Raw genomic sequence first — 43,691 nt, 5'->3', positions numbered from 1 at the left:
GCCGGGGAGAGCACGACATAAGCCGTTAACACCATCGCGTGCGGAACGCCGGACGATGTTCGGCGTGACCGTGGTGACTAACTCGTGTGCTTTTTACTTATGCACACGAGGCCGCGGACGCGTCGTGCGTCCGGCGTTCCGCACGCCCTCTTGTTCGAGAGGGCGGAACGGACCTCGCAAAGCCCGGGCGCAGATGCGTCGCGGAAACGCGAAGGCATGTCTGCAATCATCTGGCTGTTTGAAATTTGAAGATCGTTTGCGCGCAACGGCGCGGACCTCCTGACGCTGCGCCACATTGCGCCGTCCGTTGTTCCCCGGAACGATCGCGCGCGCTGTCGATTAGCGAGGCAGGCGGGGCGCGACAGATAACAGATACGGAGATCATTCATGGCAGGCCAAATCGAGGGCAAGCGCGTTCTCATTCTCGCCACCCACGGCTTCGAACAGTCGGAACTCGAAGTGCCGCGCGATCGGCTGAAAGCGGCCGGCGCGCAGGTCGATATCGTGTCGCCGGAACAGGGCGAGATCAAAGGCTGGGAAGGCAAGGATTGGGGCCGCCCGGTCAAGGTCGACAAGGCGCTCAGCGCGGTGAAGGCCGACGATTACGATGCGATCGTGCTACCGGGCGGGCAGATCAATCCGGATCTGCTGCGCGTCAATGCCGACGCGCTGAAGCTGATCAAGTCGTTCTTCGACGCAGGCAAGACGGTCGCGGCGGTGTGTCATGCGCCGTGGTTGCTGATCGAGGCCGGCATCGCCAAGGGTCGCAAGATGACGTCCTACAATTCGATCAAGCAGGACGTGATCAATGCCGGCGCGAAGTGGGAGGATTCCGCGGTGGTCACCGATAACGGGGTGATTACTTCGCGCAATCCGGGCGACCTCGAGGCGTTTTCGGACAAGATCATCGAGGAAATCCGCGAAGGCCGGCATCAGCGCCGCGCGGCGTAACGCCGGCCCGGTGTCGCCATTCTGATCGGCGGACATATCCGTCCCCGAAACGACCAACCGCCAAACGACAAACCGCGCCGATCCGATCGGCGCGGTTCTGATGTGAGAGGGGTCCGCGCTTGCTTAGGAGCCGGGTTCGCTTCGCCGGCGCGTCTGCATCGATCGCTCGGCGCGCACCGGGATCGGCTCCGCCCCGGGGAACAGTTCGATCATGCGCTTGCCGCCGCGGCTGCCGCCGCGCCGATCGTTGCCCATCGCCATCACCGCCGAGCCCATCGCCGCGCTTCCGAAAGTGATGACGAAGCCGAACAGCAGCAGGCCGAGCGCGGTGCCCGGCGAATTGTCAGCGAAGATCAGCTCGCGCAGATGTCCCGGATTGACCAGCAGCAATCCGCCGAGCAGCAGCGTCGCAAGGCAGACGCCCGCCGCGAGATTGATCGCCAGCAGCCTGAATAGCGGTTGTCGCAGAAGGGGTCGGGACATGGAGCGGGCCTCTTCCTGAACGGGCTGGGAGTCGATCGTCATCGGCGGGCCCGTCATTCATCCGCCGATCATCGACATGCGATCAAGATACTGCCGTCAATATGGCGTGCCTGAGCCCGCCTCGCAACTGCAGGTCAGAAATGCTAGAGTCGCCGCATTGTGCTCGCAATACGCATCAATACGAATCGTGGCTCCGCAGCTCGCTTCAGCCTCTGCCGATTTGGAGAATGGTTTAAAATGCCCAACCTGCGCCTTGCCCTCAAGATCTGCGCCGTCGGCGGCGCGCTGCTCGCTGCCGCGCCTGCGCAGGCTGCGCGTTGCGGCGGTGATTTCAACACCTTCATGTCCGCCTTCTCGGCCGAAGCCGCGCAAGCGGGGGTTTCGCAGGGCGTGATCTCGCAGGCGCTCGGCGGCGTCACGCCCGATCCGGCGGTGCTGGCGTTCGATCGCCGGCAGCGCGGCACCTTCAACAAGACCTTCGAGCAATATGTCGCGACCCGGGTCGGGCCGGGCCGGATCAAGACCGGGCGCGCGATGCTGCAGCGGCACGCGTCGCTGCTGTCCCGGATCGAGCGGCAGTTCGGCGTGCCGCCGCAGATCGTGGTGGCGATCTGGGGCCTCGAATCCGATTTCGGCAAGGGCGACATCGGCAAGCTGCCGGTGTTCCGCGTGCTCGCGACGATGGCGCATGATTGCCGCCGCACCGAGCTGTTTCAGGGTGAATTGCTGGCGGCGCTGAAGATCGTGCAGCGCGGCGACCTCGAGCTGCGCGACATGGTCGGCGCCTATGCGGGCGAGCTCGGCCAGACCCAGTTCCTGCCGTCGTCCTACATCAAATACGGCGTCGACTTCGACGGCAACGGCCATGTCGACCTGCGCCACAGCGTGCCGGACGTGCTGGCCTCGACCGCCAATCTGCTGAAGACCGCGGGCTGGCGCGCCGGCGGCTCCTATGAAGAAGGCACGCCGAATTTCGAGGCGATGCGCGAATGGAATCGCGCGCTGGTCTATCGCAAGACCATCGGATATTTCGCCGATCAGCTCGTCGGGCAGTGACCGGCGACCGGATTACAGGGCGGTCGGCTTGGTGGGATTAGTGGGCGTGGCGTCGGGCCGCACCACTTTCTTGATCTGATCGAGTGTGAAGGTCTGGCCGCCGATCGACAGCATCGGCGGCGTCTGGGTGAGATCGACAGAGTCGATCACGCCCTGGACCTGAGTGGAGACGCCGGCGGTCTGACCGGCGGCGTCGGTCGCGACCACCGACAGCGTGTAGTCGCCCTCCGGCCATTTGGAGCCGTCATTGCCGCGGCCGTCCCAGGTGAATCCCTGGTTCTGGCCGGCATTGAGGGTGAACTTGCCGGAATACACGGTCTGCCCCGTGGCGTTCTGGATCGAGACCTGCGCGCTCACCGGCTTGTCGGTGGACAGCGACCAGCCCGCGGTCTTGCCGTCGAAATGCGATTTGCTGCCGTCGACCACCGCATTGGCGCCGATGAAGTTCATCGCCTGCGTGGTCTGCGCGGTGGTCTGCAGCTTCAGGAGCGACGACAGCGAATCATTGGTCTTGAGCTGCTGCTCGACGCCCGCGAACTGCACGAGTTGCTGGGTGAACTGGTTGGTGTCGAGCGGATCGAGCGGGTTCTGGTTCTGCAACTGCGTGGTCAGCAGCGTCAGGAAGGTCTGAAAATTATCCGCGACGCCGGTGGTCTTGCCGGACGATGTCGAGCTGCTCGCGGAGTAGTTGGCGTTCGGGGCGGAAACGGGCGGCGCAGCGGTGGTTGCATCGACGGCCATGGTGACGACTCCTCAGATCCTGATATCGACGCCGCTGCTGGCGCCCAGCATACGGCCATAGCTACGTCCGGCGGTCACGGCGGGCGGCAGTTCTTCTTCGCTGATCACCAGCCGGCGCGCATGACGGCCGCTGTCCTGCTGGTTGCCTTGCTGCTGATCGGACGACGACTGATCCCGCAGGCTGAATTGCAGGCCGCTGTCGCCGGTCTTCAGCCCGGCATTGTCGAGGGCGCGCTGCAGCTGGGTCTGGTCCTGCCGCAGCATTGCCAGCGTCTCGGGCTTCTCCACGGTGAGATGCGAGGTCACCTGGCCATGGCGGTCGACGTCGATGCGGACATCGATGCGGCCGAGCTCGGCGGGATCGAGCCTGATCTCGAACCGGCTGGCGCCGCCATTGGCGCGTGCCGCGATGGTGACAGCGAGGTCCTGCATCGCGACCGGCGCATTGGTCGCAAGCGCAGCGGTGAGCTGCGGCGCAGCGGCGGTCTGCTGCGTCGTGGTCGAGGCTTGCAGCGGCTGCGTGGTCGGGACCGGCTGCAGCGTATTGGCGTCCGGCAAGGGCTGCGTCTGAACCTCGGTCGGGTGTTTCTGATGGGTGGCCGTGGCGGATGCCGGCTGCGCGTTGGCCTGATCGACGCTGGCGGCCGCCGCCTCGTTGGTCTTGGTCTGGTCGCTCTGGGCAGCCTGGGCGTGCGTCGCGCCGGCCTGCGGCAGGGTCGGCGTCGCCGGGGCGTCGGTCGCAGAGGCGGTCGGTTGGGTTTCGCCGTTGATCGTAGCGGCAGGATCGGACTGCGTCGCGGCCTTGTTGGCGACCTTGCCTGTATTGGGCTGTGCCGCCAGCGCGGCGAGTTTCGGGTCGATCGCAATGATGCCGGTCGCGGTCGCCGTCTCGGCGGCGTCGGTGGCGGCGGCTCCGGCCGGCTGCGCGGTCGCCGCGAGGTCGGCGACGGCGGCCTGTGCCTTCAGGGCCGCAGCCGTGGCGATCGCCAGCGGTCCGTCGGCGGCGGTTGTCGCAGCATCCGCAACCGTCCCGGCGGAACCGGCCGACGCATCCGTCGCCGTGGTGTCGACCGTGACGGTCGCGACAGTGACCGGCGCGACCACAGGCGTCGTTGTCGCCGTGGTGGCGGCAGCGGTCTGGCTCTGGTCGGTGGCGGCGGCGGTGTCGCTGCTGTCCTTGCTATCGGTCGATTTGCTATCGGCCGATTTGGCGTCCTTTGTCTTGCCGTCGCTGTCGGGTTTCGGCGCTGCATTGGCCTTCGCCGCATCATTGCGCGCCGGCGGATCATTGCTGGTATCGGCATTCGACGGGCGCGGGTGGTCGCTACGGTCGCCGGCCCGGCTCTGATCGGCTGCATCGCGGCGACGTGCGCTGGCGGCACGGTCGTCGGCTGCGCTGTTGCTGGAAGGGCGCGGGTCTGGCGTCGGCTTCGGCGCCGGCTGGCTTGCGGCGGGGTCAGGCGCAGTGTTGCTGTCGACCAGCGACGCAAAGCTGTCGGTCGATGACGACCGGTCCTGGCGTCCCGTCGATCGCGACGGGGCAGGAGCCGGCGCGGTCGAGACGATATCCGAAGTGGAATTCAACACGGGCATGATCTCACTCTGTTCCATGATCCCTTCAGCAAGGAGCGGGCCACCGTGAGGAAAACGGAAAAAGTGTGCGATTTCAGTATATTGTTCCGAAGTCTGCGGCCCGGCATGGGAGTCTCGCCGCGCCGTTTCTGCCCGCCTCGGCAAGAATTGCCTCGTTGGCCTCCCGCAAAAGCCGGGGCGGGCTCATTGCGCCCCTGAAACTCGGCCTATATTAAGGTCTGGCATCACGACGTTTGCGGAATTTGGCTTCGCCGCTTCCGGAACAAGCGGAAGGAATGGTCGCGACGGCTCGAACCGCGATCGTATCGTATGACTGAAAGCATGCTCAACAGCCTGGATCTTGAAGGTCGCCCGCAGGACACCCGCGTCGTGGTCGCGATGTCGGGCGGGGTCGATTCCTCGGCCACGGCCGCGCTGCTGAAGTCGCAGGGCTACGATGTCGTCGGCATCACGCTGCAGCTCTACGACCACGGTGCCGCCACCCATCGCAAGGGCGCCTGCTGCGCCGGCCAGGACATCCACGACGCCCGGGCTGTCGCCGAGCGCATCGGCATTCCGCATTACGTGCTCGACTATGAAAGCCGCTTTCGCGAGTCGGTCATCGACAGCTTTGCGGACAGCTACGCGCTGGGCGAAACGCCGGTGCCCTGCATCGAATGCAATCGCTCGGTGAAGTTTCGCGACTTGCTGGCGACCGCGCGGGAACTCGGCGCCTCGGCGCTCGCCACCGGACACTATGTCTCGTCCCGGCGCCTCGACGACGGATCGCGCGCCTTGATCTGCGCCGCCGATCGCGATCGCGACCAGAGCTACTTCCTGTTCGCGACCACCCGCGATCAACTCGATTTTCTGCGCTTTCCGCTCGGCGACATGACCAAGCCGCAGACCCGCGAACTGGCGCGGCAGTTCGGCCTGTCGGTCGCCGACAAGCACGACAGCCAGGACATCTGTTTCGTGCCGACCGGCCGCTACACCGATGTGGTCGAGCGACTGAAGCCGAACGCGATGGAGCCCGGCGAGATCGTCGATCTCAACGGCCACGTGCTCGGCAGCCATCCCGGCATCGTGCATTTCACCGTCGGCCAGCGCCGCGGTCTCGGCATCGCCTCGCGGGCGCCGCTTTATGTGCTGCGGCTCGATGCGGCGCAGCGGCGCGTGGTGGTTGGCCCGCGCGAGGCGCTGCGGATGGAGCGGATCGTACTGCGCGACGTCAACTGGATCGGCGACGGCGCGATCGATCAGGCGGTCGGCGACGGGCTGGAATTGTTCGTGCGGGTGCGCTCGACGCGTGCGCCGCAGCCGGCCTGGCTGCGCGCCGTCGGTGGCGGCTACGAGGTCGAGCTGGTCGCGGGCGAGGAGGGCGTTTCGCCCGGCCAGGCCTGTGTTTTCTACGACGCGGCAGACGGGCAGGCGCGCGTGCTGGGTGGCGGCTTCATCAAGAGCGCTGCGCCGCGGTGGAGCGCCGATGGAGTACGCGACGACGCGGCTTCGCCTGCGCTGGCGGCGATGCGCGGATAAGGAATCTCGGGGCGAGACATGGGGAACGATATCGATCGCGCAGGCGTCGCGAAGGCCTACGCACGCTGGGCGCCGATCTACGACATGGTGTTCGGCAAAGTGTTCGACAGCGGCCGGCAATCGACCATCGCCATGGCGGATGCGATCGGCGGGCGCGTGCTGGATGTCGGCGTCGGCACCGGCCTGTCGCTGTCGGACTACTCGCCGACGACGCGGCTGTGCGGTGTCGATATCTCCGAGCCGATGCTGCGCCGGGCGCATGAGCGCGTCCGCACGCTGAACCTGACCAATGTCGAGACGCTGGCGGTGATGGATGCCAAGAATCTGGCGTTTCCGAACGGCTTCTTCGACGCGGTCGTGGCGCAATACGTCATCACGGCGGTGCCGGACCCGGAAGCCACGCTGGACGATTTCATCCGCGTGTTGAGGCCGGGCGGCGAACTGATCCTGGTCAACCACATCGGCGCCGAGAGCGGGCCGCGCAAGCTGTTCGAACTAGCGTTCTCGCCGCTCGCGCGGCGGCTCGGCTGGCGTCCGGAGTTTCCATGGGCGCGGCTGGTGAACTGGGCTGCGCGGCATGGCGGCGTGGAACTCGCCGAGCGACGGCCGATGCCGCCGATGGGGCATTTTTCGCTGATCCGCTACCGCAAGCTCTGAGCCGAACCCGGAACCGCGCGACGGCCGGCACGTTGTCCCGCATGACAAGGACAATTGCGCTCGCATTCGGTTGCATCTTAATGGCCGCGGCTCCTGCGCTGGCGCAGGCGCCGCCAGACGCGCCGTCGACCAAGGCCACTCCTGCGCCTGCCGGTTGCACGCCATCCTCGCCCACGGCCAACCCGCCCGGCGTTCCCGGCAGCACCACCGGCGCGGCCCAGGAACCGCTCACCGACAAGCTCGCCCGCTCGGACGGTGTGCTGTGTCCGCCCGCAGGGGTTGATCCCGCGATTCGCGCACCGACTCCTGACGCCGGCGCCACCACCCCGGTCATTCCGCCTCCGGGTTCGCCCGGCGGCGATCAAAGCGTGCGTCCAAAATAGCCGATTTCAGTTGAGTTTCGTTTCAATTCCGCGATTGCTTGACAGGGCGGCGCACGACTTCTTATATGCCGCGCGTTCGCACGACAGCCTTCCCAAAGGCTGATCCATGAACGTTGTGGCGGGGTAGCTCAGCTGGTTAGAGCACGGGAATCATAATCCTGGGGTCGGGGGTTCGAGTCCCTCTCCCGCTACCAAGAACTATACTGACCGTTTGATTTTCCAGGATCAAAACTGATTTGACGCGGCGGTCCGTTGCGTTCGGATTGCGCGTCAGGACAGCGACTGCGACGGCACGAACTGCCCGCGCTGTCGCATCGTCGCCAGCACCGCGTGAAGATCGGGCAGCACCGCGGCGCATTTCTCCCGCGTGTCATCGTCCGGCTGCAGCAGGTCGGGCACCATCAGCGTGATTGCGCCGGCAGTAAATGCAGCGGCGACGCCGACACTGGAATCCTCGACCGCCACGCAGTTCTGCGGCGCGCTGCCGATCCGCTGCGCGGCCAGCAGATAGAGATCCGGCGCAGGTTTGCCGAGGACGACGTCGTCGTGGGTGAGAATGATCTCGAATCGATCGCGGATTCCGGCGAGTGTCAGATGCTGGTCGGCGGTCTTGCGTGACGACGATGTCACCACCGCGACCGGACAACGCGCCTCGCGCAAACCGTCGAGCAACTCCCGCGTGCCGGCCTTCAGCGGCAGACCGCTCGCGAAGCGCGCGTCGCGCCGCTGCGCGAAGGCGCGGTTGATCTCGGCGAGCGGCAACGCATCGCCGTAGCGCTCGACCAGCAGCGCCTGACATTCGGGGCCGGGCAGGCCGATCATGGTGTGGCAGGTGGCGCGTGCGTCGGGCAGGCCGAAGATCGTCAGCGCCTCGGTCAGGCTGTCGATATAGACCCGCTCGGTGTCGACCAGCGTGCCGTCCATGTCGAGCAGCACCGCTTCGATCTGCCAGGCACTCACGATGTGACGCTCACGATCCGCCGCCCGCCTTCGCCGCCTCGTCCAGGCATTCGGGGCACAGACAATCCACCGCATCCGACGGCATCGGCATCCGCACCGGCTCGGCTGCGCACCAGCACCCCGCATCCATCGTGCAGGCGAACTCCGTTCCGCAGCCAGCGCAGGCCAGCCGGCGGGCTTGGGGAGGGAAGTTGGTCGGCAGTGGCTTCATCGTATCAATCTAACCCGGAGCCGGCGCGACCGTAAGCCCCTTCCGCGCGTGCACACCCAGCGCCTCGCCACGACTTCGTCGCGTGGCAAAAGTGCGCAGCGCTGTGATCGAGGGCAAGCCGTGCGGCGCGGCTATGGCTTGGCGGCGCGGAGTCGGCGATCACGCCAGCGGACGAACACCGGCAGGACGACGAACACCAGCGCCGCCGCTGCCGACCAGAACGCGATCACCGTCGCCATCTCGATCGCCAGTCCGGCGCTGTGCGCGCGCAGCGCGAGCATCGCGTGGGCCAGGAAGTAATTGAACGGAATGACCAGCAGCGGGCCGAGCAGAACGGTGTCGCCGAGCGACAGCAGCACCTCCTTCTTCTGCTGCGTCACCGACAGCAGCGCCAAAGCGAACATCCCGGGAAGCGGCATGGTGCTGGCCAGGCCGAGCCAATCGGGATTGTCGGTCAAGCGCGGAATCGCCAGCAGACTGCACAGCACCAGAACAAACAGAATGACGCGGATCAGGCCGGTCCCGTGCAGCCACATGTCGCTGAATGTCGGCGACGCGGCCGGCTCGGGCTTTCGCCAGAACTGCCAGATATAGGCTGCCGCTAGGACAAGCTGCACGCCGAACAAAAGCGGCGCCGACGACGACTTGCCGTGATATTTCATCAGCAAATACGCGCCGGTCACCCAGATCGCCGTCCAGACCGCCACCCGCGCGATGATCACGGCATTGCTGCTGGATCCGTTGCAGATCGGCGCCAGATAGCGAAGGGGAGGCAACACCTCGTATCGATACATCGTCAGCAGGAACACTCCACTGTTCCAGACGACGATCGGAAACACGATGTGGGCGATCGCCAGCGGATCGACGCCGGTCAGCATCGCGATTCCATTGAGCAGCGGAAAGGTCAGCAGCACGCCGCCGATGCGCCGGTCGCGCGCGCCGAACCATCCGATCAGCACGAAGGCGGCGGTGCCGAGCAGCAGCTTGACGACATCCATAAACAGATCGTGGGGAAGCGCGCCCATCGGGTCCTTGTTCCCGACTTGAAAGCGAGGCCGGCGACATTGCCGGCCCGGGATCAAATCGCTGCCGAAACGGTCGGTTCGCGCTTTCCCGGTCTGATGGAATCAGAACCGGAGGCCGCGCGACCTGCATGAAAATCGGCTCAGTTGCGGGAGACAGTCTTGGGGAGATCGTGCCGGCGCGGTTACCCCAGCGTGATGGTGTCGATGTCCGCCATCTCGTCGGTGGTGAGCTGCCAGCCGACCGCGTCGACGTTCTGCGCGATCTGCTCCGGCGTGGTGGCGCCGGCGATGACGCTGGACACCTGCGGCCGCGCGGCGAGCCAGGAGAACGCCAGTTCGAGCAGCGAATGGCCGCGCGTGTCCGCGAAGGCTTTCAGTTGGTCGACGATCTCGATGTTGCGGTCGGTGAAATAGCGGTCGCGGATCGCCGGCATCTTGGCGAAGCGGGTGTTGGACGCGATCTCGGCGCCGCGCTGATACTTGCCGGTGAGCAAGCCGCTCGCCAGCGGGAAGAACGGCAGCAGGCCGAGCTTGTATTCCTGCGCCGCCGGCAGCAGGTCCTTCTCGATGTCGCGCACCACCAGACTGTATTCGTCCTGGCACGACACGAATCGGTGTGCGCCGAGCGCGCGCGCGACATATTCGGCCTCGGCGATCCGCCATGCCGGGAAGTTGGAATTGCCGATGTAGCGCACCTTGCCGGCGCGGATCAGGTCGTCGAGCGCGCGCAGCGTCTCGTCGATCGGCGTCAGCGGATCGTAGTCGTGCTGCTGATACAGATCGATCCAGTCGGTCCGCAGTCGCTTCAGGCTGGCCTCGACCGCGTCGATGATGTAACGCCGCGAGGCGCCGCGCTTGCTGCCATCGGCATTCATCGGCTTGGCGAATTTGGTCGCCAGCACGATGTCCTTGCGGCGGTCGCCGAGTACGTTGCCGAGCACGGTCTCGGAGCCGCCCTGGCCGGCATAGATGTCTGCGGTGTCGAACAGCGTGACGCCGAGATCGAGCGCCTTGTGGATCACCTGACGCGAAGTGTCGGGATCGGTGCGCTGGCCGAAATTGTTGCAGCCGAGGCCGACGACGGACACGCGCAGGCCGCTGCCGCCGAGATTACGAAATTGCATGATGGGTCCTGTACGAAACGCGGGAGCGCGCATTCTGGCGCGCGCACCGCGCGGCGGCAAGGCGGTCGCATCGACAACCGTGATGCGGCGTCAGGCCGGCTTGAACTGCGCCTCGGTCTGAGCGACAGGCGCAGCGTCGGGGCGCGGCGCGATCGCGCCACGCAGTCCGGCGCGGCGCGCGGCGGCGCACATCCGCCGCACCGATTGCTCGGCGTCGCGCGCGATCGCCTTGCGGTCGGTCGCAGCCGAGGCCGCAATCGGCTCGCCCCAGCTCACGGTCACGTCGATTGCGCCGGCCGACAGCACGCCGATGAAATGCGGGATCAGGTCGGCGTCGCCGTACCACGCCACGCGCTCGCGCAATTCGCGGCCGATCGGCAGGCCGCCGAAGCCGATGTAAGTCACCGCCATCGGCTGCACGCCGATCGCGGCCTGGGCCTCTTCGCCGAGCGCGTGATGCACCGCGCCGACCAGCGCCGAGCGGAACGGCAGCACGCGGCTACCATCGCTTGATGTGCCTTCGGCGAACAGCACCACGGCGTCGCCGTCGCGCAGCCGCGCGCCGATCTCGGCCGTCGCCGCGCCGGTGCGATGCCGGGCCTGACGGTCGATGAAGATGGTGCGCTGAAGCTTCGCGAGCCAGCCGAACAGCGGCCAGGCTGCGACCTCGCTCTTGGCGACGAACGCTACCGGCGTCAGCGCCGAGATCACGCAGATATCGAGCCAGGAGACGTGATTGGCGAGGATCAGCACCGGGCCGTGGCCGTCGCGGCGGCCGACCTCGCGGATGCGAACCCCGATCAGCCGGCACAGGATGCGGTGATACAATTGCGGGAGGCTGCGCTGGATGGGCCAGCCGAAGCGCCGCGCGAGCAGATGTAACGGAACCAGCGCCAGCGTCAGCGGCGCCACGCAAGTCATCACCAGAGCAAATCGAATCATCACAATATCGTCCGCTCAAAACGGTGCGGCCCCTGTCAGACGCGGCGACTGACGGGGACCGCGGGGGACGCTGATCGGCGACGGGGGGCCTCGATCAAACGCAAGCATAACTTATCGGTACATTGTTACATCGAAGTGACGTATCAGGTCCTTGCAAGCCGCTGAACTGCCGTTTCCGCTGGCTTGGGTGGTGCATCGCAAAAGTCCAGCGTCTCAGCGCTGGGCGTCAGCATCGCCGCCTGCGCGGGAACTGCGCTGCCCGCTCGTTGTTACCGCTCGGATTTCGAAAGGCCCTCCATGCCCACCGGTTTCATCTCGCCCTATCTGCTGCCGATTCTGTTGCTGCTCGGCTCCAACATCTTCATGACCTTCGCCTGGTACGGGCATCTGAAGTACAAAGAAGTCGCATTGCCGCTGGTGGTCATGGTGAGCTGGGGCATCGCGCTGTTCGAGTACTGGCTCGCGGTGCCGGCCAATCGTTGGGGCAGCGCGGTGTATTCTGCGGCCGAGCTCAAGACCATGCAGGAGGTGATCACGCTGATCGTGTTCGCCGGTTTTTCTGTGCTGTATCTGAAGCAGCCGTTGGGCTGGAATCACGCGCTCGGCTTCGGCTTCATCGCGCTCGGGGCATTCTTTATTTTTCACAAATGGGGGTAGCGCGTCATCCTGAGGCGCGCGCTGTTGCGCGCCTCGAAGGATGGCGACGCTCGCCGCCTCTTGAGGCTACTACGCTCGCACCTTCAGATGACATTGACGACCGCGGTGACCTTCACTCGCCCGCCGGCGTCACGCGCAGGATGCGGCCCGCGGCGTTGTCGGTGAGCAGCCATAGCGCGCCGTCAGGGCCCTGGCGGACGTCGCGGATGCGTTCGTTCAGCGCCAGCAGCAGACGTTCCTCGCCGGTCACCTTGTCGCCAGAGAGCGACAGCCGCACCAGCATCTTGCCGGCGAGGGCGCCGGTGAACAGGCTGCCGTCCCACTTCGGAAACAGCTTGGCTGTGTAGAACGCCATGCCGGACGGCGCGATCGACGGAACCCAATATTTGATCGGCTGCTCCATGCCGGGCTTCGACGTGCTGTCGTGGATCTTGGCGCCGCTGTAATCGATGCCGTAGCCGATCACCGGCCAGCCGTAGTTCTTGCCAGGGCCAATCATGTTGACTTCGTCGCCGCCGCGCGGGCCGTGCTCGATCTCCCACAATTGGTCGTTGGCGGGATTGATGGCGAGCGCCTGCGCGTTGCGGTGGCCGTAGCTCCAGATCTCCGGCTTGGCGTCGGCGCGGCCAACGAACGGATTATCCTTGGGCACGCTGCCGTCCGGCGCGATGCGAATGATCTTGCCGAGATGATTGCCGAGGTTCTGCGCCTCGTCGCGATGGGCGAAGTGATCGCCGAGGGAGACGAATAGATTGCCGTCGGCGCCCTGTGCGATCCGGCAGCCATAGTGATTGCCCGACGACAGCGGGCCGTCCTGGCGAAAGATCACCTGGACATCGTCGAGACGGGGCGCGTCGCCGTCGACCAGGGCAGCGCGCGCAACCGCCGTGCGGCCGCCATTGCCGGTGCGCTCGGCGTAACAGAGATAGATCGTCTTGTTGCCGGCGAAGTCCTTGTCGGTGGCAACGTCGAGCAGGCCGCCCTGGCCTGCGGGCCAGACCTCGGGAACGCCTTTCAACGGCGTTGACAGCGCTCCCTGCGCCGACACCACGCGCATTCGTCCCGGCTTCTCGGTGACCAGCACGCGCCCCTCGGGCAGAAAGGCCAAAGCCCAAGGATTGACGAGATTCTGCGCGAACGTCTTCACATCGAGCGCGCCAGCGGACGAGCCGAACGAGGTCGGTTGGCCGCTGCTTTTCGTCGCGATCAGGGACGATGCAATGATCACCGTCGCGGCGGTCAGCGTGCCGGAGACCCAGACCAGAAGTGTCTTCATCGCACTGTGTCCTCGCGGTCGCCGGGGCGGATAGCGGTCATCGCTGCCGCGGCTGCGCCGGATATGCCCGCGATCGGAGAGGGAGGTCAGTGCGCAAACGGCATCGCGATGCTGGACTGGGTCGAAGCGACCGCCAGCGTCAGGATGACGCTGAGAACCAAAACGGCAATGACGAGTGACGCCGCAACGGCACGGATCAACCGGAGCGAGCCGTAAGGCGTCGAACGCTTGACGAATCCGGCCTCTGGGCCGGGCGACCGAATCATGACCAAATCCTCGTTGGCGCTGACGAATCATCGCGCAAACGAAATCTCATTGCCATCTCAGGCATTTATTAGGCGCGCTAGACTCGATCTTGTCGAAAAAACGGCGAAATCCGTCCGAAACGGCGCGTCATGCCTCGGCGGCGAAATCCACATGGTCGTGCGGCGCCGAATCCGAACTCCAGTCCATGGTGATGAAACCAGGGGTCTGTTCGACACGCCGCAGCCAGGCATTGATCGAGGGAAAGGTCGAGAGATCGAAGTCGCACTGATCGGCGACGTGCGTGTAGCCGTACAGCGCGATGTCGGCGATCGTGAGCTGGCCCGCCGCGAAGTAATCGTGGGTCTTGAGGTGATTCTCCATCACCTGCAGCGCCGCGTAGCCGCGCTCCAGCCAATCCTCGAGCGCGTGGGTCTGAAGGTCGCGGCCGCCTTTGACCAGACACAGCCAGAAGTACGCCGAGCCGATATTCGGCTCGAGCGCGTGTTGTTCGAAGAACATCCACTGCAGTGCCTCGGCGCGATCCATGCGCGTATCCGGCGCAAGCGAGGTGCCGACGGCGAGATACCAGAGAATGGCGTTGGACTCGGCGAGATAGCGGCCTTGCGCGACTTCGAGCAGCGGAACCTGACCGCTCGGATTCTTCGCGAGGAATTCAGGCGTGCGGCTCTCGCCGCGCAGGATATCGACCTCGATGGCGCGATACGGCGCGTCGAGAAACGCCAGCGCAAGGCGGATCTTGTAGCTGTTGCCGGATCTCTGCATCGAATAAAGTTTGTACATCTCGGTCGTTTCGCTCGCCTGTGGTCCGGGCATCTGCTGACCCGAACGCGGCTAAACAATGATGCCGACCGGCGGGCGTCGCAAGCCCCAAGCACTGGAAAGGGTCGAAATCATTTGCCGCAATGCAACCGTGCGGAACAATTGATGCGCCTTTGCTGTGGAATCGCCGGCGCATGAATCTGAAGAGGGCAGCTCCGAGCCATGCGAAATCAAGCGGCGACGGGGGCTCGCGCGCATGACTTGCAACAGGGGCATGCGCTTGGCGAAGACCGAAGCATCGCCTGCAAGGGAAGCTCGTCGGCATTCTGTCGCAGCGTTGCCGGGAATCCCCTGTTTGGGCGGCTTTCATGCCAAAACCCGGGCTGGTTTCAGCATTGTTCTTGCGATGCAGCGTGCCCGCGCTTAGTGTAGGGCATCCCCGTCAGAAATCGAAGAGTCGCGCCCTTCGCCGGCTCATGACGGCTGCAAGGAGAAGACGATGTCGTTCCTGTCCGCCTCGCTCGATCGTGTGAAGCCGTCCGCGACGATCGCGGTCACGGATAAGGCACGTGAGCTGAAAGCAGCGGGCCGCAACGTCATCGGGCTCGGCTCCGGCGAGCCGGATTTCGACACCCCGGCCAACATCAAGCTGGCGGCGATTCATGCCATCGAGGCCGGCAAGACCAAGTACACCGCGGTCGACGGCATTCCGGAGCTGAAGCAGGCGATCATCGACAAGTTTCAGCGCGAGAATGGCCTGACCTACAAGCCGAACCAGATCATCGTCGGCACCGGCGGCAAGCAGGTGCTGTACAACGCGCTGATGGCGACCATCAATCCGGGCGACGAGGTGATCATCCCGGCGCCCTATTGGGTCAGCTATCCCGAGATGGTCGCGCTTGCCGGCGGCGAGTCGGTGCCGGTGGTGTGTCCGGCGGAGTCCGGCTTCAAGCTGCAGCCGGCGGCGCTGGAAGCGGCGATTACGCCGAAGACCAAGTGGATCATCCTGAATTCGCCGTCGAATCCGACCGGCGCCGCCTACACGCGCGACGAGTTGAAGGCGCTGACCGACGTGCTGGTCAAGCATCCTCATGTCTGGGTGATGACCGACGACATGTACGAGCATCTCGTCTACGACGATTTCACCTTCACCACGCCGGCGCAGATCGAGCCGAAGCTGTTCGATCGCACGCTGACGGTGAACGGCGTCTCCAAATCCTATTGCATGACCGGATGGCGGATCGGCTATGCCGGCGGCCCGGCGCAGTTGATCAAGGCGATGTCGACGATCCAGTCGCAATCGACCTCGAACCCGTCGTCGATCGCGCAATGGGCCGCGGTCGAAGCCTTGAACGGTCCGCAGGAATTCATCGCGGCACACAACACCGTGTTCAAGGAGCGTCGCGATCTCGTTGTGTCGATGCTGAACCAGGCCCAGGGCATCGACTGCCCGCGGCCGGAAGGCGCGTTCTATGTCTATCCGTCCTGCGCCGGCACGATCGGCAAGACCGCGCCGTCGGGCAAAAAGATCGAGAACGACCAGGATTTCGTCACCGAGTTGCTCGAAGCCGAAGGCGTTGCGGTGGTGCAGGGCTCGGCGTTCGGTCTCGGCCCGGCGTTCCGAATCTCCTACGCGACCAAAACCTCGGACCTCGAAGACGCCTGCAAGCGGATCCAGCGCTTCTGCGGCAATCTGCGCTGAGGCTGCAACACGCCGTTCATTAAAAATCGGCAAGGTTCGCTAGATTTATTCCCCTGTCGTGGAAGCGCCTTTTTTTGGACAAGACGCTTCCTTCTTGTCGCCGTCGATCTAAATCCTGAAATGCGGAGTACTTCTCAATGTCCATCTCTAGACTGTTCGGTGTCACTGCGGTTGCGCTGGTTGCGTCATTCGCGAATGCGAGCGCGCAAGAGCGGCTGCAGGTCGGTGTGCTCGAATGCGCCGGCGGCCCGAACGTCGGCTACGTCATCGGTTCGACGACGGAGCTGGAGTGCGTGTTCAAGACCGGCGGTCGCCGGGCTGATCCTTATGTCGCGCGCGTCCAGCGCATCGGCCTCGACCTCGGCTTCACCCAGAACACCGGCGTTGCCTGGGCGGTCTATGCGCCGACCCGCCGCATTGGCCCCGGCGATCTGTCCGGCTCCTACGGCGGCGTCGGCGCCAACGCCTCGTTCGGCGTCGGCGTCGGTGGCAACCTGCTGGTCGGCGGCTCGGCGAATTCGTTCGCGCTGCAGCCCCTCAGCCTGCAGGGCCAGACCGGCCTGAACGCAACGGCCGGCATCGTCGACGTGCAGCTTCGCCCGGCTGATTTTGGTCCGCAGCGGAAGTACCGCAAGCACAAGCGCAACCATCGCCAGCACCGCTGATAGCGACGGCGCACTCTCGTGACGGAAGGGCTCGCGCATCGCGGGCCCTTTTGTTTTGGGGCAGGCTTTCGCAACGATGCCGCCGGCCCGTCATTGAAGATTTGCTAATGCTGTGACTAGATTGACCGTCGGGCTGCGTCTTGCGCGTGGCAGGGCCGCGCTGACCGCATTACAACCAATCTGCCTGCATCCTCCTGTCTGCCTCCATCTGTCTGCATCACATCGTTGAACCGGAGAAATTCCCATGCGCCGCTTTTCGCTTCTGCTCGGTGTCGCCGCTTCGCTGCTCGTCAGCGCTGCCCATGCGCAGCAGTCGCGCGTGCGCGTCGGCGTGCTGGAATGTCGCGGCGGCGCCAGCACGGGCTTCATCGTCGGCTCGGTGACCAATCTCGGCTGCGTGCTGCGCTCCGAAGGCCGTCCCGACACGCCCTATGTCGCCACCATCCGCAAGATCGGCCTCGACATTGGTATTACCCAGGAGACGGCGCTGGCCTGGGGCGTGTTCGCACCGGTCGATCGCTTCGGCCCCGGCGATCTCGCCGGCGACTACGCCGGCGCGCAGGGCTCGGCGTCGATCGGCGTCGGCCTCGGCGCCAACGTCCTGGTCGGCGGTTCGGCCAATTCGATCGCGCTGCAGCCGCTCAGCCTGCAGGGGCAAACCGGCGTCAATATCGCGGTCGGCCTGCAGGAACTGGAGCTGCGCCCCGGCCGCTAGCGCCGGCAACTGCGGGCTAGGCGGCGACCGATCGCTCGGTCGCCGCGCCATCGCGGTCGACGGCTTGCGCGCGCCAGCGGACGGCGGACGTGCACGTTCAGCGGCATTCGTAGGAGCCGCCGATCTGGTCACGTTTTACCGTGCAGCGCTCACAATTCAGGGCGAGGGCGTTCGCCCACGATTTAATCTGCCCGTCTGAGACGTACCGGGAGAATGTCCGCATTTCATAAGGCTGCGCTGCCGCGTGTTGGATGAAATCGGATTTGCCGGTCGATTGATCGACCAGGCGGATCAGTCCCTGGTTGGAGATGTAAGGCAGCAGCGGCTTGCCGGTCTTGACGACCTCTCGGTCGTTGACGGCGAACGTCACCTCGGCACCGGAAAACCGCCCTTGGTAGCACCACCGGCCGCGCAGCCAGTGCAGCTCCGACGCACGCATCCTGGTCCAAGTTTCGTTCGGGTAGCTCATCGGCAGCTCGACCCGGGTCATCGCGTCGATCAGCGCCGGAGGCTTTTCGGTCAACCAGGTGACGATCGCGATCAGCAGTCCGGCGAACGAGGTCGCCGCCGCTGCGGCCACGACCCATCGGCGGTCTTTGAAGGCCAGGATCCAATCAATCAGCTTGTTCCACATCGGGCGTCTCTGACCACGGCGGTCTCGCAGCTCCGAGCATCGCCGCCACCCGATCAGATGTCGCTGATGCTGGTTGCGCGTGCGTTGCAGTGATGATTTGCATCTGTCCTTGATCCTGCTCAACGGTGATGGATCGGCTTCGCAATTTTTCGCGCTTGCCAAGCGGCGAGGCTGCTGAAAGCATTGCCTCGCCGACCCAATCACGGGCCGAGCTCCAACTCAAAGGAGGCGGCGATGGGACAAGACCTTAGAAGTCCCCGCGGTCCCCGGTGCATCGCACTGGTGGGCCCATTCCAAAGCGGAAAAACCACACTACTCGAAGCGATCCTCGCGCGCACCGGCGCCGTGCCGCGTGCCGGAACGGTCGACGCAGGCACCTCGCACGGCGACTCCAGCCCCGAGGCGCGGCAACACAAGATGGGGCTCAGCCTCACTGCGGCGACTACTCAGTTCATGGGGGAGACCTACACCTTTCTCGATTGTCCCGGCTCCGTCGAATTCGCGCATGATATGCGCGCGGCGCTGCCCGCCGTCGACGCCGCCGTCGTGGTGTGCGAAGCCGACGAGCGCAAGCTGCCGCAGTTGCAACTGATCCTGCGCGAGCTCGAAGACCTCGGCATTCCCCGCTTCCTGTTCCTGAACAAGATCGATCGCGCCAGCAAGCGGATTGGCGAAGTGCTCGAAAGCCTGCAGCCGGCCTCGCGCATTCCGCTGGTGCTGCGCCAGATTCCGATCTGGAACGGCGAACTGATCGCCGGCTATGTCGACCTCGCGCTGGAGCGCGCCTTCGTCTATCGGGAGCACAAGCCCTCGGAAGTGATCACGCTCGAAGGTGGCGACCTCGATCGCGAAAAGGAAGCCCGCTTCTCGATGCTCGAGAAGCTCGCTGATCACGACGACGGCTTGATGGAGCAATTGCTCGAAGACATCCCGCCGCCGCGCGATGCGGTGTTCGACGATCTCGCCCGCGAATTGCGCGAAGGCCTGATCTGTCCGGTGCTGCTCGGCTCGGCGTTGCGTGAGAATGGCGTGATGCGGTTGCTGAAAGCGCTGCGCCACGAGGCTCCCGACATCTCCGAGACCGCGTCGCGGCTCGGCGTGGCGTCGGCCAAGGAGGCGGTCGGCTACGTCCTGAAGACCACGCATCTGCAGCACGGCGGCAAGCTGTCGCTGGCGCGCGTTTTCGCCGGCACGCTGGCCGACGGGGACACCGTGCACGCCTCGTCAGGCGAGGCTGGGCGGGTGTCGGGCATCCACACGGCGAGCGGCGGTCCCGACAGCAAGCGATCGTCGGCCGTGGCCGGCGACGTCGTCGCGCTCGGCAAGCTCGACGCCGTCAAGACTGGCGACACCTTCGGCAACGGCAAGGCCGCGCCCCCGGCGCTGGTCGAGATCGTCGCGACGCCGCCGGTGCTGGCGATGGCGCTCGCCGCCGCCGACCGCAAGGACGACGTCAAGCTCGGCCAGTCGTTGCAACGGCTGAAGGAGGAGGATCCGTCGCTCACCGTCATCCACGACACGCAGTCCCACGACATCGTTCTGTGGGGTCAGGGCGAGATGCATCTGCGCGTCGCGCTCGAGCGGCTGCACGACCGCTACGGCGTGACGGTGAAGTCGCATCCGCCGGCGATCGGCTATCGCGAGACCATCCGTAAGGCGGTCACCCAGCGCGGCCGGCACAAGAAGCAGTCCGGTGGCCACGGCCAGTTCGGAGACGTGGTGCTGGACGTGAAGCCGCTGCCGCGCGGCGAAGGCTTTGTCTTCGCCGAGACGGTGGTCGGCGGTGCGGTGCCGCGCAACTATATCGGCGCGGTGGAGGAGGGCGCGGCCGACGGCCTGCGCGCAGGGCCGCTCGGCTTCCCGGTGGTCGACGTCCACGTGACTTTGACGGATGGTTCGTATCACAGCGTCGACTCCTCGGATCAGGCGTTCCGCACCGCGGCGCGGATCGGCATCACCGAGGCGTTGCCGCAGTGCCAGCCGGTGCTGCTGGAGCCGATCCACACCGTCGAGATCGTCTGCCCGACCGACGCCACTGCCAAGGTCAACGCCATCCTGTCCGGACGGCGCGGCCAGATCCTCGGCTTCGACACGCGCGAGGGCTGGACGGGCTGGGATGTGGTGCGCGCCACCATGCCGGAGGCGGAGATCGGCGATCTGATCGTCGAACTGCGCTCGGCCACCGCCGGCTCCGGTAGCTTCACCCGCAGCTTCGACCATATGGCCGAAGTCACCGGTCGCACCGCCGACCAGATCATCGCCGCGCACCGGCAAGTCGCGGCCTGATCTGACTTCAAGTCGAGACGAAACGGCTTCAATGATGTTTCAACCATCGTTGAAGCCGTTTCATATTTGCGATAGCCGATAGGGCGAACCTCGGATCGGGATGCTCGCTTGATCACCTCGTCTCAAATGCGTGCGGCGCGGGCGCTGCTCGGGATCGACCAACGGACGTTGGCGAAGCTCGCCGGCGTTTCGGTGCCCACCATTCAGCGGATGGAAGCCAGCGGCGGCAACGTCCGCGGCATCGTCGAGTCGCTGACGCGGGTTGTCGATGCGCTCAACCGCGCCGGCGTCGAGCTGATCGGCGAGCATACCCGCAGCGAGAGTGGCGGCCGCGGCGTACGGCTGAAGCAGGCAACGCCGCCGAACAGTGTGAGAGACGAGCCGTGACTCAGCCGACAAGCCAAGCCCATATTGCCGCCTGCCTGATCGGCTGGCCGGCGGCGCATTCGCGCTCGCCCCTGATCCATCATTACTGGCTGCGCAAGCTCGGGATCGAAGGCGGCTATTCGATCGAGTCGGTGCCGCCCGAAGGTTTTGCCGAATTCGTGCTGCATCTGAAGACGCACGGCTACAGCGGCGCCAACGTCACCATCCCGCACAAGGAACGCGCGCTGCAGCTCACTGTGCCGGACCAGCGCGCCTGCGCGGTCGGCGCCGCCAACACGCTGTACTATGACGGCTCTGTGCTGCGCTCGACCAACACCGACGTCGAAGGCTTCATCAGTAATCTCGACGCCAGCGCGCCGGGCTGGGATCGCACGCCACATGCCGTCGTGCTCGGCGCCGGCGGTTCGTCGCGCGCGGTGGTGTTCGGCCTGCTGGAGCGCGGCATCCAGCGCATCGCGCTGGCAAACCGCTCGATCGAACGCGCGCGGGCGCTGGCCGACCTGTTCGGCGAGCGCGTCGTGCCGATCGCCTGGACCGATGCGCCCGCGGCGCTGCCGGGCGCGGGGCTTCTGGTCAACACCACCTCGCTCGGCATGAAGGGGCAGCCGTCACTCGACCTCGATCTCGAGCCGCTGCCGGCCGACGCCACCGTCGCCGATCTGGTCTATGTGCCGCTCGAGACCGAGCTGTTGTCAGAGGCGCGCGCCCGCGGTCTGCGCACCGCTGACGGCCTCGGCATGTTGCTGCATCAGGCGGTGCGCGGGTTCGAACTGTGGTTCGGCGCGCGGCCCGAAGTCACGTCCGAACTGCGCGCGCTGGTCGAGGCCGATCTCGTCGCCCATGCGTGACGGGAATCATCGCGGCCCGCTGTCGTCAGAACAGGATGACTTATCTTCGAATCGTCACCCTGTTCTCGATTCTTGTGTGAGCATGATCATTTCCGAAAACCGGGGTCCACTTTTCGGGATCATGCTTTAGTTATCCCGTCGGCCAGGGCGCGGTCGATAGCGTGGTAACGACCAGCCGCGCTGCAGTGCTGCGGCCCGCACGAGCAATCCGATCGCAAAGCCGACGCCGGTGCTGAGTTCGCGCGGCGTTCCGACCATCATCAGAACAACGAACGCCGCCGCGCCGGCCAAAGCCGCCGAGACGTAGATTTCCCGACTGAGAATCACCGGGATTTCGCCGCCGAGCAGATCGCGGATGATCCCGCCGAAGGTCGCGGTGACGACACCCATCGCGACAGCCACGCCGCCGCTCGCGCCCGCGAGCGCCGCTTTCTCGGCGCCGGTCACAGCGAACAATGCCAAACCGACCGCGTCCAGCCAGAGCAGCGCCTTGTATCTGGAATGGGGGATGTGGGCGGTGAAGAAGGCGAGGCCGGAGACCAGGATGCACGTCAGCAGATAGGCCGGCTCGTGAACCCAGAACACCGGCAGGCCGAGCAGCACGTCCCGAAGCGTGCCGCCGCCGATGCCGGTCGCCGTTCCCAGAAGGACGAAGCCGACAATATCCATCTCCTTCCGCGACGCCACCAGCGCGCCCGACACAGTGAAGGCGACAACGCCGAGCCAGTCGAGCAGCGTCGCGATTGTCTCGAACATCGGCTGATCTCCGTCGCGTGATCCTGTTCGGCGGCCCTGTCGTGCTCACAAGAACCTAAACCGGGATGACGATTCGAAGACTAAGTCATCCCGTGCTCTAGCGCCCTTCGAATTTCGGTTCGCGCTTTTCCATGAAGGCCTTGATGCCTTCGGCCATGTCCTGTGTCTTGAACAGCGGCAGCAGCTGCAGATAGACGTGGTGGACGTGGTCGGGGAAGGTCTCGTTGAGGCCCATCCGCATCATCCGTTTGGCGGCCTGCACCGCGAGCGGCGCGTTGCCGGCGATCTCCTTCGCGACTGCGCGGGCGCGGCCCATCAGCTCGGCGTCGGGCACCACCTCGTTGGCGAGCCCCCAATCGAGGCATTCGCGCGCCGACAGCGTCCGCCCGGTGAAGATCAGTTCGGCGGCTTTCGACCAGCCGATCATCCGCGGCAGAAACCAGGTGCCGCCGGATTCCGGCACCACGCCGCGCTTGACGAAAGCTGCGGCGAGCTTGGCCGATTCCGCCATGATCCGGATGTCGCAGCCGAGCGCGGTGTCCATGCCGTAGCCGGCCGCGCCGCCGTTGACCGCGCAGATCGTCGGCTTGTCCATCGCCTGCATCACGGTCGGCGGGGTGTTGCGCAGATCGAGCGAGGTCGGCGACGACGCTTCGCTGAGGCCGTCCTCGCTCCGCGTCTTGCGCAGATCGAGGCCGGCGCAGAACGCGCGGCCATTGCCGGTCAGGATCACGCAGCGCACCTGCGGATCCTGATTGGCCTCGACCAAAAGCCGCGCCAGATCGTTCAGCATCGGACCGGAGATGGTGTTCATCCGCTCCGGCGCATTCAGCGTGATGGTCGCGATGTGATCCTCGACGGCGTAGAGCACTTCGCTCGCCGCGGCTTCCGTCGCGCGTTTGGTCTCGGTCATGATTTCCTCCTGAATGTTGTTTTTGCTTTCCTCGTCATTGCGAGGAGCAACGCGACGAAGCAATCCACGCGGCGTTCTGGATTGCTCCGCATCGCTCGCGATGACGGGTATCGTTGATCGCGCCGGGCTCGAAGACCTGACCCGTTACTCCGCCAAAACCTTCTCGTCGATCTGGTTGATTGCATTGACGCCGCACAGGCCCATCGTGGTCGACAGTTCGGCCCTGATGATATCGATCGCCTTGGCGACGCCGGGGCCGCCGAAGGCGCCGAGGCCGTAGATATAGGCGCGGCCGATCATGCAGCTGCGCGCGCCGAGCGCGAGCGAGCGCATCACGTCCTGTCCGGAGCGGATGCCGCCGTCGAACATCACCTCGATATGCGAGCCGACGGTGTGGACGATCTCCGGCAGCACCTCGATCGACGACGGCGCGCCGTCGAGCTGGCGCCCGCCATGGTTCGACACCACCAGCGCTTCGGCGCCGACCTTCACCGCCTCGCGGGCGTCCTCGACGTCGAGGATGCCCTTGATGATCAGCTTGCCCGGCCAGATCGAGCGGATCCAGTCGATGTCGCGCCAGTTCAGCGCCGGGTCGAACTGCGACGCCACCCAGGACGACACCGATCCGAGATCCTTGGAGCCCGGCAAATGGCCGGCGATGTTGCCGAAGTTGCGGCTCTTGGCGCCCAGAATGCCCTTCACCCAGCCGGGTTTTGTGGCGATGTCCAGGATGTTGCGGAGCTTGAACAGTTCCGGCGGCACCGACATCCCGTTCTTGATGTCCTGATGGCGCTGGCCGATCACCTGCAGGTCGACGGTGAGCACCAGCGCGCTGCATTTCGCTGCGATCGCGCGTTCGATCAACGCTTTCACGAAGCCGCGGTCGCGCATCACGTAGAGCTGAAACCAGAACGGCTTCTCGACATTGGCGGCGACGTCTTCGATCGAGCAGATCGACATCGTCGACAGCGTGTAGGGGATGCCTGCAGCCTGCGCGGCGCGGCAGGCGTGGATCTCGCCATCGCCATGCTGCATGCCGGTCGAGCCGACCGGGGCGAGGATCAGCGGCATCGCCGCCTTCTCGCCGATAATGTTCGTGGACAGGTCTCGCTTGGAGATGTCGACCAGGATGCGCTGGCGGAATTTGATCCGCTTGAGGTCGTCGACATTGGCGCGGAGCGTCTCCTCCGCATAGGAGCCGTGGTCGACGTAGTCGAAGAACATCTTCGGCACACGCCGCTTGTGAATCTGGCGGAGGTCCTCGATGCAGGTGATGTATTTCATGAACGTTGCCGCCCCTGGTACGTTTTTTTCGTGTGGCGTCCTCTAGCACGCCGGCGCGCCGCGCAACATGGTCCGGCCGCGTGGTGCCGCCCCGTCGCTGGAACAGCGCCGGTTCCGGCGCGTTGCTTCTGCAAGACCCCACCACGAAGATGGAGCAGGAGCAAACCATGGCCGACACCAAAACCGTCGACACCCCCGTCAAGCACACCAAGGACGAGAAGAAGAAGCTCGACCAGCAGCTCGAGGAGGGTCTTGAGGATTCGTTTCCGGGCTCCGATCCGCTCAGCGTGACCCAGCCGGCGCCGTCCAAGCCGGATGGCGACAGCCAGCGCAAAAGCTGACGGGGCGCTCCCGGTTCCGACCACTTTTGTACATTATTCCGAGTTTTCAACAACTTGCGTCGTCTGCTCCGGCAGGCGACGCGTAATCTTTCTTTATATTTTTTGAAGAGCCTCGCATTAAAATGGCCGTATAAGCGGTCTCTCTACGGCGGCGCGAGACTGGAATTCCGGTCGGCAGGACGTCAGACCGTGGCTTGGGCGGGGGATATTGATGAGCCGCAGATATTTCGGGACCGACGGGATTCGTGGCCGCGCCAACGGCCTGATCACGCCTGAGCTGGCGTTGAAGGTTGGGCAGGCGGCAGGTTTGGTGTTTCAGCGCGGCGACCACCGGCACCGTGTGGTGATCGGCAAGGACACCCGGCTGTCCGGCTATATGATTGAAAACGCGATGGTCGCCGGCTTCACCTCGGTCGGCATGGACGTGCTGCTGGTCGGCCCGATGCCGACCCCGGCGGTTGCGATGCTGACCAAGTCGATGCGCGCCGATCTCGGCGTGATGATTTCCGCGTCGCACAATATGTTCGAGGACAACGGCATCAAGCTGTTCGGTCCGCTCGGCTTCAAGCTTTCCGACGACGTCGAGAAGCAGATCGAGCTGCTGCTCGACGAGTCGCTCGACAAGAAACTGGCTGCGAGCGCCAGCCTTGGCCGGGCTCGCCGTATCGACGGCGTCCACGATCGCTACATCGAATTCGCCAAGCGGACGCTGCCGCGCGACCTCAGTCTCGACGGCCTGCGCGTCGTGGTCGATTGCGCCAATGGCGCGGCCTACAAGGTCGTGCCCGAGGCGCTGTGGGAACTCGGCGCCGACGTGATTTCGATCGGCGTCGAACCCGACGGCTTCAACATCAACAAGGAATGCGGTTCGACCGCGCCGGAAGCGCTGTGCCGCAAGGTCCGCGAGATGCGCGCCGACATCGGCATCGCACTCGACGGCGACGCCGACCGTGTCATCATGGTCGACGAGCGCGGCCATGTCGTCGACGGCGACCAGTTGCTGGCGGTGATCGCGCAGAGCTGGAAGGAAGACGGCCGGCTCGCCAAGCCCGGCGTCGTCGCCACCGTGATGTCCAATCTCGGCCTCGAGCGCTTTCTCGCCGCCGAAGGCATCGATCTGGTGCGCACGTCGGTCGGCGACCGCTACGTGCTCGAGCAGATGATGAAGGGGGGCTACAATGTCGGCGGCGAGGCGTCGGGCCACATCATCCTGTCCGATTACAACACGACCGGCGACGGCTTCGTCGCGGCGCTGCAGGTACTCGCGGTGGTGCAGAAGCTGCGCCGCCCGGTGTCCGAGGTTTGCCACCGGTTCGACCCGCTGCCGCAGATCCTCAAGAACGTCCGCTATCGCAATGGCCGTCCGCTCGACGACGCCGGGGTGCAATCGGCGATTCACGCCGGCGAGACAAGGCTCAACGGCCACGGCCGCCTGCTGATCCGGGCGTCCGGCACCGAGCCGGTGATCCGGGTGATGGGCGAGGGCGAAGATCGCATCATGGTCGAGGAAGTGGTCGACGTCATCGTCGACGCGCTCGGCAGCGCCTCCGCCGCCGCCGCGTAGTTGTCGGCGTCGCCGGACGCATAGTCCGGCGCGGCCTGCTGCATCGCTGCTATCGCGAAACGCAACTTCCATCGACGTCAGCGACGTCCTATTTTGACCGCGGTCGGCCTCGTGCCGGCCGTGTTTCGTTGTCGGCGACCGGGGATCGAACCTCGCGCCGCACAGATCTCCAGGAAACGCCGTGAACAAGCCTGTCGCCGTCGACGTTGATATCGCCGCCCCGGTTACGTCGCCCGAGCTGGCCCTTCCGGAAACCACCGCGCCCGCGCCGCCCCCGGCTGCAGGGCCGGCCTATGTGGTGCTCGGCGGCATCAGCTTCTCGCATTTCCTCAACGACACCATGCAGTCGCTGATTCCGTCGGTGTATCCGATCCTGAAGGCGAACTACGCGCTCGATTTCGCCCAGATCGGCATGATCACGCTGGCGTTCCAGTTCACCGCCTCGCTGCTTCAGCCGGTGGTCGGCCATCTCACCGACAAGAAGGCGCAGCCGTTCTCGCTGGCGATCGGCATGGGCTCGACCTTCGTCGGCCTGCTGCTGCTCAGCGTTGCGCATGCCTACAGCGTGATCCTGATCGCGGCGGCGTTGATCGGACTGGGCTCAGCGGTGTTTCATCCGGAATCGGCGCGGATCGCGCGGCTCGCCTCCGGTGGCCGGCACGGCATGGCGCAGTCGGTGTTTCAGGTCGGCGGCAACGCCGGCACCGCACTCGGGCCGGTGCTGGCGGCGCTGATCGTGGTGCCGTTCGGCCAGCCGTCGATCGCCTGGTTCTCCTCGATCGCCTTCGTCGCCATCATCGTGCTGTGGCGGATCGGCCTGTGGTACAAGCCGCAGGTCGCGGCCCGGAAAAAGATGGCGGTCAAGGCGCATTCCGACGCGCCGGGCAAGCGGCGGGTGATGGTCGCGCTGGTGGTGCTGGTGGCGCTGCTGTTCTCGAAGCAGCTCTATCTGTCGAGCCTGTCGAGCTACTACACCTTCTATCTGATCGAGAAATTCCACGTCTCGACCCAGACCGCGCAGATGTTCCTGTTCATCTTCCTCGCCGCCACCGCGGCCGGGGTGTTCTTCGGCGGCCCGCTCGGCGACCGCTTCGGCCGTCGCTATGTGATCTGGTTCTCGATCCTCGGAACCCTGCCGTTCACGCTGGCGCTGCCCTATGTGGGGCTCACCGGCAGCGCGGTGCTGACCGTGTTCATCGGCTTCATCCTGGCGTCGGCGACGCCGGCGATCATCGTGTTCGCGCAAGAACTGATGCCGCATCGTTTCGGTATGATTTCGGGCGTGTTCTTCGGCTTCGCCTTCGGCATCGGCGGCCTCGGCGCCGCTGCGCTGGGTGAGGTCGCCGATCGATACGGCATCGATTTCGTCTATCAGATCTGCTCGGTCCTGCCGGCGCTCGGCCTGCTCGCGGTGCTGTTGCCGAAGATGCCGCGCCACGCCCATTGAGGCCCGGCACGCGGTGTCGTGCGACACCCGCGCCTGATCGTCGTCAACGTTTTGATATCGCGTTTTCGAGCGAAGTGGGTGCCGGTTCGCGTGAAGAAAACGCGTCAGAACAAAAAGTTAGAGCTCCGGTTCTGATTCTATCAGAACCGGAAAAGCTCTACTGATCATCGCCGCGCGAGCACTTCGCGCGGCTGCGGTGCGTAGTTCCAGAATTCACCGCAGTCATTGAATATCAACCTTAAGAATTAGGGTTAAGTCAGGCTTAAGGAATTGCTGGCATCGTCGGTCCATAGGTTTCCGAGTGTGGGGCCTCCGTAACTCATCATTGGACCAGAGGACGAAGCCAATGCGTAGCGTGAAAATGATTCTGGCCGCCGGAGCGGCTTCGCTGATTTGCTCGGCGGCGGTGGCCGCGGACATGCCGATCGCCCCGCCGCCCGCCTATGCGCCGCCGCCGGTCGAGGATTTCGGCGGCTGGTACCTGCGCGGCGACATCGGCTTCAGCAATCAGCAGGTCAAGGATCTGCGCTACGGGCGCGAGTCGGCCTATTCGCAGCTCACTTCGCTCAATCAGCAGACGTCGTTCGACGCGGCCGGCATCTACGGCGTCGGCGTCGGCTATCAGTTCAACAGCTGGTTCCGCGCCGATTTGGTCGGCCAATATCGCGGCAATTCCAACTTCAAGGGCACCGATCGGTTCACCGGAACCGCCAACGGCTTCCCGTATAGCGGCATCGACAATTACGGCGCCAGCAAATCCGAATGGCTCGTGATGGCCAATGGTTACGTCGATCTCGGCACCTGGTGGTGCGTCACGCCCTTCGTCGGCGCCGGCGTCGGCGCCGCGCGGGTGACGATGTCGAACTTCACCGACACCGGCGTCAACAATATCCCGTTCTCGACGGTGAGCTACGCCAGCGCGCCGACGGCGTCGAAGTGGAATCTGGCCTGGGCCCTCCACACCGGTCTCGCCTACAAGGTCAATCCGAACCTGACCCTCGAACTCGCCTACAGCTACCTCAACCTCGGCGACGGCTACACCGGGTCGCTCGCGACCTACGACGGTCTGACCTCGAACAACAGCTTCAAGTTCAAGGACATCACCTCGCACGACGTGAAGCTCGGCGTGCGCTGGAACCTCGACTCCGCGCCGATCTACGCGCCGCCGCCGCTGATGCGCAAGGGCTGAAACCAGGGCCGAACGTCGTTCGCTCGTTAACGATTACTAACGGCGCGGGAGCTTCCCGCGCCGTTTTTGTTTGCGCGCACCGGCCGCGACAACGATTGATTAAGGTTAACCAGCGATGATCGCCCGGTGATCAGTAGGGTCGAGGAGCGTTGCAATGCGTCGAGTTGTGGTGGCAGCGGCAGTGATGGCGGCGGTGCAGGGCGCGCAGGCGGCCGACATGCCGGAGTACGGCGCGCTCCGCGGAGCGCTGGTCGACACGCCGCGCGGCGTGGTGAATTGGCAGGGCTTCTACGTCGGCGGCCAGGCCGGCACCGGCGCCTCCGACATGGATTTCACCGATTCGACCCGGGGCGTTGCTTCCAGTCTGCTTGTGAACACCGCAGTCGAGAGTGTTCTTGGGGTGTCGTCGTGGCCGGTGCTCGGCAAGTCTTCGTCGCATGGCCAGGGTTGGGGCGGCTTCGCGGGCTATAACGCGCAATGGGACGATGTCGTGCTCGGCATTGAAGCCAACTACATGCACGGCAGCTTCGGCGGCTCGATGTCCGGATCGATGCGCCGGCAGATCGTCTCCAACGGCGTGAACTACGGCGCGATCTACGGCGCCAACGCTAGCATCAACGTCCACGATGTCGGGTCGGCGCGGCTCCGCGCCGGCTGGGCGGTAGGCAATTTTCTGCCCTACGCGTTCGGCGGCGTGGCGCTCGGGCAGGCGGATATCGTCCAATCGGCGACAATCATCGGTACGGATGCCGGTGGCACGTGGCGACTCAGCGGAAGCCAGATCCAGAACGGCCACTTCATCTACGGCTATTCCGGCGGCCTCGGCATCGACATGATGGTGTATCGCGGCCTGTTCGTGCGCGCGGAGTGGGAGTATCAGAAGTTCGCAGCGCCGATCAACACGTCGGTGTCCACCGTGCGCGCCGGTGTCGGCTATAAATTCTGATCGCCCTGCGGATTGACGAAGCCGCCCGTGGCTGATCGAGTGCGCCCGCAACAACAGGGCGCAGCGGGCAATGCGAATTTACGGCGATCTCAATTCGGGCAATTGCCTGAAGGTGAAGTGGGTGTGCGACGCGCTGTCGCGGCCTTACCAATGGGTCGCCGTCGATACGCTGAAAGGCGACACCCGGGCGCCGGAGTTTCTCGCGCTCAATCCAGCCGGTCAGGTGCCTGTCGTGGTGTTCGACGACGGCCGCGCGCTGGCGCAGTCCAACGCCATCATCCGCTATCTCGCGCGTGGCAGCGACCTCGTTCCGAATGATCCGTATCTCGCCGCCAAGATGGACGAGTGGCTGTTCTGGGAGCAGTACAGCCACGAGCCGTACATCGCGGTGTGCCGCTATCAGATGCTGTATCTCGGCAAGCCGGCCTCGGCGCGCGATCCTGACCGGGTCAAGCGCGGCGTGGCGGCTTTGCAGCTGATGGAGCGCCATCTCGCCGGCTCGGCTTTCCTGGCGGGAGACCAGCCTTCGCTGGCCGATGTCGCGCTGCTGGCCTATACGCGGGTCGCGCCCGAGGGTGGATTCGCGCTCGACGCCTACCCGGCCTTGCGGCGGTGGATCGACGCAAGCGAACGCGCGCTCGGCCTGGCTTCGAGCGCCGGAGGGCATGAGTGATGAGTCGCGACGCTGAAATCATCATTCGTCCTGCGCGCCGCGACGACGTCCCGGTGATCGTCGCGATGCTCGCGGACGATCACCTCGGCAGCGGCCGCGAGCGTGTCACGGACCCGTTGCCCGAGAGCTACTACGCGGCGTTCGAAGCGATGCAGCGCGCGCCGAACATCAAGATGGTGGTCGCGCAGGATGGCGATGGCCGCGTCGTCGGCTGCCTGCAGCTCGCCGTCCTGCCGGGCCTGAGCTCGCAGGGCGCCTCGCGCGGCATCATCGAGGATGTCCGCGTCGCCAGCGATTGCCGCGGCGGCGGCATCGGCGAACGCCTGGTGCGTTGGGCGATCGCGGAGGCGCGAGAGCAGGGCTGCCGGCTGATCGAGCTGTTCACCCACAAAAGCCGCGTCGACGCGCAGCGGTTCTACGGCCGGCTCGGCTTTGATCCCAGCCACATCGGCATGACCCTGCGGTTCTGACGCGGTTGCGTTCAGTGGCTGATATGCCCGGTATCCTCGTACTTTAACGTAGGTACAACTTAAGCGATGGGTAACGGGTTGCTCGCATTCTCACGATCATAGCAACCCGGAATTGAGCATATCAGCGCGCGGGATCGCGCCCTGACCGAAGGAAATTGCCCGATGGCTCGACCAATCATCAAGCCCACCGGCGTGGAATGCCCGTTCGACCAGGAAGAACTGATCGTCTCCAAGACCGATCTCAAGGGCAATATCACCTACGCCAACGACGTTTTCGTCCGCCTCTCGAAGTATCCGCGCGACGAGGTGATCGGCGCGCCGCACAGCCTGATCCGGCATCCCGCCATGCCGCGCTGCATGTTCAAGATGTTGTGGGACGCCATTCAGTCGAAGAAGGAGATGTTCGCCTATGTGGTGAACATGGCGCGCGACGGCGACCATTATTGGGTGTTCGCGCACGTCACCCCGACGCTCGATCCGCAGCGCAATGTGATCGGTTTTCACTCCAACCGCCGCAAGCCGGATCGTGCCCAGGTCGGCAAGATCGAGACGCTGTACGCCAAACTACGCGACGAGGAAAACCGCCACCGCAATGCCAAGGACGGCATGAACGCCGGCCACGCGATGCTGATCAACCTGCTCAAGGACCAAGGTGTCGAGTATGATGAATTCGTCTTCGCTGTCTAAGGCGATGGCCGCGCTCGGCGCGGTGGCCATCGTGGTTGTGGGGCTGGGGCTGCTGCGGCTCGGCGTCGGCCCGTTGGGCGGCCTGTGGGATGCGGCGGGCCTGGCGCTCAGTGCTGCTCTGCTCGGGCTCGCCGGCTGGTGGCTGCGCAGCACGGCGGTCGCGGCGCAGGAGATCGCTTCGGTCTGCGACAGCGCCCGGCGCGGCGACCTCGAGGCGCGGGTGCAGGGCCGCCGCGACGGCGGCGACATCGGCAAGGCGCAGGCCGAGGTCAACAACATGCTCGACATTGTCGACGCCTTCGTCCGCGAAGCGTCAGCGTCGATGGACTATGTCAGTCAAGGCAAGACCTTCCGCAAGGTGCTGAGCCGCGGGCTGCCCGGCTCGTTCCGGACCGCGGCTGTCACTATCAACGGCGCCACCGACGTGATGGATCGCAAGGTTCGCGAAGTGGCTTTGGAGGCGCAGTGCTTCGCGGCCGGGATGGACGATGTCGCCGGAATGCTGGCGACGGCCGCGACGGGCTTGAAGTCCGACGCCGGCGCGATGGCCGAGGCGGCGGAGGAAACCAGCCGGCAGTCGACCAGCGTCGCCTCCGGTTCGGAACAGGCGTCGGTGAATGTGCAGACGGTCGCGAGCGCTGCCGAGGAGTTGACGGCCTCGATCGTGGAAATCTCCCGCCAGATCCAGCTCTCGACCTCCAGCACCCACCAGGCCGTTGAGGAGGCCGAGCAGACCAACGCCAAGATCCGCAATCTCGCCGAGGCCGCGCAGCGGATCGGTGATGTGGTGAAGCTGATCAACGCCGTTGCGGCGCAGACCAATCTGCTGGCGCTGAACGCCACCATCGAGGCCGCACGCGCCGGCGAGTCCGGCAAGGGATTCGCGGTGGTCGCCTCGGAGGTGAAGACGTTGGCCAGTCAGACCGCGAAGGCGACCGAGGAGATCACGGCGCGCATTGCCGAGATGCAGTTGATCACCGGTCAGTCGGTCGAGGCGGTTGAAGCGATCAGCCGCCGGATCAGCCAGATCAACGAAGTCTCGAGTACGATCGCCGCCGCCGTCGAGCAGCAGGGCGCCGCGACCCGCGAGATCGCCATGAACGTTCAGCAGGCCTCCGCCGGCACCGCCGAAGTCTCCGCCAATATCATCGGCATCAGCCATGCCGCCGACGACACCGGCAAGATCGCATCGCGCGTCAACACGGCTTCCGGCAAGATCGCCAGCGAAGTCGACACGCTGCGCAGCGAGGTGCAGCGCTTCCTGGCCAAGGTGGCGTAACGGGCTCGTCCCGGCGCAGCCCGCGCCGGGCGTTTCACTTCGCCGTCGCGAGGTCACGTCGTCGTCATGCAGGTCGTGGAGACCGGGACGTAGTCCAAAGTCGTGCCGATCCCCGGAAACAGCGGCGGGGAAGTTCCTTGACTTTCGAACTCAAAGGACTATTCGGAGCGGCGGGACACCTCCCCCCAACGGGAGGCTAGCTATCTGGAAGGATAGAACATGACGACAAAGCCCGCATTGCGGCCCGCTACCCCCAATTTCTCTTCCGGCCCCTGCGCCAAGCGCCCCGGCTGGTCCCCCGAAAAACTCAAGGACGCCCCGCTCGGCCGCTCGCATCGCGCGAAGGTCGGCAAGGCCAAGCTCAAGCTCGCGATCGACCTGACGCGCGAAGTGCTCGAGGTCCCCGCCGACTACAAGATCGGCATCGTCCCCGCTTCAGATACCGGCGCCGTCGAGATGGCGCTGTGGTCGCTGCTCGGGCCGCGCCCGGTCACCACCATCGCCTGGGAATCGTTCGGCGACGGCTGGGTCAGCGACGTCACCAAGGAGCTGAAGCTCAAGGACGTCACCAAGCTCAAGGCGGGCTACGGCGAAATCCCCGACCTCTCCAAGGTCGATTGCAACACCGATATCGTCTTCACCTGGAACGGCACCACCTCCGGCGTCCGCGTGCCGAACGCCGACTGGATTGCGGCCGACCGTGAAGGCCTGACCATCTGCGACGCCACCTCGGCGGCATTCGCGCAGCCTCTGGATTGGCCGAAGCTCGACGTCGTCACCTACTCCTGGCAGAAGGCGCTCGGTGGCGAAGCCGCGCACGGCATGTTGATCCTCAGCCCGCGCGCCGTCGCCCGGCTCGAGAGCTACACGCCGGCATGGCCGCTGCCGAAGATCTTCCGCCTCACCAAGGGCGGCAAGCTCAACGAAGGCATCTTCGAAGGCGAGACCATCAACACCCCGTCGATGCTCTGCGTCGAGGACTACATCGACGCGCTCAACTGGGCGAAGTCGGTGGGCGGCCTCAAGGGCCTGATCGGGCGTGCCGACGCCAACACCAAGGCGATCACCGACTGGAAGGCGAAGACCCCGTGGGTCGACTTCCTCGCCGCCGATCCGGCGATCCGCTCCAACACGTCGGTCTGCCTCAAGGTGGTCGACCCCGCGATCACCGCGCTGTCGCCCGAAGCCCAGGCGGATTTCGCCAAGAAACTGGTCGCGGCGGTCGAGAAGGAAGGCGCGGGTTACGACCTCGGCGCCTATCGCGATGCGCCTCCCGGCCTGCGGATCTGGTGCGGCGCCACGGTGGAAGCCACCGACGTCGCAACGCTGACGCAGTGGTTGGACTGGGCGTTCGAGACCACCAAGGCCGGCCTCGCCAAGGCGGCCTAGTTCTTTACCCTCCCCTGGAGGGGGAGGGTCGACGCACCGCAGGTGCGGCGGGGTGGGGTGAGAGACTCTCCCCACCCTCGGACTCGAATTCCATTTGCACCGCTTTCACCCCACCCCGGCGCGACGCGCCGACCCTCCCCCTCAAGGGGAGGGTAAGGAGACATCCCATGACCGCACCCAAAGTCCTCATTTCCGACGCGCTGTCGGAAGCCGCCGTTCAGATCTTCAAGGATCGCGGTATCGACGTCGATTTCCAGCCGAACCTCGGCAAGGACAAAGAGAAGCTCGCCGAGATCATCGGCAATTACGATGGCCTCGCGATCCGCTCGGCCACCAAGGCCACCGCGAAGATCCTCGAGAAGGCCGCGAAGCTCAAGGTGATCGGCCGCGCCGGCATCGGTGTCGACAACGTCGAGATTCCGGCTGCGACCGCCAAGGGCGTGATCGTGATGAACACGCCGTTCGGCAATTCGATCACCACCGCCGAGCACGCCATCACCATGATGCTGTCGCTGGCGCGTGAGATCCCGGCGGCCGACGCTTCGACCCAGGCCGGCAAGTGGGAGAAGAACCGCTTCATGGGCGTCGAGATCACCGCCAAGACGCTCGGCGTGATCGGCTGCGGCAATATCGGCTCGATCGTCGCCGATCGCGCGCTCGGCCTGAAGATGAAGGTGATCGCGTTCGACCCGTTCCTTTCGCCGGAGCGTGCCCGGGATCTCGGCGTCGAGAAGGTTGAACTGGAAGACCTGTTCAAGCGCGCCGACTTCATCACGCTGCACACCCCGCTCACCGACAAGACCAAGAACATCATCGACGCGGCTGCGATCGCCAAGATGAAGAAGGGCGTCCGCATCATCAATTGCGCCCGCGGCGGTCTGGTCGACGAGCAGGCGCTCGCCGAGGCGCTGAAGTCGAAGCAGGTCGCCGGCGCCGCTTTCGACGTGTTCTCCGAGGAGCCGGCCACGACCAACGTTCTGTTCGGCCTGCCCAACGTGATCTGCACCCCGCATCTCGGTGCCTCGACCACTGAAGCGCAGGAGAACGTCGCGCTGCAGGTCGCCGAGCAGATGTCCGACTATCTGCTCAGCGGCGCGATCACCAACGCCGTCAACTTCCCGTCGATCACCGCCGAAGAAGCGCCGAAGCTGAAGCCTTTCATCGAACTCGCCGAAAAGCTCGGCTCGTTCGCCGGCCAGCTCACCGACAGCGGCATCACCAAGGTCACCATCACCTATGAGGGCCATGTCGCCGAGATGAAGATCAAGGCGCTGACCTCGGCGGTGCTGTCGGGTCTGCTGCGGCCGATGCTGGGCGACATCAACGTCGTCTCCGCGCCGGTGATCGCCAAGGAGCGCGGCATGGTGGTGGACGAAGTCGTCCGCGCCGCCGAGAGCGACTATGAGAGCCTGATCACGCTGAAGGTCGCGACCGAAAAGCAGGAGCGCTCGGTGTCCGGCACGGTCTATGCCGACGGCAAGCCGCGGCTGGTCGACATCAAGGGCATCCGCGTCGACGCCGAGTTCGGCAAGTCGATGATCTACGTCACCAACGAGGACAAGCCGGGCTTCATCGGCAAGTTCGCGAGCCTGCTCGGTGATGCGAAGGTCAACATCGCGACCTTCAACCTCGGCCGCCACAGCCAGGGCGGCGACGCCATCGCGCTGGTCGAGGTCGACGGTCCGGTGCCGGCCGAGGTGATCGCCCAGGTCCAGGCGCTGCCGCCGGTCAAGCAGGCCAAAGCGCTGGTGTTCTGAGCATCAGCGCCGCTTTGCAGCGGCTGATCGTCAAAAATATCGATCCCTCCCCATCCGGGGAGGGATTTTTTTTGTCTCTGATTCATCTTGCAAATTACAACGTATGTTCGCTGAGTGGAATTTCTACAACCTTTACGGTAATAATCCGAAAAGTTCTCAACCCTTAGTCTCCGCGCCGGGAAACGTTGCCCTAGGGAGGGTACGACGTGCCATGCGGAGGCAACAGGTGAAATTCAGCAATCTTCGGATTACCCCAAAACTCGCCATTCTCGTCTCGGTCGCGATGATCGGCCTATGTGCGGCGGGCGTCTATGCCGGCAACATGATGAAGCAGGAACTGCTCGCGGCGCGTATCGAACAGACCAAGTACTTCGTCGACATGGGCCGCAACACCGCATTGGCGTTGCAGAAGGAAGTCGGTGTCGGCCAGCTCACCAAAGAGCAGGCGATGGCCGAGCTCACCCGTCGCTTGACGTCCATGACGTTCGACAGCGGCAACGGTTACTTGTTTGCCTATGGCTATGACGGCATTGCCATTGCTGCGCCGGACAAGAAGGCGATCGGTCAGAATTTCCTCAACTACGCCACCGGCACCCGCTATTTGCTGCGCGAGATGCGCGAGGGCGTGACCTCCAAGGGCGAGGTGACGCTGTACTATGATTTCCAGCGCCCCGGTTCCGAGGAACTGCGCCGCAAAGTGTCCTACGCTGTTGCCATACCGGGTTGGAATATGTTGATCGGCTCCGGCGCTTATCTCGACGATCTCGACGCCCGGCTGATGTCCATCGTCTGGGCGCTGGTGGCGGCGATTCTCGGCATCGGCGTGGTGTGCGGCGCGATCGCCTGGGTCATCGGCCGTTCGATCACCCGGCCGTTGGCGATGCTCGGCGACCGGATGCAGTCGCTCGCCGAAGGCCAGCTCGACGCCGATATTCCGGGCACCGATCGCGGCGATGAAGTGGGCGCGATGGCCAAGTCGGTGCAGGTGTTCAAGGACAACGCGATCCGCATCCGCGGCTTGGAGCAGATCGAAGCCGAGACACAGCAGCGCGCCGCCGAAGAACGCCGCCGCACCATGCTGGAGATCGCCGGCGACTTCGAGCGCAGCGTCAGCGGCATCGTCGGCTCGGTGGCCACCGCCGCCCGCAACATGCAATCGACGGCGCAATCGATGACGGCGACCGCCAGCGATGCTTCGGCGCGTGCTGCGACGGTGGGATCGGCGTCGCAATCGACCTCGACCACCATCGGCACGGTGGCGGCGGCGGCCGAAGAACTGTCGAGTTCGGTCGGCGAGATCGCGCGCCAGGTGGCGCAGTCGCGCGAAGTCGCCAGCAAGGCGGTGATCGACGCCGAGCAGACCAATGCCACGGTGCAGTTGCTGTCGACGGGCGCCGAGAAGATCGGCGAGGTGGTGCAGCTCATTCACTCGATCGCGTCGCAGACCAATCTGCTGGCGCTGAACGCCACCATCGAGGCGGCGCGGGCCGGCGAATCCGGGCGCGGTTTTGCGGTGGTCGCCTCAGAAGTGAAGGCGCTCGCCAGCCAGACCGCCAAGGCCACTGAAGAAATCTCCTCGCAGGTCGCGGCGATGCAGACCTCGACCAACGATGCGGTGCAGTCGATTTCCGGTATCGGAGCGACCATCGCGAAGATGAGCGAGATCACGGTGGCGATCTCCGGCGCCGTGGAAGAGCAGGGCGCGGCGACCCGCGAGATTGCCCGCAACATCCAGTCGGTGGCGGCCGGGGCCAACGAGGTTCATGATCACATCGGCGGCGTCGCTTCGGCGGCGGAAGCCACCGGTCAGGCCGCGTCCGAAGTGTTGTCGAACGCCCGCGATCTGGACAGTCAGTCCGGCATCCTGCGCGCGGCGGTCGATCAGTTCCTCGACAAGGTGCGCGCGGCGTAAGCGCCAGGTGGCTCTTTCCTTCTCCCGTTGTGGGAGAAGGTGGCGCGGGCGGAGCTTGGTCGAATGAGTTTGGCTGGATGAGCTTGGCCGGATGAGGGGGCAATGCAATGTCCCCTCATCCGGCAGCCTTCGTCTGCCACCCTCTCCCACAAGGGGAGAGGGAAGCCGAGGTGCGGTCGCGCTTACTTCGCCTTCAGGAAATCCGCGACTTCGAGCAGCACGAACTCGTTGTCGTCGGCCTTGTTGGGATCGCGGCTCGACGAGAACGGCAGGTTGTTGTCGTTGCCGACGATGATGTGACGATCGTCGACCTTGTCGACGTTCTCGATGGTGAAGAACGGGAAGGTCAGCGCGCCGTCGTTGAGCGGCTTGCGCGCCTTCTTGTTCGGGTCCTTGATCTTCATCAGGTCGATGTAGCCGATCTTGCGAACCGGCTTTCCGGCATTGGCGTCAGTGAGTTCGATCTTCACCACCCGCTTGAACTTGGCGAGGTCGTGGAAGCAGTCGGTGCCGCGCTGGCCTTCCGGACAGGCCTTGTCCTTGGTGCCTTCGCCGTTGTCGCGTTCGATGATCAGCCCGTGGGTGGCGTCGATCATGTTGAAATCGCCGATCGCGTTGCCGTTCTGCTCGAACACGTACTGCCAGGAGCGGCCGGTGAACTTCTCCGCGGCGACGTCGAATTCGAGAATCCGCGCGGCCTCGACGCCGTCCTGCTTCTCGATGTCCTTCTTGTCGAGATCGGTCAGCGCGCCCTCGAACAGCGGATACAGGAACTTGCCGTCGGTCGACGCCGCGAAGCCCTCGAAGCCCTTCGAGCGGCGCAGGTTGACGCCGCTATAGGTCGCGCCCGGCCCGCCCGGCGACTGGATCGACCAATGCTCCGGCGACTTCACCGGCTTGCCGTCGACCAAAGTCTCGAACACCGCCAGAACCTTGCCGGATTTGTCGGTCTTCAGGATGTAGGGCCCGAACTCTTCGCCGATCCAGAAATGGTCGCCGATGATCTGAAAGCCTTCGGTGTCGAAATCGGCGCCGGTCAGATAGCGTTTGGCGCTGTCCTCGTGGACGATGCGGAACGGCACCTTCTTGTCGGGGTCGTGCAGGAAGATGGTCTCCTGCCGCTCCACCTTGCCGTTCGCCCAATCGATCTTGTGACGGTTCAGATACAGCATCGAATCGGCGGAGTTGTAGCGCGAGCCGAAGCCATTGTCGGTCAGCACCCAGAACGAGCCGTCGGGCATCGTCTTGATGCCGGAATGGCCCTGCAGCGGCTGGCCCTTGAACGGCACCGACACGCCGGTCGGCCGGCCATAGGACTTGCCCTCGACGCTGCCCAGCGCCTCGACACGTTTGCCGGTGGTGTACTTGCCGGCGTTTTTCAGATCGGCGGGCGCGTCGGCCGGCGCGTCGACGAACGACGTCGCCGGCAGCACCGCGTGACCTGCCAGCGTGGCCGGAAACTCACCTTCGGATTGCGCCAGCGCGGCGGATGATGCCAGCGCCAGAACCGCGACGGACCCGAGCAACAGTTTTCGCATGAAGAGCTCCTGTGATTGATCGCCGGACTTGTGGCGGCGCTGGATCACAGGCGGCTGACGTTTCAATGAAGCCGCGATGACGATGCCTGCGGCGAATGGCGCATGCGGCGGCGCATTTTGACAGCGGGAACGACCGGGACTATGGATTAGAACCGTTCTAAATTACCGTAGGCTACAGCAGATGAAGGCGTTTTCCGACCTGACCGAGCGCGAAATCCTGGCCGTTGCGATCGCCGGCGAGGAGGAGGACAGCCGAATCTATCTCGCCTTTGCCGAGGACCTCGCCGAGCGTTATCCGGATTCGGCGCGCGTGTTCACCGAAATGGCGCAGCAGGAAAAGGGCCATCGCCACATGCTGCTGCGGCTCTACGAGGAGCGCTTCGGGCCCGATCTGCCGCCGATCCGGCGCGAGGACGTCAAGGGGTTCATCAAGCGCCGACCGATCTGGCTGACGCGCAACCTGCCGCTCGAACGCATCCGCAAGGAAGCGGAGACCATGGAGTTCGAAGCGCAGCGCTTCTACGAGCGCTCCGCCGAGCGCGCCACCGATGTGCGGATCCGCAAGCTGCTCACCGATCTGGCCGAATTCGAGAAACGCCACGAGCAGCGTGCGTCGCAGCTGACCGATCGGATTCTCACGCCCGACGCCCGCGGCGCGGAGGATCAAACCGCGCGCCGGATGTTCGTGCTGCAATACGTCCAGCCGGGCCTCGCAGGACTGATGGACGGCTCGGTGTCGACGCTGGCGCCGCTGTTCGCGGCGGCCTTCGCGACACACCAGAACTGGCCGACCTTCCTCGTCGGCCTCGCGGCCTCGATCGGCGCCGGCATCTCGATGGGTTTTGCCGAAGCCTTGTCCGACGACGGTTCGATGACCGGGCGCGGCTCGCCATGGCTGCGCGGCAGCATCTGCGGATTGATGACGACGATCGGCGGCCTCGGCCACACCATCCCGTATCTCGTGCCGGACAGTTGGGCCAACGCGTTCTGGATCGCCACCGCGATCGCCGGCCTCGTGGTGTTCGTCGAACTCTGGGCGATCGCCTATATCCGCGCCAAATACATGGACACACCGTTCCTGCAGGCGGTGTTCCAGATCGTGCTCGGCGGCGTCATCGTGCTGGCGGTGGGGATATTGATCGGCGGCGCTTAGCTCGCGATCCCGAAAACTCGACATACCCGGGTCAAGCCCGGGCATGTCGACCTATTCGTCGGAAAGCCGCCTTACTGCTTCTCGATTCCCGCCTCGCGCACCAGCCGCTCCCACAGCACGAGCTGATCGTCGACGAATTTGCCGAGCTGTTCCGGCGTGCCGGAGAAGGCCTCCATGCCGAGGGTGGCGAGCTTGGCTTTGGTCTCGGGGTCCTCGACGATCTTGCGGATCTCGGTGTTGAGCCTGGCCACCACCTCCTTCGGCGTGCCGGCCGGCGCGAAATAGCCCTGCCACGAGGTGATGTCGAAATCGGGGACGCCGGCCTCCTGCATCGACGGCAGATCGGGCACCAGCGGCGAGCGGTCCTTGGTCGTCACCGCGAGCGCGCGCAGCGCGCCGCCGTTGACGTGCGGCAGGCCGGTGAGCACGTCGGTGAACATCATGGTGATGCGCCCGCCGATGACGTCGTTCATCGCCGGCGGCGAGCTTTTGTACGGCACGTGCAGAAGATCGATCCCGGCTTTGCGGGCGAAGGTCGCGCCCGAAACGATCGCCGACGACGAGCCGGAGGCGTAGGTCAGCTTGCCCGGATTGGCCTTGGCGTAGGCGACCAGTTCGGTGACGGTCTTGGCCGGCACGTCCGGATGCACCACCAGCATGAACGGCAGGTCGCCGGTGCGCGCCACCGGCGCGAAATCCTTCACCGGATCGTAGGTCAGGTTCTTCAGCAGATACGGGTTGGCGGAATGCGTGGTGTTGGTGGTGACGAACAGCGTGTAGCCGTCCGGCTGGGCGCGGGCGACATAGGCCGCGGCGATCATGCCGTTGGCGCCGGCCTTGTTCTCGATCACCATGCTGACGCCGAGCGCCTGGCCGAGTTTCTGCGAGATGATGCGCGTCGTCGTGTCGGTGCCGCTGCCGGCCGCGAACGGCAGCACCAGCGTGATGTTGCGGTTGGGGTAGGCTGCATTCTGCGCGGTCGCCTGCGGCGCGGCCGCGATCGTCGCAGACAACACAGCAGCCGCCAGCGCGGCGCGGATAGCTCGCATCGGTTTCCTCCAGGAACGGTCTTGTTCTTAGTTCGGCAAGACTGCGCGAAACGGCGGCAAAAGGCGAGGGGAGAGCGGCGGTTTCAATGCCTGACCACGAGGTTCACCGCCGTGCCGCGATGAACACGCCTGCAATCACCATCGCGTAGCCCGCGAGGTGGAATAATTCCGGCTTCTCGCCGAGCAATACGATCGCCATCACCGAGCCGAACAAAGGCATCATATGCAGGAACGGCGCCGAGCGGTTCGGCCCGATCAGCTCGACGCCGCGGTTGAAGCACAGATAGGCGAGCGCCGACGGGAAGATCACGACATAGGCCAGCGACGCCGCGGTCACCCAGTCGGCGCTCGGCCTGATCCCGGCGGCGAATTCCCACACCGCCAGCGGCAGCAGCAACAGCGCGCCGCCGGCGGTGGTGACGACGATCAGCGACAGCGGATGCGTCACCGGCCGCTTCGGCATCATCGCCGAGTAGATTCCGAAGGCGCACAGCGCAGCCGCGACCATCAGGTCGCCGCGGTTGAGTTCGATCCCGGCCAGCGCCAGCAGGTCGCCGCGCAGGATGATGGTCAGCACGCCGAGCAGCGACAGCGCGACTCCGATCGCTTGCGTCCAGGTCAGCCGCACACCGAACAGCAGCAGCGACCACAGCGCCACGAACAGCGGCCCCGACGATTGCAGCAGCAGTGCGTTCAGCGCCTGGGTATATTGCAAGCCCCAATAGGACAGCACGTTGTTGATCGCGAAGCCGGTGGCGGACAGCACGATCATCAGCACCCAATGCGTCCGCAGTTTGCGCCAGTCGCGTCGCAGGTGCGGCCAGGCGAACGGCAGCAGCAACAGCATCGCGCCGATCCAGCGTACGCAGGACAGCGTCACAGGCGGCACGTGGCCGGCGACGGCGCGTGCGAGCACGATGTTGCCGGCCCAGAACAGCGAGGTCAGGCTGAGCAGCAGATAGGGCTGGTGAGCGAGCCAGCCGAAAGCCGTGCGGAACAGGGAGATCAAGCGGCGGCGATCTGTTCGAGTGAGGCGCAGCCATGCCTGAAAAACGAGCCCCGGCAAAGAGCCGCCGCGGAATGCAGGCCATGCTCGGGCCGCGCGCGTGAGCCGCCTTTCGCCGCCCACCCCGTCATTCCGGGGCGCGCCCAGCGCGAACCCGGAATGACGGTGGGTGGCGCTACTTCTGCGGCCCCGACAGTCGGATGTCGCGTTCGGCGCGGAAGACGTTGCTGTAGAGGTTGGCGATCCATTGCCGGCCGCCGGCGGTGACGTTGAGATAGCGGATCGCGGTCTGTATGTGCGGGGCGACGTTGTTCCAGTAGAACTGCGGATACAGGTTGATCAGGTCGGCCGGCGAGCCGTAGCCGAGCTGGCGGTTCAGCCCCGCCTCCTCGAATTCGTAGTACAGCGCGTTGGTCTTGCGGATGTAGGCCGGGTCGCCGAGTTGGCCGATCAGATCGGCGGCGCGCAGCAGTGCGGCCTCTTCCTCGCAGCATTCGC

General features: G+C 65.1%; 43 protein-coding genes and 1 tRNA gene (1 of these 44 cut by a window edge). 26 read left to right on the top strand and 18 right to left on the bottom strand.

The genetic code is table 11. From position 1 onward, the window contains the following. The first annotated feature begins 387 nt into the window (after positions 1-387). Positions 388-951 carry a type 1 glutamine amidotransferase domain-containing protein gene (locus tag BMY71_RS21360; protein ID WP_011504347.1) on the top strand — a complete coding sequence of 188 codons (564 nt, stop codon included), beginning with the start codon at positions 388-390 and terminating at the stop codon, positions 949-951. Positions 952-1,074: 123 nt separating this feature from the next. On the opposite strand, the gene BMY71_RS21355 is transcribed toward BMY71_RS21360, so the two are convergent. Beyond that, on the bottom strand, positions 1,075-1,434 hold the full coding sequence (locus BMY71_RS21355; RefSeq protein ID WP_011504346.1) for a hypothetical protein: 360 nt from the start codon (positions 1,432-1,434) through the stop codon (positions 1,075-1,077). 237 nt (positions 1,435-1,671) lie between these two features. Between BMY71_RS21355 and BMY71_RS21350 the strand changes: the two genes are divergently transcribed. Then, positions 1,672-2,490 (top strand): lytic murein transglycosylase, encoded by an 819-nt coding sequence (locus BMY71_RS21350; protein WP_011504345.1) that lies wholly within the window; start codon positions 1,672-1,674, stop codon positions 2,488-2,490. Positions 2,491-2,502: 12 nt separating this feature from the next. On the opposite strand, the gene BMY71_RS21345 is transcribed toward BMY71_RS21350, so the two are convergent. Together BMY71_RS21345 and BMY71_RS21340 are read right to left on the bottom strand one after the other, a co-directional pair. Continuing rightward, the gene (locus BMY71_RS21345) at positions 2,503-3,231 is read right to left on the bottom strand and encodes a flagellar hook assembly protein FlgD (RefSeq protein WP_011504344.1); all 729 of its coding nucleotides are present in this window, start codon (positions 3,229-3,231) and stop codon (positions 2,503-2,505) included. 12 nt (positions 3,232-3,243) lie between these two features. Further along, complete coding sequence (locus tag BMY71_RS21340; protein ID WP_430715349.1) at positions 3,244-4,818, bottom strand: flagellar hook-length control protein FliK; 1,575 nt, start codon at positions 4,816-4,818, stop codon at positions 3,244-3,246. A 327-nt stretch (positions 4,819-5,145) separates the two neighbouring features. Between BMY71_RS21340 and mnmA the strand changes: the two genes are divergently transcribed. The 4 genes from mnmA to BMY71_RS21320 all read left to right on the top strand — a co-directional run bounded on the left by mnmA (position 5,146) and on the right by BMY71_RS21320 (position 7,576). Then, positions 5,146-6,342 carry a tRNA 2-thiouridine(34) synthase MnmA gene (gene mnmA, locus BMY71_RS21335; RefSeq protein WP_244526131.1) on the top strand — a complete coding sequence of 399 codons (1,197 nt, stop codon included), beginning with the start codon at positions 5,146-5,148 and terminating at the stop codon, positions 6,340-6,342. 18 nt (positions 6,343-6,360) lie between these two features. Next, complete coding sequence (locus BMY71_RS21330; protein ID WP_092686073.1) at positions 6,361-6,999, top strand: class I SAM-dependent methyltransferase; 639 nt, start codon at positions 6,361-6,363, stop codon at positions 6,997-6,999. A gap of 41 nt (positions 7,000-7,040) precedes the next feature. Beyond that, a complete protein-coding gene (locus tag BMY71_RS25585; RefSeq protein ID WP_011504340.1) occupies positions 7,041-7,382 on the top strand; it encodes a hypothetical protein in 342 nt (113 codons plus the stop codon). Between the two features lie 117 nt (positions 7,383-7,499). Next, positions 7,500-7,576: transfer RNA gene (locus BMY71_RS21320), tRNA-Met, on the top strand. Positions 7,577-7,652: 76 nt separating this feature from the next. On the opposite strand, the gene BMY71_RS21315 is transcribed toward BMY71_RS21320, so the two are convergent. The 4 genes from BMY71_RS21315 to olsA all read right to left on the bottom strand — a co-directional run bounded on the left by BMY71_RS21315 (position 7,653) and on the right by olsA (position 11,644). Next, the gene (locus BMY71_RS21315; RefSeq protein ID WP_430715346.1) at positions 7,653-8,342 is read right to left on the bottom strand and encodes an HAD family hydrolase; all 690 of its coding nucleotides are present in this window, start codon (positions 8,340-8,342) and stop codon (positions 7,653-7,655) included. 342 nt (positions 8,343-8,684) lie between these two features. Then, the gene (locus tag BMY71_RS21310) at positions 8,685-9,578 is read right to left on the bottom strand and encodes a hypothetical protein (RefSeq protein WP_092686071.1); all 894 of its coding nucleotides are present in this window, start codon (positions 9,576-9,578) and stop codon (positions 8,685-8,687) included. Positions 9,579-9,760: 182 nt separating this feature from the next. After that, entirely contained in the window at positions 9,761-10,702 is a 942-nt protein-coding gene (locus tag BMY71_RS21305) for an aldo/keto reductase (protein ID WP_092686070.1), read from the bottom strand. A gap of 90 nt (positions 10,703-10,792) precedes the next feature. Further along, complete coding sequence (gene olsA, locus BMY71_RS21300; protein ID WP_092686069.1) at positions 10,793-11,644, bottom strand: lyso-ornithine lipid O-acyltransferase; 852 nt, start codon at positions 11,642-11,644, stop codon at positions 10,793-10,795. A gap of 297 nt (positions 11,645-11,941) precedes the next feature. On the opposite strand from olsA, the gene BMY71_RS21295 reads away from it, so the two are divergent. Beyond that, positions 11,942-12,301, top strand: a complete 360-nt coding sequence (locus tag BMY71_RS21295) for a DMT family protein (RefSeq protein ID WP_092686068.1) — start codon at positions 11,942-11,944, stop codon at positions 12,299-12,301. Between the two features lie 112 nt (positions 12,302-12,413). On the opposite strand, the gene BMY71_RS21290 is transcribed toward BMY71_RS21295, so the two are convergent. From BMY71_RS21290 to BMY71_RS21280, 3 genes are all read right to left on the bottom strand, one after another. Next, positions 12,414-13,577, bottom strand: a complete 1,164-nt coding sequence (locus BMY71_RS21290) for a PQQ-dependent sugar dehydrogenase (protein WP_092686067.1) — start codon at positions 13,575-13,577, stop codon at positions 12,414-12,416. An 86-nt stretch (positions 13,578-13,663) separates the two neighbouring features. Beyond that, positions 13,664-13,843 carry a hypothetical protein gene (locus BMY71_RS21285; RefSeq protein WP_041805457.1) on the bottom strand — a complete coding sequence of 60 codons (180 nt, stop codon included), beginning with the start codon at positions 13,841-13,843 and terminating at the stop codon, positions 13,664-13,666. 127 nt (positions 13,844-13,970) lie between these two features. Next, positions 13,971-14,624 (bottom strand): glutathione S-transferase family protein, encoded by a 654-nt coding sequence (locus BMY71_RS21280; RefSeq protein WP_041806108.1) that lies wholly within the window; start codon positions 14,622-14,624, stop codon positions 13,971-13,973. Between the two features lie 478 nt (positions 14,625-15,102). Between BMY71_RS21280 and BMY71_RS21275 the strand changes: the two genes are divergently transcribed. The 3 genes from BMY71_RS21275 to BMY71_RS21265 all read left to right on the top strand — a co-directional run bounded on the left by BMY71_RS21275 (position 15,103) and on the right by BMY71_RS21265 (position 17,685). Next, positions 15,103-16,305 carry a pyridoxal phosphate-dependent aminotransferase gene (locus BMY71_RS21275; protein ID WP_092686066.1) on the top strand — a complete coding sequence of 401 codons (1,203 nt, stop codon included), beginning with the start codon at positions 15,103-15,105 and terminating at the stop codon, positions 16,303-16,305. A gap of 137 nt (positions 16,306-16,442) precedes the next feature. After that, on the top strand, positions 16,443-16,970 hold the full coding sequence (locus BMY71_RS21270; RefSeq protein ID WP_011504306.1) for a DUF992 domain-containing protein: 528 nt from the start codon (positions 16,443-16,445) through the stop codon (positions 16,968-16,970). A 244-nt stretch (positions 16,971-17,214) separates the two neighbouring features. Then, positions 17,215-17,685: a DUF992 domain-containing protein gene (locus BMY71_RS21265; RefSeq protein WP_011504305.1), complete on the top strand. Its 471-nt coding sequence runs from the start codon at positions 17,215-17,217 to the stop codon at positions 17,683-17,685. A 97-nt stretch (positions 17,686-17,782) separates the two neighbouring features. Here BMY71_RS21265 and BMY71_RS21260 read toward each other — a convergent pair whose 3' ends face one another. Next, on the bottom strand, positions 17,783-18,319 hold the full coding sequence (locus BMY71_RS21260) for a hypothetical protein (RefSeq protein WP_092686065.1): 537 nt from the start codon (positions 18,317-18,319) through the stop codon (positions 17,783-17,785). A 234-nt stretch (positions 18,320-18,553) separates the two neighbouring features. On the opposite strand from BMY71_RS21260, the gene BMY71_RS21255 reads away from it, so the two are divergent. From BMY71_RS21255 to BMY71_RS21245, 3 genes are all read left to right on the top strand, one after another. Further along, on the top strand, positions 18,554-20,605 hold the full coding sequence (locus BMY71_RS21255; protein ID WP_092686064.1) for an elongation factor G: 2,052 nt from the start codon (positions 18,554-18,556) through the stop codon (positions 20,603-20,605). A gap of 108 nt (positions 20,606-20,713) precedes the next feature. After that, positions 20,714-20,992 (top strand): helix-turn-helix domain-containing protein, encoded by a 279-nt coding sequence (locus tag BMY71_RS21250; RefSeq protein ID WP_011504302.1) that lies wholly within the window; start codon positions 20,714-20,716, stop codon positions 20,990-20,992. A 23-nt stretch (positions 20,993-21,015) separates the two neighbouring features. Next, entirely contained in the window at positions 21,016-21,840 is an 825-nt protein-coding gene (locus BMY71_RS21245) for a shikimate dehydrogenase (protein ID WP_430715348.1), read from the top strand. 126 nt (positions 21,841-21,966) lie between these two features. On the opposite strand, the gene BMY71_RS21240 is transcribed toward BMY71_RS21245, so the two are convergent. The 3 genes from BMY71_RS21240 to BMY71_RS21230 form a co-directional block, all read right to left on the bottom strand. Beyond that, positions 21,967-22,596, bottom strand: a complete 630-nt coding sequence (locus tag BMY71_RS21240; RefSeq protein ID WP_011504300.1) for a trimeric intracellular cation channel family protein — start codon at positions 22,594-22,596, stop codon at positions 21,967-21,969. A gap of 97 nt (positions 22,597-22,693) precedes the next feature. Next, positions 22,694-23,509 carry an enoyl-CoA hydratase/isomerase family protein gene (locus BMY71_RS21235; RefSeq protein WP_092686085.1) on the bottom strand — a complete coding sequence of 272 codons (816 nt, stop codon included), beginning with the start codon at positions 23,507-23,509 and terminating at the stop codon, positions 22,694-22,696. Positions 23,510-23,653: 144 nt separating this feature from the next. Next, positions 23,654-24,793: an alpha-hydroxy acid oxidase gene (locus tag BMY71_RS21230; protein WP_092686063.1), complete on the bottom strand. Its 1,140-nt coding sequence runs from the start codon at positions 24,791-24,793 to the stop codon at positions 23,654-23,656. 167 nt (positions 24,794-24,960) lie between these two features. Here BMY71_RS21230 and BMY71_RS25050 point away from each other — a divergent pair, with 167 nt between their 5' ends. From BMY71_RS25050 to BMY71_RS21170, 12 genes are all read left to right on the top strand, one after another. Then, positions 24,961-25,134: a hypothetical protein gene (locus tag BMY71_RS25050; RefSeq protein ID WP_011504297.1), complete on the top strand. Its 174-nt coding sequence runs from the start codon at positions 24,961-24,963 to the stop codon at positions 25,132-25,134. A gap of 211 nt (positions 25,135-25,345) precedes the next feature. Further along, on the top strand, positions 25,346-26,698 hold the full coding sequence (gene glmM / locus BMY71_RS21220; protein WP_011504296.1) for a phosphoglucosamine mutase: 1,353 nt from the start codon (positions 25,346-25,348) through the stop codon (positions 26,696-26,698). 181 nt (positions 26,699-26,879) lie between these two features. Then, positions 26,880-28,145, top strand: a complete 1,266-nt coding sequence (locus BMY71_RS21215; protein WP_011504295.1) for an MFS transporter — start codon at positions 26,880-26,882, stop codon at positions 28,143-28,145. Between the two features lie 346 nt (positions 28,146-28,491). Next, entirely contained in the window at positions 28,492-29,334 is an 843-nt protein-coding gene (locus BMY71_RS21210) for an outer membrane protein (RefSeq protein ID WP_175557745.1), read from the top strand. 154 nt (positions 29,335-29,488) lie between these two features. After that, positions 29,489-30,280, top strand: coding sequence for an outer membrane protein (locus tag BMY71_RS21205; protein ID WP_092686061.1), 792 nt, complete (start codon positions 29,489-29,491; stop codon positions 30,278-30,280). A gap of 70 nt (positions 30,281-30,350) precedes the next feature. Beyond that, a complete protein-coding gene (locus BMY71_RS21200; protein ID WP_092686060.1) occupies positions 30,351-30,953 on the top strand; it encodes a glutathione S-transferase family protein in 603 nt (200 codons plus the stop codon). Next, the gene (locus tag BMY71_RS21195; RefSeq protein WP_092686059.1) at positions 30,953-31,423 is read left to right on the top strand and encodes a GNAT family N-acetyltransferase; all 471 of its coding nucleotides are present in this window, start codon (positions 30,953-30,955) and stop codon (positions 31,421-31,423) included. Before BMY71_RS21200 ends, BMY71_RS21195 begins: the two co-directional genes overlap by 1 nt. Before the next feature lie 162 nt (positions 31,424-31,585). Beyond that, a complete protein-coding gene (locus BMY71_RS21190) occupies positions 31,586-32,110 on the top strand; it encodes a PAS domain-containing protein (protein WP_092686058.1) in 525 nt (174 codons plus the stop codon). Further along, positions 32,085-33,389, top strand: a complete 1,305-nt coding sequence (locus BMY71_RS21185) for a methyl-accepting chemotaxis protein (RefSeq protein WP_092686057.1) — start codon at positions 32,085-32,087, stop codon at positions 33,387-33,389. The genes BMY71_RS21190 and BMY71_RS21185 overlap by 26 nt, the downstream gene beginning before the upstream one ends. A 219-nt stretch (positions 33,390-33,608) precedes the next feature. Beyond that, on the top strand, positions 33,609-34,778 hold the full coding sequence (locus BMY71_RS21180) for a phosphoserine transaminase (protein WP_092686056.1): 1,170 nt from the start codon (positions 33,609-33,611) through the stop codon (positions 34,776-34,778). Positions 34,779-34,945: 167 nt separating this feature from the next. After that, complete coding sequence (gene serA, locus BMY71_RS21175) at positions 34,946-36,535, top strand: phosphoglycerate dehydrogenase (RefSeq protein WP_011504287.1); 1,590 nt, start codon at positions 34,946-34,948, stop codon at positions 36,533-36,535. Positions 36,536-36,761: 226 nt separating this feature from the next. Continuing rightward, a complete protein-coding gene (locus tag BMY71_RS21170) occupies positions 36,762-38,447 on the top strand; it encodes a methyl-accepting chemotaxis protein (RefSeq protein WP_092686084.1) in 1,686 nt (561 codons plus the stop codon). 182 nt (positions 38,448-38,629) lie between these two features. Here the strand turns inward: BMY71_RS21170 and BMY71_RS21165 are convergent, their stop codons facing one another. Further along, positions 38,630-39,985, bottom strand: a complete 1,356-nt coding sequence (locus BMY71_RS21165; protein ID WP_092686083.1) for an esterase-like activity of phytase family protein — start codon at positions 39,983-39,985, stop codon at positions 38,630-38,632. Between the two features lie 181 nt (positions 39,986-40,166). Here BMY71_RS21165 and mbfA point away from each other — a divergent pair, with 181 nt between their 5' ends. Continuing rightward, positions 40,167-41,138 (top strand): iron exporter MbfA, encoded by a 972-nt coding sequence (mbfA, locus tag BMY71_RS21160; protein WP_092686055.1) that lies wholly within the window; start codon positions 40,167-40,169, stop codon positions 41,136-41,138. A 71-nt stretch (positions 41,139-41,209) separates the two neighbouring features. Here mbfA and BMY71_RS21155 read toward each other — a convergent pair whose 3' ends face one another. The 3 genes from BMY71_RS21155 to BMY71_RS21145 form a co-directional block, all read right to left on the bottom strand. Next, positions 41,210-42,187 carry a Bug family tripartite tricarboxylate transporter substrate binding protein gene (locus BMY71_RS21155; protein ID WP_092686054.1) on the bottom strand — a complete coding sequence of 326 codons (978 nt, stop codon included), beginning with the start codon at positions 42,185-42,187 and terminating at the stop codon, positions 41,210-41,212. Positions 42,188-42,290: 103 nt separating this feature from the next. Further along, positions 42,291-43,196, bottom strand: coding sequence for a DMT family transporter (locus BMY71_RS21150; RefSeq protein WP_041805453.1), 906 nt, complete (start codon positions 43,194-43,196; stop codon positions 42,291-42,293). A gap of 172 nt (positions 43,197-43,368) precedes the next feature. Further along, positions 43,369-43,691: the 3' portion of a metal-dependent phosphohydrolase gene (locus BMY71_RS21145; protein WP_011504281.1), read on the bottom strand. It continues 523 nt past the right edge of the window; only the last 323 of its 846 coding nucleotides appear in the window; its start codon lies beyond the right edge, outside the window — the gene reads right to left on this strand; it ends in the stop codon at positions 43,369-43,371.

Origin of the sequence: Rhodopseudomonas pseudopalustris (assembly GCF_900110435.1) — a bacterium.
Taxonomy (GTDB): Bacteria; Pseudomonadota; Alphaproteobacteria; order Rhizobiales; family Xanthobacteraceae; genus Rhodopseudomonas; species Rhodopseudomonas pseudopalustris.
This window is presented reverse-complemented; position numbering and strand designations above follow the sequence as displayed.

Coding starts and splice junctions, on each gene's coding strand:
- BMY71_RS21310 (WP_092686071.1), bottom strand. CDS start 9,578: ATGGGCGCGCTTCCCCACGATCTGTTTATGGATGTCGTCAAGCTGCTG.
- BMY71_RS21290 (WP_092686067.1), bottom strand. CDS start 13,577: ATGAAGACACTTCTGGTCTGGGTCTCCGGCACGCTGACCGCCGCGACG.
- BMY71_RS21265 (WP_011504305.1), top strand. CDS start 17,215: ATGCGCCGCTTTTCGCTTCTGCTCGGTGTCGCCGCTTCGCTGCTCGTC.
- BMY71_RS21200 (WP_092686060.1), top strand. CDS start 30,351: ATGCGAATTTACGGCGATCTCAATTCGGGCAATTGCCTGAAGGTGAAG.
- BMY71_RS25050 (WP_011504297.1), top strand. CDS start 24,961: ATGGCCGACACCAAAACCGTCGACACCCCCGTCAAGCACACCAAGGAC.
- BMY71_RS21330 (WP_092686073.1), top strand. CDS start 6,361: ATGGGGAACGATATCGATCGCGCAGGCGTCGCGAAGGCCTACGCACGC.
- BMY71_RS21240 (WP_011504300.1), bottom strand. CDS start 22,596: ATGTTCGAGACAATCGCGACGCTGCTCGACTGGCTCGGCGTTGTCGCC.
- BMY71_RS21345 (WP_011504344.1), bottom strand. CDS start 3,231: ATGGCCGTCGATGCAACCACCGCTGCGCCGCCCGTTTCCGCCCCGAAC.
- BMY71_RS21355 (WP_011504346.1), bottom strand. CDS start 1,434: ATGTCCCGACCCCTTCTGCGACAACCGCTATTCAGGCTGCTGGCGATC.
- BMY71_RS21285 (WP_041805457.1), bottom strand. CDS start 13,843: ATGATTCGGTCGCCCGGCCCAGAGGCCGGATTCGTCAAGCGTTCGACG.
- BMY71_RS21165 (WP_092686083.1), bottom strand. CDS start 39,985: ATGCGAAAACTGTTGCTCGGGTCCGTCGCGGTTCTGGCGCTGGCATCA.
- BMY71_RS21275 (WP_092686066.1), top strand. CDS start 15,103: ATGTCGTTCCTGTCCGCCTCGCTCGATCGTGTGAAGCCGTCCGCGACG.
- BMY71_RS21210 (WP_175557745.1), top strand. CDS start 28,492: ATGCGTAGCGTGAAAATGATTCTGGCCGCCGGAGCGGCTTCGCTGATT.
- BMY71_RS21235 (WP_092686085.1), bottom strand. CDS start 23,509: ATGACCGAGACCAAACGCGCGACGGAAGCCGCGGCGAGCGAAGTGCTC.
- BMY71_RS21230 (WP_092686063.1), bottom strand. CDS start 24,793: ATGAAATACATCACCTGCATCGAGGACCTCCGCCAGATTCACAAGCGG.
- BMY71_RS21260 (WP_092686065.1), bottom strand. CDS start 18,319: ATGTGGAACAAGCTGATTGATTGGATCCTGGCCTTCAAAGACCGCCGA.
- BMY71_RS21185 (WP_092686057.1), top strand. CDS start 32,085: ATGATGAATTCGTCTTCGCTGTCTAAGGCGATGGCCGCGCTCGGCGCG.
- BMY71_RS21190 (WP_092686058.1), top strand. CDS start 31,586: ATGGCTCGACCAATCATCAAGCCCACCGGCGTGGAATGCCCGTTCGAC.
- olsA (WP_092686069.1), bottom strand. CDS start 11,644: ATGATTCGATTTGCTCTGGTGATGACTTGCGTGGCGCCGCTGACGCTG.
- BMY71_RS21305 (WP_092686070.1), bottom strand. CDS start 10,702: ATGCAATTTCGTAATCTCGGCGGCAGCGGCCTGCGCGTGTCCGTCGTC.
- BMY71_RS25585 (WP_011504340.1), top strand. CDS start 7,041: ATGACAAGGACAATTGCGCTCGCATTCGGTTGCATCTTAATGGCCGCG.
- BMY71_RS21255 (WP_092686064.1), top strand. CDS start 18,554: ATGGGACAAGACCTTAGAAGTCCCCGCGGTCCCCGGTGCATCGCACTG.
- glmM (WP_011504296.1), top strand. CDS start 25,346: ATGAGCCGCAGATATTTCGGGACCGACGGGATTCGTGGCCGCGCCAAC.
- BMY71_RS21280 (WP_041806108.1), bottom strand. CDS start 14,624: ATGTACAAACTTTATTCGATGCAGAGATCCGGCAACAGCTACAAGATC.
- BMY71_RS21270 (WP_011504306.1), top strand. CDS start 16,443: ATGTCCATCTCTAGACTGTTCGGTGTCACTGCGGTTGCGCTGGTTGCG.
- BMY71_RS21180 (WP_092686056.1), top strand. CDS start 33,609: ATGACGACAAAGCCCGCATTGCGGCCCGCTACCCCCAATTTCTCTTCC.
- BMY71_RS21360 (WP_011504347.1), top strand. CDS start 388: ATGGCAGGCCAAATCGAGGGCAAGCGCGTTCTCATTCTCGCCACCCAC.
- BMY71_RS21350 (WP_011504345.1), top strand. CDS start 1,672: ATGCCCAACCTGCGCCTTGCCCTCAAGATCTGCGCCGTCGGCGGCGCG.
- BMY71_RS21195 (WP_092686059.1), top strand. CDS start 30,953: ATGAGTCGCGACGCTGAAATCATCATTCGTCCTGCGCGCCGCGACGAC.
- BMY71_RS21155 (WP_092686054.1), bottom strand. CDS start 42,187: ATGCGAGCTATCCGCGCCGCGCTGGCGGCTGCTGTGTTGTCTGCGACG.
- BMY71_RS21295 (WP_092686068.1), top strand. CDS start 11,942: ATGCCCACCGGTTTCATCTCGCCCTATCTGCTGCCGATTCTGTTGCTG.
- mnmA (WP_244526131.1), top strand. CDS start 5,146: ATGCTCAACAGCCTGGATCTTGAAGGTCGCCCGCAGGACACCCGCGTC.
- serA (WP_011504287.1), top strand. CDS start 34,946: ATGACCGCACCCAAAGTCCTCATTTCCGACGCGCTGTCGGAAGCCGCC.
- BMY71_RS21205 (WP_092686061.1), top strand. CDS start 29,489: ATGCGTCGAGTTGTGGTGGCAGCGGCAGTGATGGCGGCGGTGCAGGGC.
- mbfA (WP_092686055.1), top strand. CDS start 40,167: ATGAAGGCGTTTTCCGACCTGACCGAGCGCGAAATCCTGGCCGTTGCG.